The organism is Paenibacillus sp. LHD-117 (assembly GCF_030929555.1).
Lineage (GTDB): Bacteria > Bacillota > Bacilli > Paenibacillales > Paenibacillaceae > Pristimantibacillus.
This window is the reverse complement of record NZ_JAVFVT010000004.1, coordinates 1-57,671: the sequence shown is the minus strand read 5'-3', so window position 1 is coordinate 57,671 and position 57,671 is coordinate 1. Positions and strand designations below refer to the sequence as shown.

The 57,671-nt window shown below is 54.5% G+C and carries 45 protein-coding genes and 1 pseudogene (1 of these 46 running past the window's edge); 40 read left to right on the top strand and 6 right to left on the bottom strand.

Annotated features, from left to right (window positions below; genetic code table 11):
* Window positions 1-989, top strand: the 3' portion of a protein-coding gene (locus RB620_RS03840; RefSeq protein ID WP_308092205.1) for a peptidoglycan D,D-transpeptidase FtsI family protein. 817 nt of this gene lie to the left of the window's left edge; 989 of the gene's 1,806 nt are visible here — the last part of the coding sequence; its start codon lies off the left edge, out of view; it ends in the stop codon at window positions 987-989.
* 68 nt (window positions 990-1,057) lie between these two features.
* Here the strand turns inward: RB620_RS03840 and ytvI are convergent, their stop codons facing one another.
* Window positions 1,058-2,242 (bottom strand): sporulation integral membrane protein YtvI, encoded by a 1,185-nt coding sequence (gene ytvI, locus RB620_RS03835; RefSeq protein WP_308092204.1) that lies wholly within the window; start codon window positions 2,240-2,242, stop codon window positions 1,058-1,060.
* Between the two features lie 181 nt (window positions 2,243-2,423).
* On the opposite strand from ytvI, the gene RB620_RS03830 reads away from it, so the two are divergent.
* Window positions 2,424-3,854, top strand: coding sequence for a polysaccharide deacetylase family protein (locus RB620_RS03830; protein ID WP_308092203.1), 1,431 nt, complete (start codon window positions 2,424-2,426; stop codon window positions 3,852-3,854).
* A gap of 293 nt (window positions 3,855-4,147) precedes the next feature.
* Here RB620_RS03830 and ilvD read toward each other — a convergent pair whose 3' ends face one another.
* Window positions 4,148-5,833: a dihydroxy-acid dehydratase gene (gene ilvD / locus RB620_RS03825; protein WP_308092202.1), complete on the bottom strand. Its 1,686-nt coding sequence runs from the start codon at window positions 5,831-5,833 to the stop codon at window positions 4,148-4,150.
* 292 nt (window positions 5,834-6,125) lie between these two features.
* Between ilvD and RB620_RS03820 the strand changes: the two genes are divergently transcribed.
* The 20 genes from RB620_RS03820 (at window position 6,126) to melA (ending at window position 25,980) form a co-directional block, all read left to right on the top strand.
* Complete coding sequence (locus RB620_RS03820; protein WP_308092201.1) at window positions 6,126-6,833, top strand: response regulator transcription factor; 708 nt, start codon at window positions 6,126-6,128, stop codon at window positions 6,831-6,833.
* Window positions 6,823-7,920, top strand: a complete 1,098-nt coding sequence (locus RB620_RS03815; protein WP_308092200.1) for a sensor histidine kinase — start codon at window positions 6,823-6,825, stop codon at window positions 7,918-7,920. Before RB620_RS03820 ends, RB620_RS03815 begins: the two co-directional genes overlap by 11 nt.
* 149 nt (window positions 7,921-8,069) lie before the next feature.
* Complete coding sequence (locus RB620_RS03810) at window positions 8,070-9,014, top strand: D-alanyl-D-alanine carboxypeptidase family protein (RefSeq protein ID WP_308092199.1); 945 nt, start codon at window positions 8,070-8,072, stop codon at window positions 9,012-9,014.
* A 165-nt stretch (window positions 9,015-9,179) separates the two neighbouring features.
* Complete coding sequence (locus RB620_RS03805; RefSeq protein WP_308092198.1) at window positions 9,180-9,485, top strand: urease subunit gamma; 306 nt, start codon at window positions 9,180-9,182, stop codon at window positions 9,483-9,485.
* 41 nt (window positions 9,486-9,526) lie between these two features.
* Entirely contained in the window at window positions 9,527-9,895 is a 369-nt protein-coding gene (locus RB620_RS03800; protein WP_308092197.1) for an urease subunit beta, read from the top strand.
* On the top strand, window positions 9,892-11,607 hold the full coding sequence (gene ureC, locus RB620_RS03795) for an urease subunit alpha (protein WP_308092196.1): 1,716 nt from the start codon (window positions 9,892-9,894) through the stop codon (window positions 11,605-11,607). The genes RB620_RS03800 and ureC overlap by 4 nt, the downstream gene beginning before the upstream one ends.
* A 12-nt stretch (window positions 11,608-11,619) precedes the next feature.
* The gene (locus tag RB620_RS03790; RefSeq protein WP_308092195.1) at window positions 11,620-12,312 is read left to right on the top strand and encodes an urease accessory protein UreF; all 693 of its coding nucleotides are present in this window, start codon (window positions 11,620-11,622) and stop codon (window positions 12,310-12,312) included.
* 32 nt (window positions 12,313-12,344) lie between these two features.
* A complete protein-coding gene (gene ureG / locus RB620_RS03785) occupies window positions 12,345-13,079 on the top strand; it encodes an urease accessory protein UreG (protein ID WP_308092194.1) in 735 nt (244 codons plus the stop codon).
* On the top strand, window positions 13,066-13,923 hold the full coding sequence (locus RB620_RS03780; RefSeq protein ID WP_308092193.1) for an urease accessory protein UreD: 858 nt from the start codon (window positions 13,066-13,068) through the stop codon (window positions 13,921-13,923). Before ureG ends, RB620_RS03780 begins: the two co-directional genes overlap by 14 nt.
* 530 nt (window positions 13,924-14,453) lie before the next feature.
* Window positions 14,454-15,362, top strand: coding sequence for an NAD(P)/FAD-dependent oxidoreductase (locus RB620_RS03775; protein WP_308092192.1), 909 nt, complete (start codon window positions 14,454-14,456; stop codon window positions 15,360-15,362).
* 150 nt (window positions 15,363-15,512) lie between these two features.
* A complete protein-coding gene (gene corA / locus RB620_RS03770; protein WP_308092191.1) occupies window positions 15,513-16,463 on the top strand; it encodes a magnesium/cobalt transporter CorA in 951 nt (316 codons plus the stop codon).
* A 144-nt stretch (window positions 16,464-16,607) separates the two neighbouring features.
* Entirely contained in the window at window positions 16,608-17,060 is a 453-nt protein-coding gene (locus tag RB620_RS03765; protein WP_308092190.1) for a MarR family winged helix-turn-helix transcriptional regulator, read from the top strand.
* A gap of 189 nt (window positions 17,061-17,249) precedes the next feature.
* Window positions 17,250-18,287 (top strand): BMP family lipoprotein, encoded by a 1,038-nt coding sequence (locus tag RB620_RS03760; RefSeq protein WP_308092189.1) that lies wholly within the window; start codon window positions 17,250-17,252, stop codon window positions 18,285-18,287.
* A gap of 81 nt (window positions 18,288-18,368) precedes the next feature.
* Window positions 18,369-19,868, top strand: a complete 1,500-nt coding sequence (locus RB620_RS03755; protein ID WP_308092188.1) for an ABC transporter ATP-binding protein — start codon at window positions 18,369-18,371, stop codon at window positions 19,866-19,868.
* On the top strand, window positions 19,861-20,928 hold the full coding sequence (locus RB620_RS03750; protein WP_308092187.1) for an ABC transporter permease: 1,068 nt from the start codon (window positions 19,861-19,863) through the stop codon (window positions 20,926-20,928). Before RB620_RS03755 ends, RB620_RS03750 begins: the two co-directional genes overlap by 8 nt.
* Window positions 20,912-21,835 carry an ABC transporter permease gene (locus RB620_RS03745; protein ID WP_308092186.1) on the top strand — a complete coding sequence of 308 codons (924 nt, stop codon included), beginning with the start codon at window positions 20,912-20,914 and terminating at the stop codon, window positions 21,833-21,835. Before RB620_RS03750 ends, RB620_RS03745 begins: the two co-directional genes overlap by 17 nt.
* A 56-nt stretch (window positions 21,836-21,891) precedes the next feature.
* Entirely contained in the window at window positions 21,892-22,563 is a 672-nt protein-coding gene (locus tag RB620_RS03740) for a sulfite oxidase-like oxidoreductase (RefSeq protein WP_308092185.1), read from the top strand.
* A gap of 1 nt (window position 22,564) precedes the next feature.
* On the top strand, window positions 22,565-23,293 hold the full coding sequence (locus RB620_RS03735) for a nucleoside phosphorylase (protein ID WP_308092184.1): 729 nt from the start codon (window positions 22,565-22,567) through the stop codon (window positions 23,291-23,293).
* 79 nt (window positions 23,294-23,372) lie between these two features.
* Complete coding sequence (locus tag RB620_RS03730; protein ID WP_308092183.1) at window positions 23,373-24,320, top strand: AraC family transcriptional regulator; 948 nt, start codon at window positions 23,373-23,375, stop codon at window positions 24,318-24,320.
* A gap of 139 nt (window positions 24,321-24,459) precedes the next feature.
* Window positions 24,460-25,980 carry an alpha-glucosidase/alpha-galactosidase gene (melA, locus tag RB620_RS03725; protein ID WP_308092182.1) on the top strand — a complete coding sequence of 507 codons (1,521 nt, stop codon included), beginning with the start codon at window positions 24,460-24,462 and terminating at the stop codon, window positions 25,978-25,980.
* A 276-nt stretch (window positions 25,981-26,256) separates the two neighbouring features.
* On the opposite strand, the gene RB620_RS03720 is transcribed toward melA, so the two are convergent.
* Together RB620_RS03720 and RB620_RS03715 are read right to left on the bottom strand one after the other, a co-directional pair.
* Window positions 26,257-26,901 (bottom strand): transcriptional regulator, encoded by a 645-nt coding sequence (locus RB620_RS03720; protein WP_308092181.1) that lies wholly within the window; start codon window positions 26,899-26,901, stop codon window positions 26,257-26,259.
* Window positions 26,902-27,352: 451 nt separating this feature from the next.
* Window positions 27,353-27,982, bottom strand: a complete 630-nt coding sequence (locus tag RB620_RS03715; RefSeq protein ID WP_308092180.1) for a 3'-5' exonuclease — start codon at window positions 27,980-27,982, stop codon at window positions 27,353-27,355.
* A 616-nt stretch (window positions 27,983-28,598) separates the two neighbouring features.
* Between RB620_RS03715 and RB620_RS03710 the strand changes: the two genes are divergently transcribed.
* Both RB620_RS03710 and RB620_RS03705 read left to right on the top strand, forming a co-directional pair.
* Window positions 28,599-30,773 (top strand): glycosyl hydrolase family 18 protein, encoded by a 2,175-nt coding sequence (locus RB620_RS03710; RefSeq protein WP_308092179.1) that lies wholly within the window; start codon window positions 28,599-28,601, stop codon window positions 30,771-30,773.
* A 182-nt stretch (window positions 30,774-30,955) separates the two neighbouring features.
* The gene (locus RB620_RS03705) at window positions 30,956-32,233 is read left to right on the top strand and encodes an MFS transporter (protein ID WP_308092178.1); all 1,278 of its coding nucleotides are present in this window, start codon (window positions 30,956-30,958) and stop codon (window positions 32,231-32,233) included.
* On the opposite strand, the gene RB620_RS03700 is transcribed toward RB620_RS03705, so the two are convergent.
* Window positions 32,230-33,114 (bottom strand): AraC family transcriptional regulator, encoded by an 885-nt coding sequence (locus RB620_RS03700; protein ID WP_308092177.1) that lies wholly within the window; start codon window positions 33,112-33,114, stop codon window positions 32,230-32,232. The genes RB620_RS03705 and RB620_RS03700 overlap by 4 nt on opposite strands.
* A 151-nt stretch (window positions 33,115-33,265) precedes the next feature.
* Here RB620_RS03700 and RB620_RS03695 point away from each other — a divergent pair, with 151 nt between their 5' ends.
* The 6 genes from RB620_RS03695 (at window position 33,266) to RB620_RS03670 (ending at window position 43,377) form a co-directional block, all read left to right on the top strand.
* A complete protein-coding gene (locus RB620_RS03695) occupies window positions 33,266-35,962 on the top strand; it encodes a family 78 glycoside hydrolase catalytic domain (RefSeq protein ID WP_308092176.1) in 2,697 nt (898 codons plus the stop codon).
* Window positions 35,963-36,171: 209 nt separating this feature from the next.
* Window positions 36,172-37,179, top strand: coding sequence for a peptidoglycan-binding domain-containing protein (locus RB620_RS03690; protein WP_308092175.1), 1,008 nt, complete (start codon window positions 36,172-36,174; stop codon window positions 37,177-37,179).
* A gap of 165 nt (window positions 37,180-37,344) precedes the next feature.
* A complete protein-coding gene (locus tag RB620_RS03685) occupies window positions 37,345-38,640 on the top strand; it encodes a DUF445 domain-containing protein (protein ID WP_308092174.1) in 1,296 nt (431 codons plus the stop codon).
* Window positions 38,637-39,974 carry a DUF445 domain-containing protein gene (locus tag RB620_RS03680; RefSeq protein WP_308092173.1) on the top strand — a complete coding sequence of 446 codons (1,338 nt, stop codon included), beginning with the start codon at window positions 38,637-38,639 and terminating at the stop codon, window positions 39,972-39,974. Before RB620_RS03685 ends, RB620_RS03680 begins: the two co-directional genes overlap by 4 nt.
* A gap of 168 nt (window positions 39,975-40,142) precedes the next feature.
* Window positions 40,143-42,353: a right-handed parallel beta-helix repeat-containing protein gene (locus RB620_RS03675; RefSeq protein ID WP_308092172.1), complete on the top strand. Its 2,211-nt coding sequence runs from the start codon at window positions 40,143-40,145 to the stop codon at window positions 42,351-42,353.
* A gap of 85 nt (window positions 42,354-42,438) precedes the next feature.
* Window positions 42,439-43,377, top strand: a complete 939-nt coding sequence (locus RB620_RS03670; protein ID WP_308092171.1) for a VanW family protein — start codon at window positions 42,439-42,441, stop codon at window positions 43,375-43,377.
* Between the two features lie 86 nt (window positions 43,378-43,463).
* On the opposite strand, the gene RB620_RS03665 is transcribed toward RB620_RS03670, so the two are convergent.
* Window positions 43,464-44,600: a stalk domain-containing protein gene (locus RB620_RS03665; protein WP_308092170.1), complete on the bottom strand. Its 1,137-nt coding sequence runs from the start codon at window positions 44,598-44,600 to the stop codon at window positions 43,464-43,466.
* A 522-nt stretch (window positions 44,601-45,122) separates the two neighbouring features.
* On the opposite strand from RB620_RS03665, the gene RB620_RS03660 reads away from it, so the two are divergent.
* From RB620_RS03660 to RB620_RS03610, 10 genes and pseudogenes are all read left to right on the top strand, one after another.
* Window positions 45,123-46,181 (top strand): LacI family DNA-binding transcriptional regulator, encoded by a 1,059-nt coding sequence (locus RB620_RS03660; RefSeq protein ID WP_308092169.1) that lies wholly within the window; start codon window positions 45,123-45,125, stop codon window positions 46,179-46,181.
* Window positions 46,182-46,613: 432 nt separating this feature from the next.
* On the top strand, window positions 46,614-49,496 hold the full coding sequence (locus RB620_RS03655) for a beta-galactosidase (RefSeq protein WP_308092168.1): 2,883 nt from the start codon (window positions 46,614-46,616) through the stop codon (window positions 49,494-49,496).
* Between the two features lie 12 nt (window positions 49,497-49,508).
* On the top strand, window positions 49,509-50,474 hold the full coding sequence (locus tag RB620_RS03650; RefSeq protein ID WP_308092167.1) for an ABC transporter permease: 966 nt from the start codon (window positions 49,509-49,511) through the stop codon (window positions 50,472-50,474).
* A 30-nt stretch (window positions 50,475-50,504) separates the two neighbouring features.
* Complete coding sequence (locus RB620_RS03645; protein WP_308092166.1) at window positions 50,505-51,413, top strand: carbohydrate ABC transporter permease; 909 nt, start codon at window positions 50,505-50,507, stop codon at window positions 51,411-51,413.
* A gap of 109 nt (window positions 51,414-51,522) precedes the next feature.
* Window positions 51,523-53,145: an ABC transporter substrate-binding protein gene (locus RB620_RS03640; RefSeq protein ID WP_308092165.1), complete on the top strand. Its 1,623-nt coding sequence runs from the start codon at window positions 51,523-51,525 to the stop codon at window positions 53,143-53,145.
* A 289-nt stretch (window positions 53,146-53,434) separates the two neighbouring features.
* Complete coding sequence (locus RB620_RS03635; RefSeq protein WP_308092164.1) at window positions 53,435-53,680, top strand: hypothetical protein; 246 nt, start codon at window positions 53,435-53,437, stop codon at window positions 53,678-53,680.
* A 72-nt stretch (window positions 53,681-53,752) separates the two neighbouring features.
* Window positions 53,753-54,309 (top strand): annotated as a pseudogene (locus RB620_RS03630) (GNAT family N-acetyltransferase).
* 198 nt (window positions 54,310-54,507) lie between these two features.
* Window positions 54,508-55,275 (top strand): nucleotidyltransferase domain-containing protein, encoded by a 768-nt coding sequence (locus RB620_RS03625; RefSeq protein ID WP_054024997.1) that lies wholly within the window; start codon window positions 54,508-54,510, stop codon window positions 55,273-55,275.
* A 744-nt stretch (window positions 55,276-56,019) separates the two neighbouring features.
* Complete coding sequence (locus tag RB620_RS03615; RefSeq protein ID WP_308092161.1) at window positions 56,020-56,577, top strand: hypothetical protein; 558 nt, start codon at window positions 56,020-56,022, stop codon at window positions 56,575-56,577.
* A 126-nt stretch (window positions 56,578-56,703) separates the two neighbouring features.
* Window positions 56,704-57,117, top strand: a complete 414-nt coding sequence (locus RB620_RS03610; RefSeq protein ID WP_308092160.1) for a hypothetical protein — start codon at window positions 56,704-56,706, stop codon at window positions 57,115-57,117.
* The last annotated feature ends 554 nt before the right edge of the window (window positions 57,118-57,671 follow it).

Here is a 57,671-nt window from a genome sequence, read left to right as displayed (position 1 = left end):
TGAAGGAAGGGGCGATCGTTGTGCTGGATGCGCAAAACGCGGATATCGTGGCGATGGTGTCCAGGCCGAAGCTGCCGGCGCGGTTCCAGCTCGCGGACGGTTCGGAATGGGTGAACCATGCGCTTAAAGCCGTTGAGCCCGGATCGATCTACAAGCTGGTGACGGCGGCTGCCGCGCTGGAGAACAAGGTCGTCAGGAAAGGGGAACGGTTCCACTGCGACGGCGAATACGGCAAATACGGGTTGTCCTGCTGGAAACATGGCGGTCATGGCGATATTACGCTGGAGGAGGGACTCGCGCAGTCATGCAACATCGTGTTCGCCACGCTTGCGGAACGTCTGCGTTCGGAGCAATTGGACAGGACGGCCGCGGCGCTCGGCGTAAAGGATAGAATCGGGTGGCATAACGAAAAGGCGACAGGGCTGTTATCCCGTTCGTTCCGGTTGCTCGAGGAGGAAGAGAAGGGGCGATTATTCGCTGCCGATTCGGAAGCCGTAGACGGAGGCGTCATGGCCCAAAGCGGGATCGGCCAAAGGGATGTTCGGATGACGCCGCTGCAAGCGGCTAATTTGATCGTGACGCTGCTTCATGGCGGGCATGTATGGGAACCAAGGCTCGTCAGCGAGATCGATTACGCAAGCGGCGGCAGCATGGTCGAGTTTCCATCCCGGATCGATCAGGATCTGGGGGGAAGCCGCATTCACCCTTCCACTGCTCGCGCGTTGCTGCGAGGAATGGAAGAGGTCGTCACGCATGGAACTGCCTCTTCCATCCGGCAGGGCAAATGGGCGCTGGCGGGGAAGACGGGAACGGCGGAAACCGTGAAAGACGGCGTCCAGCGCAACCATCAGTGGTTCGCCGGCTACGGTCCGGTGAAGTCGCCGCGTTATGCGATCGCGGTTCTTGCCGCAAACCGGCCGGTCGGCAGCCATCACTTGGCAACGCGTGTATTCCGCGGCGCAATGGATATCGCGGCCCGCCAGCCTTAGCAAATCGACCGGGGAGCCGCGATAGAGGTTTGTTAACGCATATTCGATAAGGCTCGATAGTGATTCCGTTATTCGTCGAGCTTCTTCAGTCTGTCCACAAAAGGTTCGTCGCTTTTCGTTCGGCTTATGCCGAGCTCGGCGGCCGGCTTCGCGCCCGTCTCGTCGTCGTATTCGTCGATCGGCGTGTGAATCCAGCGATGGAAATAACCTTGATCGTACAGCGACTTCACGAGAATAACGAGAATCGGCGACAAGATGACTCCCGCCACGCCAAACAGCGATAACGAAATGATCATAAACGCGAGCATGGTGAAGGCCGATACGCCGAGCGAATCACCCGTTATTTTCGGTTCGAGAATTTGACGCGTCAGAATGACGACAAGCAGCAGCACGGTGAGCCAGATCGCGAGCGATGTTTGTCCGACGATGAACAAATAGACGATCCAAGGGATAAACAGCGTGCTTACCCCGAGCAGCGGCAGCACGTCGAAGATGGCGGCCACGATGGCGATGACAAAGGCGTTGTTGACGCCAAGCGCGATAAGCGCGATCAGGATGACGATAAACGTGATGCTGATCATTTTGGCTTGCGCCTTTATGTAGGAGGCTATACCCTTGAAGACGTTATCGCGCAGGAAGAAAAAGGCATTCTTGAACGTTCTTGGCGTTTTCTCCGTTGCGGTCCGTTTCCATGTCGTAATTTCGATGCTTAAGAAATAGGCTAGTATTATGCCGACGATAAAATTAAAGATAAAGGACGAGAACGAAGACACATAACCGACCAGACCGGCCAGAAAAGCCGTGCCGAAGTTCTTCAGCGTAGCCGTGGCTCCCTGGATGAGATCCTTGGAGCTCTCCACAAGGTTGAAATCGGCGGGAAGCCTGTCCATTTGGCCTTCCAGCTGCTCCGACAGCTTGCCGATCTGCTCGGTCAGCAGCTTCTGGTAGCGCGGAAAGTCTTCGATGAGCGCCGTGCCTTGTTTCGTAATCAGATAGGCCGCGCCCGTGAACGCCGCCAAGATGAGCAAGGAGAACAGCATGACCGATATGCCGGACGCGATCGACTTGGGCATGCCCCACTTATTCAGCCTGCGGGCGAGCGGCTCGATGAGTAGGAAAATGACGAAAGCGAAAATAATCGGCGTCGCGATCCGGTAGAAGTAGCTGAACGCGAACATGATCAGAAAGACGGTTAAAGCGATGAGCGCGATATCGAACGCGGTTCTCCAATATTTTTTGTAAAACGGCAGCACAGTATCCCCACTTTCCTCTAGAACGAATTAGGATTTGGTAATGATTCCATAAAGATTGTACTATAGTTTTCGTTAATTGTGCCTATTTTTTAGCAAGGTATGATACAATTAGAGGTATTGTTATTGTTCAGAACCGCTACGCACTCATTGACTATTTCATCCAAACGGTGGGGAAAACAAAATGGAAAATTTGTTCTTATGGGGATTCTACGTGATGACGTTCTATGCGTTTCTCCCTGGCCTCATTAGCCGCACTTTCGGGTTCCGCGTGTTCAAGCGAGGTAAGGTAGAGAAGGAGATCGCGCTTACCTTCGACGACGGTCCCGACCCGCAGTATACGCCGCAGCTTCTGGATCTGCTCTCGCGTTACGGTGCGAAAGCCACCTTTTTTGTCGTCGGTTCGCATGCGGAGGGGCAGCTGGAATTGCTGCGCAGAATGGAAGCGGAAGGCCATACGATCGGTATTCATAATTATGTCCACAAATCCAATTGGCTTATGCGGCCCCGCACGGTGAAGCGCCAGATCGAGCGCACGAACGATATCATCGAGCAGGCAACCGGCAAACGATCGATCTATTATCGCCCGCCTTGGGGCATCGTGAACTTGTTCGATTATTCCAATCTCGGGTACTTGCACATTATTTTGTGGTCGGCTTTGTTCGGGGATTGGAGAATTCGGCTCGGAGCCAATCGGCTCAGGAAACGGATGATGAAGAAGCTGCGCCCGGGCGAAGTGCTGCTCCTTCACGATTGCGGCCGGACGTTTGGAGCGGACAAGGATGCGCCGCGCAACATGTTGATCGCGCTCGAAGCATATCTGGAGGAAGCAATGGCTCGCGGGTACACCTTCGTCGGAGTAGACCGAATGATCAAACTGACGGACGACGCGCGCGCCATGCACCGTTCCCTGTTCAAGCGGTTTATCATTTCGTTATGGCTGGCGTACGAGCGCGCGTTCCACGTCGTTTTCCGCTTGCGGACGGTGGAATCCGAAAGCGACAAGCCGGCGGCTTTCCATTACCGCGTCATCAAATACGGCGGAGAACCGATCGAATTCGAGAACGGAAGCCGCGTGACGAAAGGCGATGCCGTAGCCGAAATCCACTTCGACAACCGGATGTTGTCCGATATCGCGGTTTCGTCCAAATCGCCGCTGGCGATCGGGCTGCGATTGATTCGCGAGGTGGAGCATACCTTGCCATTCCTGGCGAACCAGCTGGCCGAGGATCCCGGCGCCAAGGATATCAAAGCGTTATACGGTGTTTCGATGATACATCGGGGTGCGGATCGATTAGGCTTCGAAGTGCATCAGCTGCCCGAAGGGTTATTCAAACGTTCGACGCAAGTGTATCTGCGCGTACTTATGAAGGTGTTGACGAACACGAAGCAATACAAGTCGGGGCGCAAAAAAGCGGGCACGAGCGCAGCTAGAGCCGAAGCGGTATCGCCACGCATGCTGTTCATGCCTGTGGAGCGGCTCCGCCAATACGCGACCGTCGGCATCGGCAAGCTGCAGCAGGAAGCGGGCCGCATTAGCGGTGCGGTGGAGCGCACGATCGTAAGCGCGGCGGACGATGCGGCGTCGATGGGGACGAAGACGACGGCGTTTTAGCATTAAGAAGCCAAAAGATGAGGTTGTTTCTTAAGGGGATTCCCTGAGAAACAACCTTTTTTTGTATGGAGGAGAGCATCAAAATATATTTAACTTAAGAATCGAACATTGGGAGCGAATCCAACCATAATCGCAGTATTATTCAAATATTTAACCTACCGTGATCATCGTAAGTGATTAATCTTAACCCACACATTATCGACGTTTCAAAATGATAATGAATCTTTAACAAATAAGGCCAATCGGAATCATGTCCGATTGGCCTTGTTTTGTGTGCGCGAGGATCCGCGAAATTACATCTTCATAACGCCGCCGGTGCTGGCGGATGTGACGAGGTGAGCGTAACGCGCGAGGTAGCCACGTTTGATCTTGAGCTCGAAGCCCGGCCATGCGGCGCGGCGCTGTTCGAACTCTTCGTCGCTGATGAGCAGGTCCATCGTGCGGTTGTTCATGTCGATCTCGACGATGTCGCCGTCTTGGACGAAAGCGATCGGGCCGCCTTCGGCCGCTTCTGGTGAAGCGTGGCCGATGCTGATGCCGCGGGATGCGCCGGAGAAACGTCCGTCCGTGATCAGAGCAACCTTCGCGCCGAGGCCCATACCCACGATTTGCGAAGTTGGCGCAAGCATCTCAGGCATGCCTGGTCCGCCCTTTGGTCCTTCATAACGGATGATAACGACATGGCCTTCCTTGATCTTGCCGCCTGCGATGCCTGCAAGCGCTTCGTCTTGCGAGTCGAAGCAGATGGCAGGGCCTTTGTGGTAGCCGCCGACAGACTTGTCGACCGCGCCCGTCTTGATGATCGCGCCGTGAGGTGCCAGGTTACCGAACAGGACGGCCAGTCCGCCGCGCTCCGTATGCGGATTGTCGATAGGGCGAATGACATCGTAGTTCTGTATTTCGCAGCCTTCCACGTTCTCGCGAAGCGTCTTGCCGGTTACGGTAATACAATCGCCGTGCAAAGCGCCTTCTTTCTTTAACAGCTCGTTCAGAACCGCGCTTACGCCGCCGGCGATGTGCACGTCCTCGATGTGCCAATCGGATGCCGGAGCGATCTTCGCGAGATGCGGCACGCGCTCTGCCACTTCGTTAATGCGCTCGATCGGGTACTCGATGCCGGCTTCGTGAGCGATAGCCAGCGTATGAAGAACCGTATTCGTGGAGCCGCCCATCGCCATGTCTACGGCGAACATATTGTCGATCGCTTCCTTGGTCACGATGTCGCGAGGCTTCAAGTTCATCTCGATCAGCTTCATCAGCTGGCGAGCGGATTCCTTCACGAACTCTTTGCGTTCCGGCGATACGGCCAGAATCGTGCCGTTGCCCGGCATTGCAAGACCCATTGCCTCCGCGAGACAGTTCATGGAGTTGGCCGTGAACATGCCGGAACAGGAGCCGCATGTCGGACAGCCGAACTGCTCGAGCTCGAGCAGTTGATCGTCGTTGATTTTGCCCGCTTGGTGCGCGCCTACGCCCTCGAATACGCTGGAGAGGGAGATGGAGCGCCCGTCGGATGTTTTGCCGGCTTTCATCGGTCCGCCGCTTACCATAACGGTCGGAATGTTGACGCGCAGAGCGCCCAGCATCATGCCCGGCGTAATCTTGTCGCAGTTCGGAATGCAGACCATGCCGTCGAACCAGTGCGCGTTAACCACCGTTTCGACGGAATCCGCGATAATCTCGCGGCTCGCCAGGGAGTAACGCATGCCGATATGTCCCATCGCGATGCCGTCGTCGACGCCGATCGTGTTGAATTCGAACGGAACGCCGCCGGCTTCGCGGATCGCTTCCTTAACGAGCTTGCCGAATTCCTGCAAGTGAACATGGCCCGGAACGATGTCGATATAAGAGTTGCAGACCGCGATAAACGGTTTGCCGAAGTCTTCGTCCTTAACGCCGGCGGCACGCAGCAAGCTGCGATGCGGCGCGCGGTCGAAGCCTTTTTTGATCATGTCTGAACGCATTCTTTTGGCCGCCATAATGATGAGTACCTCCTTTAATATAGACGAGGCGCGGCTTGCGCCTCGAAAAAACCGAAATTAATAAAAGTTCAATACCATAGATTTTATCATATCGGACTAGCATTGGCTACAAAACGAATATTCCAAAAGTCCTTAGCTGGAGAGAATGCCCAGTGTTCATAATAAATCCTTAAGAATGGCTTAAGGATGCTGAAATTTCGATTGCCCTAATACCTTTCCGCATTTCGTTGCGGTATAGTGAATGGCAAAGGCACAAATGATGGAAGTACTGCAGAGGAGGATGGACCTGGTGGAAAGACGTGTATTGATCGTGGACGACGAACGCGAGATCGCCGAACTGATCGAAATTTATCTAAGGAACGAAGGGTTTCGGACGTCCATCGCGGGCGACGGCGAGGAAGCGATCGAGCAGTACGAGAAGGAGCCCTTCGATCTTGTCATATTGGATATTATGATGCCCAAGATGGACGGGCTGGAAGTATGCCGCAAGCTGCGCAAAGACCAGAATGTGCCGATCCTAATGGTGAGCGCGAAGACGCAGGACATGGACAAAATCATGGGGCTGATGACCGGCGCGGACGATTATATGTCGAAGCCGTTTAATCCGATGGAGCTGATCGCGCGCGTTCGTTCGTTGCTTAGGCGGTCCTATCAATACAGCAAGCCGGCAGACGGTACGGCGACGGGACGGGACGGCAACAAAGAGCTGCGGCTCGGCCAGCTTCGCATCGACAAGCTGAGCCATACGGCCGATGTCGATGGCAGGCCGCTTCAGTTCACGTCGACGGAGTTCGGCATTCTGCATTTGCTCGCGAGCCAGCCCGGGAGGGTGTTCAGCGCAGAGGACATTTTCCAGCAGGTATGGAAAGAGAAATATTTTGAATCCAACAACACGGTTATGGTCCATATCAGCAAGTTGAGGGACAAGCTGGAGAAGGAGCTTGGCGAGAAGCTGATCGTGACGGTATGGGGGGTTGGCTACAAAATTGAAGGATAACATTGCTGCGCGCCTCGTATGGCGCTCTTTGCTGAATTTGATCGCAAGCAGTGTGCTGGCTCTGGTTTGTTTGTCGCTGCTGTTCGCAGTCGCGTTTTTCATGACGAACAATTTCCCCAGTCTGTATTTCATTCGAAGCGTGGGGGGGGCCTTCCTGAATAATACGGGAACGGTCGGCATGGTGTTCCTGTGGGGCGTTCTGTTCCTGGGCTGGTACTTGCTCCTGCAGTGGGTCATGTTCACTTCGATCGGCAAGGTGAACGACGCGATCGGCCGCATCGCGGACGGACAGCTGGATCTCAACTACCAAATTCCCGTCCGCTCCGGCGTGATCGGAATTCTGGCCGGCAATGTCAATCGGCTCTCCAATCGTTTGCAGCAGGCGCTGGATGAGGAACGGCGGGCCGAGCAGACGAAAAACGAGCTGATCACGAATGTTTCCCATGACCTTCGCACGCCGCTCACCTCCGTCGTCGGCTACTTGGGATTGATCGACCAAGACGGCTACCGGGACGAGGTGGAGCTGAGGCAATACGTCAGCATCGCGTACGAGAAATCGCAGCGCCTGCACGATCTAATCAACGACTTATTCGAATATACGCGAATGCGCCACGACACGATCGCTTTGCGGCTAGCCCCTATCAACTTGGTCGAGATGCTTGGCCAGCTTCTCGTGCAGTACCATATGCCGCTGCAGGAAGCCGGGATGGAGAGCGGACTCGCGAGCGCGGAGACGACGGTCATGATACAGGCCGACGCCGCCAAGCTGGTAAGGGTGTTCGAGAATCTGATCTCCAACGCCATGCTGTACGGGAAGGAAGGCAAGCGGGTCGATATCGCGATCCATTCCCGCGAACGAGATGTCGTCGCGGAAGTGGTGAATTACGGCGAGCCGATACCCGCAGTCGATCTCCCCTATTTGTTCGACCGGTTCTACCGCGTAGATAAGTCCCGGACGCAATGGTCAGGCGGCTCGGGACTCGGCCTCGCCATCTCGAAGAGCATCATCGAGAAACACGGCGGGACGATCGACGTCGTCAGCAACGCCGAATACACGGCGTTCCGGGTTACGCTTCCGAAGCTTTAAAATACGAGTACAAAAAGTCCGATGGACGATTTGAACATCCTTTTAGATGGATTTAAGATTTATTTATGATTCGGTTACGGTCTCCTTAAGTTTGGATCTCTATACTTCAAAGTGTAGAGAGCCATAACGGAAGGAGACTTTGTTGCATCATGAGAAGAGTATCGAAAAGATCGAGCGCCGGAGGCGCCTGGAAAATCGCGGCGGTCGCGGCAATCGCGGCTGCGGTATATATCGGTTATCAGCGAATAGAAGGAGGAGCGACCGCTGGCAGCGTGGATCTGCAAGCGGAAGCGGCTATACTGGTGGATGCTTCGACGGGAGACGTGTTGTACGCCAAAAACGCCGACGAGCCTTTGCCGCCGGCAAGCATGTCCAAAATGATGACGGAAATTCTCGTGCTCGATGGCATTCACGAAGGAACGATCAAATGGAATGATAAAGTAACGGCGACTGGCTATGCGGCTCAAGTGCCGGGAGCCCGCATGGGATTGAGCGTTGGCGACGTGATTACCGTCAGGGAGCTGTTCGACGCGATGACCGTCTATTCGGCGAACGACGCGGCAGTTGCGCTTGCTGAGCATATCGGCGGCTCGGAGGAAACATTCGTGCAGCGCATGAATATGCGGGCCGAGCGAATCGGGTTGTCGCCGGGCGCCGTATTCGGCAACGCTTCGGGGCTTAGCCGCGCCGATATCGCGCCATATGCGGGCGCCGCCGCAGAGAAGGACTCTTTGCTGACGGCTGAGGATACGGCGAAGCTTGCCGGGTATCTGATCGGCAAATATCCCGAGGTGCTGGACGTGACGAGCCGAAGCAGCGTGAAGGTGCCGACGAGCCAGCAGGCGCTGGCGGCTACGAATTGGATGCTTAAGGACAAGCCGTTTGCCTATCCGGGCAACGACGGGCTAAAGACCGGCTATACGCCGAACGCCGGTTATTGCTTCACGGGAACGGCGAAGAGAGACGGTAAACGGCTGATCTCCGTCGTCATGGGCGCTTCCAGCAAGGAAGCAAGATTTACGGAAACGATGGCGCTGTACGATATGGGTTTTGAAGTAGAAAAAAGGACAATCGCCGCTGCTGTTGGAAAGTAATGGTTGTTAGGTTTGTGTCAAATCGAGTCTATCCACACCGGATATTCTCGATTTTTTTGTTATTTTGATAGATTTCATGTTAATTAATCTTACATAAATTGATTTACTTCCTTCGGATTCGGAACTATAATAAAGGTAATTTTAGGGTAAGAGGTGATAAATCGCGTGCAATTGACTGATCGAGAGAAAGAGAAACTGTTGATAACGATAGCTGCGGATCTAGCGAAACGCCGGTTAAATCGCGGAGTGAAGCTGAATTACCCGGAAAGCGTGGCGTTGATTACTTCCGAGGTGTTGGAGGGCGCACGGGACGGCATGACGGTTGCGCAGCTGATGGACCACGGCTCGAAGGTGCTGCGCAAGGATCAGGTAATGAACGGCATTGCGGAGATGCTCCATGAGGTGCAGGTGGAAGCGACGTTCCCGGACGGAACGAAGCTTGTGACGATCCACCATCCGATCACGGGTTAACCGCCGCTGCCGCAGATAGATAGATTACGAGGGGGGCCGCAATGATACCAGGTCAATATCGGACGGCTGAAGGAGAGATCGAATTAAACGCGGGTCGCCGCAAGGCAGGACTTATCGTCGTAAATACGGGAGATAGGCCGGTTCAGGTCGGCTCCCACTTTCATTTTTTCGAAGTGAATCGTGCCTTATCGTTCGACCGGGCGTCCGCGTTCGGGATGAGGCTCGACATAGCGGCGGGCACCGCCGTCCGGTTCGAGCCGGGCGAAGAGAAGCCGGTCTCGCTCGTGGAGCTGGGAGGCTCCAAGCTGTCCTACGGCTTGAACGGCCTTAGCCAAGGCGCAGCTGTAGCCGGAGCGATGCCTCCGGAAACGAAGGAGCGGCTTGCCGCGTGGAAGGGGGAGACCCCATGAGCCGAATGGACCGGCGCAGCTATGCAGCCATGTTCGGGCCGACGACCGGCGACGCGGTACGGCTTGCGGACACGGAGCTGTGGGCGGTCGTCGAGCAGGACTATACCGTGTACGGCGATGAGTGCAAGTTCGGCGGAGGAAAGGTCATCCGCGACGGGATGGGGCAATCCAGCGGGGCGCTGCGCGACGAAGGCGTTCTGGATACGATCATTACGAATGCGCTTATTATCGATCATTGGGGGATCGTGAAGGCCGACATCGGCATTAAGGACGGCCTGATCGCCGGCATCGGCAAGGGCGGCAATCCCGATATAATGGACGGCGTCCATCCGGGAATGATCGTCGGCGCCAGCACGGAAGTGATCGCAGGCGAGGGCAAGATCGTAACCGCCGGAGGCGTCGATGCGCATATCCACTTCATCTGCCCGCAGCAGATCGAGACGGCGTTATCTTCCGGCGTAACGACGATGATCGGCGGCGGCACCGGACCGGCTACGGGCACGAACGCGACGACCGTCACGCCCGGCGCCTGGCATATGCGCCGCATGCTGGAGGCGGCTGAAGCGTTCCCCGTGAATTTGGGGTTTACGGGCAAGGGCAACGCCTCCTCGCTGGCACCGCTCGTGGAACAGATCGAGGCTGGCGCGATCGGCCTGAAGCTGCACGAGGATTGGGGAACGACGCCCGCCGCGATCGATACCTGCCTGCGCGCAGCGGATCAATACGACATCCAGGTCGCGATCCATACGGATACGCTGAACGAAGCCGGCTTCGTCGAAGATACGCTCGCGGCGATCGGCGGCCGAACGATCCATACTTACCATACGGAAGGCGCGGGCGGAGGCCATGCGCCCGACATCATCGTCGCGGCGGGCCATCCGAACGTTCTTCCTTCCTCCACGAATCCGACCAGGCCGTTCACCATTAATACGATCGAAGAACATCTCGACATGCTGATGGTGTGCCATCACCTCGATAGCAGCATCCCCGAGGACGTCGCGTTCGCGGATTCCCGCATCAGGCCGGAGACGATCGCGGCTGAAGATATTTTGCATGACATGGGCGTGTTCAGCATGATCAGCTCCGATTCGCAGGCGATGGGGCGGGTAGGCGAGGTCATCATCCGGACGTGGCAGACCGCGCACAAGATGAAAGGGCAGCGCGGGCCGCTCGCGCCGGATGCGGAGGACGGAGACAACTTCCGTATCAAACGATACATTGCCAAATATACGATCAATCCCGCCATCACCCACGGCATCTCGCATCTCGTCGGCTCGATCGAAGCCGGCAAGCTGGCGGATCTGGTCGTATGGCAGCCGATGTTCTTCGGCGTGAAGCCGGATCTCGTGCTGAAGGGCGGTTCCATCGCGTACGCGCAGATGGGCGATCCAAACGCGTCGATTCCGACGCCGCAGCCCGTCTTCGGCAGGCCGATGTTTGCCGCCTTCGGCAAAGCGGTATTCGCTAGCTGCGTGACGTTCGTGTCGCAAGCCGCTTACGACCGCGGAATCGCCAAGCAGCTTGGCCTGCAGAAACGGATCGAGCCGGTGAAAGGCTGCCGTTCCATTACGAAGAAGGACATGATCCATAACGACGGGACTCCGCAGCTGGCGGTCGATCCGGAGACGTACCGGGTGACGGTTGACGGGGAAGTCATTACGTGCCTCCCTGCCGCCGAGCTTCCGATGGCTCAGCGTTACTTTTTGTTCTAAAGGAGAGAACGCATGAACGAATCGACTCGCCTGCTGGCGATGCATCAGCTGTTGGATTCGGCGCTTCCGATCGGCGGTTTCTCGCATTCCTTCGGGCTTGAGACGCTCGTGCAGAACGGGCGGCTGACGACGGCAGCCGGGCTGTACGATTACGTGTCGGCGATGCTGCTGCAGAGCTGGTCGACGTCTGACGCGCTCATCGTAAAGGCCGTGTACCGGGATGCGCCGTCGATGGACTGGGAACGTCTGTGGGAGACGGAACGTTGGATTCACGTGCAGAGGCTGTCCGCCGAGTCGAGAAGCGGTGCGGAGAAGATGGGGCGGCGGCTGCTGCAGCTCGCGGCGAAGCTGCACCCGACCTTCGACTGGAAGCCGATAACGGCCGCGGTCTCGGAGGGCCGCTGCTTCGGCGCGCATCCGCTCGCGCACGGTTATACTTGCTGGTTGCTTGGCGCCGGACGCGAGGAGGCGATGCGAGGGTACTTGTACGCCTGCATCGTCCATTGCGTGAACAGCGCTCTCCGGTTGATGCCCATCGGGCAGACGGAAGGGCAGGTGCTGATCGCCCGGCTGACGCCGCTCATCGAAGACGCCCTTCGCGAGTCCGATGCCTTGGAGCCTGAAGAAGCCTATTCGAATATGCCGATGGCCGAGCTTGGCATGATGGCGCACGAGCGTTTGTATTCCAGATTGTTTATGTCGTAGGAAAGTTAACGAAGATCAAGGGGGAATGGACCATGTGCCAAGGACAAGGACATACGCATTCGCACGGAGGTTGGGAAAGCCCGGTCATCGAAACGGGCAGGCCGATTCGAATCGGCATCGGAGGGCCGGTCGGCTCCGGCAAGACGGCGCTCGTGGAACGGCTGACGCGCGAGCTGCACGAGAAGTACAGCGTGGCCGTCATTACAAACGATATTTATACGAAGGAAGACGCGCGTATCCTATTTCATACGGGCGTGCTGCCCGAGGAACGGATTATCGGCGTTGAGACGGGCGGCTGCCCGCATACGGCCATCCGCGAGGACGCTTCGATGAACTTCGAAGCGATCGAGGAGCTGGAGCGGAGATTCCAGCCGCTGGAGCTGATCTTCATCGAGAGCGGCGGCGACAATCTGGCGGCGGCGTTCAGCCCGGAGCTTGTCGACCGGTTCATCTACATCATCGACGTGGCGCAAGGGGAAAAAATTCCGCGCAAGGGCGGTCCCGGCATTATGCGTTCCGATCTTCTGATCATTAACAAAATCGACCTCGCTCCTCATGTCGGCGCCAGCCTCAAGGTGATGGAAGAGGATTCGCTCCGGATGCGCGGCGATCGGCCTTTCGTCTTCTCGAACCTACGCGGTGAAGACGGACTGGACGAGATCGTCGCTTGGCTGGAGCACGAAATCGCCCATGCGCGCGGCCATGCGCACGCGCATGTCATCCAAATCGATTCGTCCGCGGCGCCCCATCGACATGGCGTTTCCTGAGCCGCGAGCGGAGGTCGGGCAGCGGTCCGTTCTTCGGGCCGCTTTCGTTCTCTCCGGGGGCAAGACGGAGATCCGGGACAAATACCATACCGCGCCGGTCAAAATCGCAAAGGCTTTCCAAATCCGTCGGCAATTGGCGGCGATCGTAATGGACGTGTCGCCTGGAATGCTGGAGGGCGACCGGTACGAGATGGAATGGACGGCCGGCGAAGGTACGCATGTCATGATCACGAACCAATCGTTCATGAAGGTTCATCCTTGCGGGGATGGCGGTTCCGCTTCGCTAAGCCAAACGTTCAGGCTCGGAGCAGGCGCCATAGTGGAGCATATGCCCGAGCCGGTTATGTTGTACAAGGACGCGGCGTTCCGAAGCGAAACGACGGTTCGTCTGCGTCCCGGCTCCGTCTGGATGCAAGCGGATGTGTTGTGCCCGGGCCGCGGGCTTCGAGGCGAGCGTTTCCGCTATCGCGAGTATGATAACCGACTGAGCGTCTACGCGGAGGATGAGCTGATATTCGCTCAGCGGCAGCGGATTTCTCCGGAGTATCACAGGCTTCATGCGGTCGGAAGCTGGGAAGGAATGACGCATTGGGCTTATTTTTTCGTCTTCTCGGACCGGGTTGACCCTGCTTTGATCGAGCGGCTGCAGGAGGTCATCGAAGCGCATGCGGCGCCGGAAGGCCATCCCGTCGCGGCGGCCGCATCGACGACCTACAAACACGGCGCCGCCGTGTCCGCTTGCTCCACCGCCGCGTGGCCGCTGCAGGCGCTCATGCGCGAGCTGTGGGACGCCGCGCGCGACCAGTTGCTCGGTCTCCCGCCTCTACGGCTCCTGCAGGGCTAGTAGTTCGATTCTGAATTACCGTTACTACTCTACATTTGCCATACAGCCATGATCTACAGTTCGATGGCAACCGTTTGAGATGGCTAACGGCGGCCACAGTCGTTATTCGATTAAAATCGTTTGTTTACAAATTCTAACGGAGCTGGAGGCCGCTATTGGCCATCAAACAGTACTATTTCCCTAGAAATCCGTCCAATAAGCGCGCGTAGCTCCGTTAGATTTTAGAATGAGGCATGAAAGGCAAAATAACGGCTGTGTGCTCCGTTAGCCATCTTTTCAGTTCGGCATACCGTTTGAAGGATCGCCGAAGTCGCGATGGTTACGGAATTTTAGGATCGTTCTACTAGTTCGCTTCTTCGCCTTGGCGGCGGCATCTTGACGCGGTGTAGTTTCAGGGTTATTATAGAGTCATTAAATCCGTAATAGGCAAAGTGTCCGCATCGTCCATCTGATACGAGGGCGATGCGTCATTTTAGGGCTAATTACGGATATTATGGGTCTTTAAAGTATATTATATGGAGGGATTGCAAATGATCTACGATTGTGCCATTGTCGGCGGAGGGCCGGCGGGATTAAATGCGGCGCTTGTGCTTGGAAGAGCCAGACGGAGCGTAGCGCTTCTTGACAATAATAAGCCGAGGAACGGTGTGACGCACGCCTCACACGGCTTCATCACGCGGGATGGCGTTCAACCTGCCGAATTTCGGAGGATCGCTTATGAGGAGGTGCTGAGTTATCCCACGGTCCGGCATGTTCCGGCCGAGGTGAACGAGATTCGCAGGACCGAAGAAGGTTTTGACCTTCGGACATCGTCGGGCGACCAAGTGTTAGCCCACAGATTGATCTTGGCTGCCGGATTAAGGGAAGTGCTGCCCGATATCGAAGGCTTGCGCGATTTTTACGGCAAGAGCTTGTTCAACTGCCCGTTCTGCGACGGCTGGGAGCTGCGGGACCAGCCGCTCGTGCTCGTATCGGACCATCCGCATGTGTTCCATACGGCCAAGCTGCTGCTGAATTGGAGTCGGGATTTGGTCGTGTGCACGAACGGCCGCGATACTCTGGCGGAGGATCAACGTGAATTGCTTGCGTCCAGAGGCATACGGATCGTGGATACGCCCGTCTCGTCGTTTGCTGGAAGCGACGGTATGCTGGAGCGGGTCCACTTCGCGGATGGCACGTTCATTGAACGAAGCGGAGGATTGATCGGTTCCGCTTTACTGCCGAATGCCATGTTCGATGAAGCCCTGGGTTATCAAACCTCCGATAACGGAGGCATCGAAACCAACGCGTGGGGCAGAACCACCGCGGAAGGCGTTTACGCGGCCGGGGATTCGGCTTATGTGATGCCTTCCCAGCTGATCTATGCCGCGGCCTCCGGTAGCAAAGCGGCGATGGCCGTTATGGCGGACCTAACGGACGAGGAATGGCGGCCGCTTTGAGCCGTCTTCGTCCATCTCGATCTTCCGAATAGCCAAAGATTTACGATTCATGCCCTTTTGTTGGCTTTTTATATTCGCGAAACGTCTTTGTCCCCACACTGAGCCTCGGGTATAATGTTGCTAATAAGGTATGGAAAGAGATGGTGTTCGATGATCCGTACGTTAGCCTTTACTCATGAAAAAGAGCTGATCCTTAATGTTCCGCTGCCGGATCTGAACGATCGGCGCTTCAGGTGGTATTGGGTGGACTTTTGCGCTCCGAGCGAAGAAGAAGCCAAGCTGCTGGAGACGCATTTTCATTTTCACCCGCTCGCCGTGGAGGACTGTTACCATCTGCTGCAGCGGCCGAAGCTCGATCATTACGCGGGCGAACATTTTTTTGTGATGCACGCCATTAACCAGAAGACGCTTGCCGCAGAAGAAGTGGATATGTTCGTTGGGAGCCATTACATCGTAACGTTTCATTACAATGAATCAAGGGAAATCGAGGATGCGTGGAGCAAGGTCATCCATCAGAAGAAAGTCCCGGACAACGGCCACATCCATGCCGCTTATTTGGTCATGGACAAGCTGGTGGATCAATATTTCCCCAGCGTCTACCAAATCGAAGAAGAATTGAATGAAATCGAAAGCAACGTCAGCATGGAGTCGATCCAGGCGTTGATGGATGACGTGTTCGATATCCGCTCCAAATTGCTCAAGCTCAGGAGAACCATCGTGCCTATGCGCGACATGTTGTACCGCGTCATCAATTCCGATCGAATTGAAGACATGGAACAGTTCCGGGTTTATTTTACGGATGTGTACGATCACTTGCTTAAGCTGTCCGAAATGATCGAGTCCAACCGGGAGATGACCGCCGATCTCCGGGACAACTATCTGTCCATCAATTCCAATCGGATGAACACGATCATGAAGACGCTGACCGTCATGACGGCGATTTTTATCCCGCTGACGTTTATCGCCAGCATTTATGGCATGAATTTCGATTTCATACCGGAGCTGGGATGGAGATGGGGATATTTTGCGGTGCTACTCGTCATGCTCAGCCTGGGCAGCACGCTATTGTTATGGTTTAGGCACAAAGGCTGGTTTAAATAATAGTACAGTATGGAGGTTCACGGAATCGTTCCTGGCCGTCCGACTGGAATAAACGTCCCTGAAATCGTTGACGCTATACAAGGGCAAGTCTATACTGATCACAGGATTATTCATAGATAGAGATCGAGATGGGAGTGTCGTTCCTTGAACGAAGAAGCGAGAAGCCGGTACGATTTGATGAAAGAGCTCGACGAAGTTTTTCGCGAGGTGCGGAAGCTGATCATGGCGGAGTGGAACCGCAACAATATCCATGGCCTGAACATGACGCATGGCCGCATGTTGATCATCATATCCGAATCGGGGGAAATTCGTTCTTCGGAGCTTGCCGAGAAACTTTCCATCACGAACGGCGGGGTTACGGGATTGGCGGACAGGCTGATCGAGCTGGGTTTCGTGAAGCGGGAGCGAAGCGAGCAGGACAGGCGGGCGGTGCGGCTCATGCTGACGGACGAAGGAAAAGCCATCATCGGCGAGATGATGAAGACGCGCGAACGCGTCATGATGAAGTTGTTCGATAACTTGACCGAAGAATCGATGATCACGGGGATCGAGCTGTTCCGCCAGATGAGCAGGAATATGACTGAACCGGAAGAATAGGATATCATTGGATTGTTACAAAATGATGACGATTTATTCCATTGCATTGCGAAAGCTTCAGCTTCATGTAAAATGAAGTAGAATTATGTCGAATGAGGACGGAAAAATACGGATTCCGACAACGGACACGTGAAACGTTCAGAATTCGCGGGTTAGCGTTTATTATATGAGGTAAAAGGGGAGTCCAACATGAAAAAGCATTTGACATTACTACTGACGCTCGTTCTTGCCATCAGCGTCATCGCGGCATGCGGCGGCGGGAAAAACAACGCCTCGAACGAAGGTTCCGCGAACGGAGGAGAAGACGCGAAGAAAAAACGGATCGCGCTCGTGCTGCCGGAGCAAATCGGCGTCAACCCTTTCTTCGCGCTAATGGACGAAGGATTCAAGCGCGCGGGCGAGGAGTTCGGCGCGGAAGTGAAAACGATCGAATCGACCGATCCTGCGGCATTCGAACAAAATCTTCGTTCCACCGTTGCCGAGAACTACGATCTGATCATTACGGCTACGTTTCAAGCGGAAGACGCGCTGAACAAAGTGGCTGCCGAAAATCCGGACAAGTCCTTCGCGATCATCGATACGGTCATCGATCAGCCTAACGTTCGCAGCGTCGTGTTCCGCGAACATGAAGCGGCGTTCCTGCTAGGCGCGGCGGCTGGCCTGTCTACGAAGACAAACAAAGTCGGCGCGGTCGTGGCGATCGATGCTCCGCTGCTTAGCAAGTACACGAAAGGCTTCGAGCAAGGGCTGAAACATACGAATGCCGATGCCGAACTCTTTATCAATTATGTTGGCAGCTTCGAAGATTCCGCCAAAGGCAAAGAGCTTGCCGTACTGCAGCATTCCAAAGGCGCGGATTTCATCGCCGGCATGGCTGCCGTAGGCGACCTCGGCGTGTTCGAAGCGGCGAAGGAGCTTGGCTTCTACGCATCCGGCCAAGACGTCGACCGCACGGAGCTGGATCCCGAGCACATCGTCTTGTCCCAGCTGAAGGGCACGGACGCCGTTGCATACGAGACGGTGAAAGCCTTCATGAGCGGAACATTCGAGTTCGGCGCGGCCGACTATGGCCTGAAGGAAGACGGCGTAGGTCTTACGTTCGTAACAAGAGAAAGCAAGTCGCCGCTCAGCCCGTTCATCGGACAAGAGACGGTCGACAAAGTGAAAGCCATCGCCGAAGACATTAAGTCCGGCAAAATCGAAGTCATCAACCCGCTAGCTCAATAGTTTACGGATGCCGGCTGCTATTAGCAGCCGGTTTGCTTTGAATTATAAGAAAGTTTCACCTTGGTTGAAAGGAGCGCTTATATGCTGCTGCAAATGGAAGGCATTACGAAAAGCTACGGGAACGTAACCGCGAACCGGAACGTGTCCTTTAACCTTCGCAAAGGCGAAATTCATGCGCTCGTCGGCGAGAACGGCGCAGGCAAAACGACGTTGATGCGCATTCTGTACGGCATGGAATCCCCGACGGGCGGCGAGATCAAGCTGAACGGGAAGCCGGTAACCTTCGGCAGTCCGACGGACGCGATCAAACACGGCATCGGCATGGTGCATCAGCACTTTATGTTATTCCCTTCCTTTACGGTAGCCGAGAACATCGTCATCGGACGGGAGCCATCCCGCGCGGCCTTTTTCGACCGCAAGGCGGCTGCCGAAGAGACGACGCGCCTAGCGAAGCAATTCGGGATGCCGGTCGATCCATGGAAGCGGGTCGGCGAGTGCTCGCTCGGCATGCAGCAGCGCGTCGAGATTTTGAAGGTGCTCTATCAAGGGGCGGAAATCATTATTTTGGACGAGCCGACTGGCGTGCTCACTCCGCTTGAGGTCAAGGAGCTGCTGGCCGCGATCAAGGAGCTGGCGCGTCAAGGAAAAAGCTTTATTCTGATCAGCCACAAGCTTCAGGAAATTATGGAGGTCGCCGACCGGATTACGGTGCTGCGCGACGGACAATTGACGGGTACGGTGAACGCGTCGGAGACGGACGAAGAACAGCTTTCGCGGCTGATGGTCGGTCGCGAGCTCGTTCAGCTGTCGAGGCGAGAGACGGCTGCGGGACAAGCGGTGCTGGAGGTTAGCGGGCTCACCATTCGCGGATCGAAGACGAAACCGCTGCTGGACAACGTGAATCTGCGCGTGAACGCTGGCGAAATCGTCGGCATTGCGGGCATTTCCGGTAATGGACAGTCCGAGCTCCTGCAAGCGATAGCCGGGCTCGCGCAGCCTGACGGAGGCACCGTGAAACTGATGGACCAAGATGTCACTGGAGCTCCCGTGCATCGGATTCGGGCAACCGGCCTTGCGCATATTCCGGAAGACCGCTACCTTTGGGGCGTATCCAAGGAAGCGGATGTGACGGAGAACGGCTTGATGGGACATACGGCGAGACACGAGCGGTACGGCATCCTTCGGAGAGGCAAGGTTCGCGGCATGGTCGCCGGATGGGTGGAGCGTTTCGGCATCAAGACGGGATCCCTGGATACGAAAGCGCAGCATCTGTCCGGCGGCAACTTGCAGAAGCTGATCGTCGCCCGCGAGTTGGCGCAAAACTCTCCTTTCCTGATCGCGGCGGAACCGACGCGCGGCGTCGATGTCGGCGCGATGGAGATTATCCACTCCGAGCTGCTCAAGAAAAGGGATGAACAAGGCGCGATTCTGTTAGTCTCCTCCGAGCTGACGGAAGTGCTTAAGCTGTCCGATCGCATCCTTGTCATGTTCGAAGGGCGGATCGTGGGAGAACTGGCGGCGGATGCCGCCACGGAAGAGAAGATCAGTCTGTTAATGGCGGGAGGTAAAGCGGTTGGATAAGCTGTTAAAATGGGCAAGGCCGCTGCTGCAGCCTCTTCTGGCGTTAGCGGCCGGTCTTGCGGTCGGCGCGATTGCCATCTCGATCGTCGGAGGTTCCGTCACGGAGACCTACGCGGAGATGTGGAAAGGCGCGTTCGGCAATTTTTATTTTATTACGAATACGCTCGCTAGGGCTACGCCCATCATCTTGATCGGACTCGGCGTGGCGCTGGCGTTCCGGGCTGGGTTTTTCAACATGGGCTCGGAAGGGCAGATGGTGTTAGGCGCGCTGAGCGCGGCCGTCACCGCCATTTACCTGCCGGGGCCGGGCTGGCTGAAGCTGGTCGGAGCGCTGCTGGCGGGCATCGTCGCCGGGGGGCTTTGGTCGGCTCTTGCAGGGTGGCTCGATGCGAGGTTCCGTATGAATCTTCTCATTACGACGCTTCTCTTGAACTACATCGCAACTTATTTCGCCGGTTATATCGTTACTTATCCGCTCAAGGATACGACAGGCTCGGCTGCCATGTCCCAGACCGTCATGCTGGACAAGAGCACATGGCTTCCCAAGCTGTTCCAAGGCTACAGCCTGCATGCGGGTTTCCTGCTCGCGTTGATCGGAACGATTCTGTTATACCTGTTCATGAAACATACGGTAAAAGGCTACGAGATCCGCATGCTTGGCGGCAACCCGCTGTTCGCGAGCTACGGCGGCGTGCAGCGCGGTAAGTTGATGCTGATCAGCATGTTCGTCAGCGGCGGTTTCGCGGGTCTCGCCGGTTCCGTCGAGGTGCTGGGCACGCAATACCGTTATCTGGACGGCGCGTTGACGTCGCCCGGTTACGCATGGTCGGGCATTATGGCGACGCTGCTCGCGGGCTCTCATCCGATCGGCACCGCCGTGGCCGCGATTCTGATCGCCGCGCTGCAGACCGGCGGGATGGGCATGGAACGCAATACCGAGGTTCCGCTGGAAGTGGCGAGCATCATCCAGGCGGTGCTTATTTTGTTCGTGTCGGCCAAGCTGACGTATTCATTCATCAAACGGAAGAAAGCGGGGGCGAAAAATGGATCAGCTGTTTGATGTCTCGTTATTCGCTTCGGCGCTTCGCATGGTGACGCCGATCTTGCTCGCCGCCCTCGGCGGCGCGATCTGCGCAAGGGTCGGGCTGTTCAACGTCGGCCTCGAAGGGCTGATGCTGATCGGCGCCTTCTCGGCGATCGTCGGCAATTATTTGACGGGCAGTATCGCCGTATCCTTGTTGTTCGCGATCGGATGCACGCTCGTATTCTCGTTATTGTTCGCCTTCATGAGCATCCAGCTTCAGGCGAACGTCATCGTCGTCGGCATCGCCCTCAACTTCCTGGCGCTCGGGTTGACCACGTTCTCGCTCCGCGCGATCTTCGACGTGAAGGGCGCTTATTACGATAAAAACATGATCGGCCTTCCGAAGCTGGATATTCCGCTCATTCAAGATATCCCATGGCTCGGCGACGTATTATCCGGCCACTCGGTGCTCGTGTATGCGTCGATCCTGATCGTCATCGGGCTACACTATTATATGTTCCGGACGGTGTCGGGCTTCCGCCTGCTTGCGGCCGGGGAAAACCCTACGGCGGCGCGCAGCCTCGGCATCAAGGTCACTCGGATCCAATATGGAGCGGTGCTGCTGTGCGGCGCGCTCTGCGGCCTGGCCGGCGCGCAGCTGTCGCTGGGCAACGTAACCATGTTTACGGAAGGCATGACGGCCGGACGCGGATTTATCGCGCTCGTTGCGACGATGCTCGGACAGTCCAATCCGCTTGGCGTGGCCGGCGCGAGCTTGCTGTTCGGCTTCATGGAATCGCTGAGCATCCGGCTGCAGGGCTTTGCGCTGCCGACCCATTTTACGATGATGGTGCCATATGTCGTGACGATCTTGGCTATGTTATTCTTTAAGGACAAAGGTTATATGCAAGAAGCGCGCAAATCGAGCGGGAGCTCGCGATAAACGCCGCTTTGGACGATAGCCTCAAGGAGACAAACTAGAGGAGTGAACGGGAGATCATGCACAACAAAGCGGAAAGACTGAAGAAGGTATCCCCCAAGCTGCCCGAAGTGCCGGCGGAGATCGCCCATCGCGTTCCGCCGGGCCAGACGGTGACGGAGCGGTTCCCGATTCTTCACGAAGGAGACGTGCCGGAGTACGACCTCGGGTCGTGGACGCTGCGCGTCTTCGGCGAGGTTGAGGCGGAACGGACGTTTACGTTCGCCGAGCTGGCTGAACTGCCCCAGACGAAGATCAGCCGCGACATACATTGCGTGACGCGCTGGACGAAGCTGGATACGGAGTGGGAAGGGGTCAAGTTCGCGGATCTGTTGCCCCTGCTCGGCGCGAAGCCGGAAGCCCGCTACGTCATGATCCATGCGGACGAGGATTACGAAACAAATCTTCCGCTTGAGGATTTGCTCCGGGAAGACGTCATTCTGGCTCACCGGTTCGACGGCGAGCCGCTGACGGACAAACACGGTTGGCCGATGCGCCTGATCGTTCCCCATCTCTACTTCTGGAAGAGCGCCAAGTGGATTCGGGGCATCGAATTCATGAAGGAGGACCGCCCGGGCTTCTGGGAGCGGAACGGCTTCCATAACTACGCCGACCCGTTCAGGGAGGAACGGTTCTCGAGCGAGGAATTTACGATGCCAGAGGATGAATGGCTGAAGAAGGAGTTCGATTAACATGTATTTGCCGATATTGGAGGTTCATTCGGAAGAGCTGCCGGCGTACGCCATCGTGTGCGGAGATCCGCGTCGCGCTGCCGTGATCGCTGGGAAGCTAGACGGCGCGCGCGAGCTGGCCTACGCCAGGGAATACCGAACGTTCGTCGGCGAGTTCAAAGGCGTGAAGCTGGCCGTCGTCAGTCATGGCGTCGGGTCGCCCGGAGCGGCCGTCTGCTTCGAGGAGCTGATTAAGGGCGGCGTAAAGACGCTGATCCGGGTAGGGACGGCCGGTTCTTATTCGGCCGACCATCCTGCCGGCAGTCTGATCGTCAGCACGGCCGCGGTCAGAGCCGAAGGATTAACGAAGCAGCTCGTTCCGGACGGCTTCCCGGCCATCGCGGACAGCGATATCGTGAACGCGCTCTACGAGTCGGCGCTGGAGAGCGAGGGCATCGTGAAAAAAGGAATGACGGTTACGCTCGACGTCTTTTTCTCCGGCGTCGTCGAGGTTCCGCATAAGCAGTACAAGCAAGCCGGCGTCCTGGCGGTCGAGATGGAGATTGCCGCGTTATACGTCGTCGCTTCGCTTCGCGGAGCGAAGGCGGGCGCGATCGTGGCGCTTGACGGCTACGCCGATTCCGATCTGGCGGCGGAGTACGATCCGCATACGAAAGTTGTAGCGAACGCGGTAGAACGTGAGATCTTGGCAGCGCTCGAAGCGATCGCGAAGCTGGACGCGAAATCATAATCGGGAAGCTTGACGGGCAGTGCGGACCTTCGACCGCGGGTTACGCGCATCATTCGTTTCATGAGAGGTGAACGGGAAGATGGGATTCGGAGAAGCAGGCTTTGAAGCCGGGGCAGGTGCCAGTGCGGGAGCAGGAAGACTGTTCAAGCAAGAGTGGTTGGTCGGGGACCAACATCCGAACGTCTTCGCTTATTATTATAAGCAGTGGGCGGATTACGCCATGACCTACCACACCCATGACACCGTCGAAATCATGTACGTCATCTCGGGCGAGTGCCGAATCGAGTTCGATTCGGCGCCCGCCTTTTTGCCATGCGCCTTTACGCTCAGACGAGGCGAGTTTATTGTTCTGGACGCCAATGTTCCGCACCGATTAATCGTGCAAGACCGCGGACCTTGCCGCATGCTCAACGTGGAATTCTCGTTGCAGGAGCGAAACACTGCCATGCCTTCACTGCGCTTGCTTGCAAAAGAGGATCCGCTCGTGGCGGAGCTTGCCGCGGAGACGTCCCCGCTGCTCGTGCTGCGCGACAACGATGAGCTGTACCCGCTGCTGAAGAGTCTCGTGCTCGAGCTGGACGCGGGGGACCGGAGAAGAGAGGCGCGAACCCAGCTGCTGTTCGCGCAGCTGTTCGTCGCGCTCGCTCATATCCGCAACGAATCGCTGAAACTGGAAGATAATCCCTTAAACCGATACGTGAAGGAAGCCATCCAATTCATCCATCACAATTATGACCGAGACATCCGCGTGAAGGATATCGCCGCTTCGGTCAACCTGCATCCCGGTTACTTGCACCGCGTATTCCGGGATGGGACGGGCTCGACGGTCACCTCTTACCTGAACGAAGTCCGGATGGCGAAAGCCAAGATGCTGCTAAGCCAGACGGATATTCCAGTCGCCGATATTTGCGACTACGTCGGCGTGGGAAGCCGGCCTTACTTTCACGCGATGTTCAAAAAACATACCGGATTAACGCCGATCGCCTACCGCCAATCCTTCCAAACGCAAAATCCCCGATACGACTAATCGGCTTCGATATTAGGATTTCTAACACCTCAACATCTAAATGGTCAGGATATTGATAACGCTTCCTCCCGCGCGTTGCTACAATAAGGATGAGAAATTAATACCTGAGTAGAACCTATGTCGAGGAGGAGTTGTGACGATGTCTTCATTCAAAATTACGTTTATCGGAGCCGGCTCGATCGGCTTCACGAGAGGGCTGTTAAGAGATTTGCTGTCCGTGCCGGCGTTCGCGGGCATCGAGGTCGCGTTCACGGACATTAGCGAGCAAAACCTGCGGATGGTAACGGAGCTGTGCCAACGCGATATCGACGAGAACGGGCTTCGCATCCGGATTCATGCAACGACGGATCGTCGAGAAGCGCTTCAAGGAGCCAAATACGTCATCTGCACGATCCGCGTCGGCGGTCTCGAAGCGTTCGCGACGGATGTCGACATTCCGCTGAAGTACGGGGTCGACCAATGCGTCGGCGACACACTGAGCGCGGGAGGCATCATGTACGGTCAGCGCGGCATTGCCGAAATGCTGAATATATGCCGCGACATTCGCGAATGTGCGTCCGAGGATGTGCTGCTTCTTAATTACGCCAACCCGATGGCGATGCTCACTTGGGCATGCAACAAGTATGGCGGCGTGCGGACGGTGGGATTATGCCACGGCGTGCAAGGCGGCCACTGGCAGATCGCAACTGCGTTTGGGCTCCAGAAACGCGAGGTCGATATCATTTGCGCGGGCATCAACCACCAAACGTGGTATATCTCGATCAAGCACGAAGGTGAGGATCTGACCGGCAAGCTGCTGGAAGCGTTCGAGAAACACGAGGACTTCAGCCGGACGGAGAAGGTTCGGATCGACATGCTGCGCAGGTTCGGATATTACAGCACGGAATCGAACGGCCACTTGAGCGAATACGTGCCTTGGTACCGGAAGCGTCCGGAGGAAATCGGGGACTGGATCGACCTCGGTTCGTGGATTAACGGCGAGACGGGCGGCTACTTGCGCGTCTGCACGGAAGGCCGCCATTGGTTCGAAACGGACTTTCCGAACTGGATGAAGGACCCGGCGTTCGAGTACAAGCAGGAGAAACGCGGCGAGGAACACGGCTCCTACATCATCGAGAGCTTGGAAACCGGCCGGGTATACCGGGGCCACTTCAACGTCGTGAACAACGGCATCATCTCGAACCTGCCGGACGACGCGATCATCGAATCCCCAGGATACGTGGATCGCAACGGCATTTCCATGCCGACGGTCGGCAATCTTCCGCTTGGTCCAGCCGCCGTGTGCAACGTCAGCATTTCGGTGCAGCGTCTGGCAGTGGAAGCGGCAGTTAGCGGAGATGATCGTCTGCTGCGCCAAGCTTTCATGATGGATCCTCTTGTCGGAGCGGTGTGCAATCCGAAGGAAATTTGGCAGATGGTCGACGAGATGCTGGTCGCGCAGGAGCAGTGGCTTCCGCAATACGGGGATGCGATTGAGGCGGCGAAAAAACGGCTGGAGGAAGGCCCGCTGCTGCCGACCCGCGATTACAAGGGAGCCGCGCGGCTGAAGGTGAAGACGGTGGAGGAGATGAAGCAGGACCGGGAAGCGGCCAACCGCAATGCGGGCGAATCGGACAAAGGCCAGGACCGCGAGAAATCGGCGGCACAGCAGGAAGCATAGAAAAGAAGCCAGCCATTCTTACGAATGGTTGGCTTTTCCTTTTCCTGGATGAGTCTTCTTCAACTCTAACGGATGTCAGAGAGCTTACTTTGCAACAAATGCCCTATTTCAGCTTTTAACGGATATGAATGAACTTATTTTCTTGAAATGCATTGAATGTAAGGGAAATGATTTGAAATAGCGGAGCTCAGCAACGTTAGAATTTCAATTGTTATATTTTCTTGCAAATAGCGGCTGTGATAACCGTTAACATACAAGGGTCCGGTCAAGTTCCTCTCAGCCAAGTCGGTATGAACGATACCGTGCCTTACCGCTCGCGACAGCCAGTAATTTTTTGTCCAACAAGCCGCGAAGAATAACTCTGGTATGACCTTCCGAAAGTTGTAGATGTGCGGAAAGCTCCCTTGGCGCAAAAGGGCGTAACAGTCTGCGCGCAAAACGCAACGTTTCCGCCTCTGCCCAGTTCAGATCCGCTCGCACCGAGGTGGAGAGGAACTTTCCGACAAAAGATAAGGTCAATTGCTTACAGACGCCTGGATCTTCTCGAATCGACAAGTATGCGATAGGCAGGAAGATCCAGTCGTCAAGAACGAGCAACGATTGTTTCATACATAGATCTTTAAACCGACTGGCTTCTATATCCCTGGCATGGGTTCGATAGTCCTGAATTTCAATACATCCTTTCGCGCCGCCCGGCATATAGGCAAGGTCAAGATAACGGTATCCATTGTTGAAATCGCGCACCTCATATTCTGGATATAAGTGATCCAAGTTGCCAATTGTAGGGAGCCATATCGAGCGTAGAAACTGAACCGTTCCATGTCCCAAACCTTTTCGAAGAAATTCTTGTCTTCTAGGGCTGCTTTCTTCAACAATCTGTTTAGCCAACCAATTCTCATAAATGTCGTCAAATAAACGCATTTTCTCACCTCCTGGTTCATATTCAAACAAAAAGCCGCTTTGATGCGCCATTGCCCATAAGAGCAACGCGTATCAAAGCGGCATGTGCTTCATACCGATTCATTTGTCAACAATGTAACATATCATCAAATATTCATCAAGTTGCATTTACAGACCCGCATAAACGGTGAGTAGAGAGCAGTAGCTAGCCGCCCTTTAAAATGGGGACCGCAGGACCGCAGCAAAACGCTAACGGTTGCGATAAACCTTATTTGAACAAAAATGCCGCTTCCGAAATTCTAACGTATCCACACGTTCTTATTTGCTGAAGCCGTAACAAAATCTGTACTTTTGAGCTCAATAACGTGGCTCACAAACGTTAGAATATGATTTGCTATGTATGAAGGGAAATAACGTCGATGGCAACCGTTAGACATTTCTTGGTGATCAAAATGCATCAAAATGCATTTACTCAAGCTTCGCGCGGCGCGTATTTCAATTCGATCGGCATGAGCTTCGCTTGAGGCGGGCTCCACGCCGGGGGTCCGTATTTTTTCATATAGCCTAACACGTTTAGCGAATCCATGACCGGCTCCTCTTCATGCATCGTGCGGAACAGCTCCCAGCAGGCGACCACGTCGTTCAGCGCCCGATGGCCGCCGATAAGCGGGATGGCGTACCGGTCGCACATGTCCTTCAGCGTATGCGGGTACACATGGCGCGCCCTGCTGATCGTCAACGTGTCGATAAAATCGTTGTTGAACGACCGGCCCGCGATCCGCATCAGCGAATGATGGAGGAAGCTGAGGTCGAATTGGGCGTTATGGGCGACGAGAATATGATCGCCGATCATCCGATTCAGGATGCGGAACGCCGTGTCTTCGTCCATGCCGCATGCCGTCATGTCGTCCGTAATGCCGGTCAGCTCCGTGATCTTGGGCGACAGCTTGCCGTCGTACCGCACGAGCGTGCTGAATTCGCTCGCAACGACGCCGTTCACAATCCGAATCGCCGCCATCTCGATGACGCGGTCGTTTTTGGGATCGAGCCCGCTCGTTTCGAAGTCGAATACCGTATAAGAATGTTGTTTGATGGAAGTCATAGGGATCACCGCTTTTATGGTTTGTCTTGTTAATCTCGTATTACCCTTATGTATTCTACGCCGAAACGCGATTCCCTCTAGAAAATAAGAGAAACCCTGCTTCAGCGTCGCGATCGACGAAGAAACAGGGTTTTTGGCATGTAAAAAACTTGTGCTGACGAATGAAACGTCAGTGGTTATTGCCGGACGCGTTGCCCTTTTTGTCGGAGCTTTTGGTTTTCGTATTTTTGTTGGCGTGACCTTGCTGTTTGGCCATGATCGAACCTCCTCCTTCTTGGATTAGGGTTAGTTTGCGGCATTCGGCTCGGTCCTTATGCACGGTTCGAATCGAGAGACTAAAGTCATGGCGGATGAGGATAAGGAACTATCTTCATGAAATGAAAATAATGATTTTGGCACGATATGAATGGTTCAATAATCTGTGTATAATCTTAATTTTTGGGCGAAAAACATTGTTTTTCGCTTTTTTTATTGTAAAATCGACAATTTACTCATTACTTTATTCATAAAAAATGAATTTCCCCCTATGAAAATAAAAAGTATCCCTATTCAAAAGGATGATTTATCCATCAAAATAAAAGCGAAAGATTCGCCAATTTTGAGAGGAGATGAAGGAATGATGGCAAGAAGAAGCGGCGGCAAAAAGTGGTCCGTCCGGTTTATGCTGATGGCGATGCTCGTCTCGCTTGCAAGCGCATACGTCCCTGTCGCATACGGCGCTGCAGGCACGGCGGCAACGACGGCAGCGGGGGAAGATTATAAAATCGTCGGTTATTTCCCGGCATGGGGCGCTTACGGTCGTGCGTTCAACGTAACGGATATCGACGCGTCCAAGCTGACGCATATCAATTATGCGTTCGCGGATATTTGCTGGAACGGCATTCACGGCAATCCGGATCCTGAGAGCCCGAATCCGCAAACGTGGTCATGCCAGAACGAAGCCGGCCAGGCGATCAGCGTGCCGAACGGCACTGTGGTATTGGGAGATCCATGGATCGACACGGGCAAGGCGTTCCCCGGCGATACATGGGATCAGCCGATCAAAGGCAATCTGAACCAGCTGATCAAGCTGAAGCAGGCGAACCCGCATCTGAAAACGATCATTTCCGTCGGCGGATGGTCATGGTCCAACCGGTTCTCCGACGTTGCGGCGACGCAAGCGACGCGCGAGACGTTCGCCAAATCTGCGGTCGATTTTATCCGCAAGTACCAAATGGACGGTGTCGATTTGGACTGGGAGTATCCGGTAGGCGGCGGTCTTGCGGGCAACAGCTACCGGCCGGCGGACAAACAAAACCACGTGCTGCTGCTCCAAGAGGTTCGCAAGCAGCTGGACGCGGCCGAAACCGCGGATGGCAAATCTTATTCGTTGACGATCGCTTCCGGCGCTTCCCCGTCGTACGCGAGCAACAACGAGCTTGGCCAAATCGGCGCGGTCGTTGACTGGATCAACATCATGACGTACGACTTTAACGGCGGATGGAGCACGCTTAGCGCGCATAACGCGCCGCTCTACGCGGATGCGGCCGCGGTTCAGGCGGGCGTGCCGGAAGCGGCCGAATTCAATACGGACAGAGGCGTTCAGCGTCATCTCGACGCTGGAGTACCCGCGAACAAAATCGTGCTTGGCTTGCCGTTCTACGGCCGAGGCTGGGCAGGCTGCGCGCCGGGAGCAAGCGGGGACGGCCAATACCAGGCTTGCACCGGTTCCTCTGCCGGGACATGGGAGAAGGGCGTACTCGATTACGGCGACATTCTAACGAATTACGTCAACAAAAACGGCTTTGTCCGTTATTGGAACGATGTCGCGAAAGTTCCTTATCTGTACAACGCGAGTACCAAAGTATTCATTAGTTACGATGACGAGCAATCATTCGGCGTAAAAATCGATTATATCAAATCAAAAGGGCTTGCCGGAGGCATGTTCTGGGAATTATCCTCCGATTGTCGCGTCAGCAGCAAGTACTCTTGCAGCGGAACGAAGTTATTGAACGTGCTTCACGAAAAGCTTCTGAACGGAGAGACGCCGGGTGGCGGCAACGAACCGGATGTTACAGCGCCTAACGCCCCTACGGGTTTAGCGGTTACCGGCAAGACGGGCACATCGGTGTCTCTGAGCTGGAATGCCGCGACGGACGATAGACAAGTAACGGGTTATCAAGTATTCGTGGACGGAACGCTGAAAACTAGCGTGGCGGGTACATCGGCTACCGTGACTGGCCTGAGCGGCGGCACGGCTTACAGCTTTGCCGTGAAGGCGCGCGACGCGGCGGGCAACGTATCGGCGGCAAGCGCATCCATAAGCGCAACGACGGACGTAGTGACCGTACCTCCATGCTCGGTATCGGATTGGCAGCCGACGGCTGTTTATACGGGCGGCAATCAAGCCGTCTATAACGGAATCATCTACGAAGCGAAGTGGTGGACGCAAGGGGATCGTCCTGACTTGTCCGGCCCATGGGGCGTATGGAAAGTCATCGGCACATGCGGTAGTGGCGGCGGGACAGGCGGCGATCCGGGCGACGGCGGAACGGGCGGCGACCCGGGTGATGGCGGAACGGGCGGCGACCCGGGTGACGGCGGAACGGGCGGCGATCCGGGTGACGGCGGAACGGGCGGCGACCCGGGCGACGGCGGAGCGGGAGCCGTTGCATGGACACCGGGAACAGCCTATACGACCGGATCGGAAGTAACGTACGGCGGCAAGACTTACGTTTGTCTGCAATCGCACACCGCATTAACGGGCTGGGAACCTGCAACGACGTTAGCGTTGTGGAAGTTGAAAGTTTAGAGATCCGAGAACCCTGGCAAGGAGCATCTGACGAACAGCTCGCGATAGTGCGGGCTGTTTTTGTCGTTTTTGGATAGGCAAATCATATATTTCTCTCTCTTCCCATGTTTCCTGATTGTGTTAAACTAAACGTAATCTATATGCCATCGGGGATACGGGATTCGCTATGGGGGGAACAACAAATGCGATTGCGACATGCACTGCTGAGCGTTAAAAACATGATAAAAAGGGAAGCGCTCCCGCCGGAGAGAAGGCTCGGGAAGGATGCGGTTACCGCGCTCGTCATCCATAGCTGCTTTCAGTTCGGGGCATCAATGTCCGGTTTGTTCCTAAACTTGTATCTGTGGCGATTGACGCAGGATCTGGCGGTCAACGCGCTTTATAACCTCATTGTGTTCGCGATAACGCCGATTGCCTTCGCCGCCGGCGGATGGATCGCGAAGAAACGCGATCGGATGGTGACGTATCGAATCGGCATCGTGATGATCGCGTTATTTTATTTGATGGTGATCATCGCGCAGGAGCAGGTGCCGAACTTCTACATCTGGTTTGCCTTGTTTAACGGCATTGCTGCGGGTTTTTATTGGACGGGGTACTTGGTCCTTCAATACGACGTCTCGACGGACGCGAACCGAATTCGTTTCCTCGCGATGAACATGGTCATGTTCAACAGCGCGGGCCTCGCGGGACCGGCGCTTGCCGGATTCGTCATTCAGCGGAACGATGGTTTACAGGGTTACGTTATCATTTTTACGCTGGCGTTCATCATGTTCGTCATCGCGGCACTGATCAGCTTCCGCATTCCGATGGTCAAGTCGCATCATAAAGCGTATTACTTGAAGTTCATGGGGCTTGTCATGCATCGGAACCGCCGCTGGCTGAAGGCGCTTTACAGCTTTTTCGTCTTGGGGCTTTTCCAAGGGCTCATGTTGTTTCTTCCGAACATAATGCTGTTCCAAGCGGTGGGGCGCGAGGATTGGGTCGGTTACTTGGGCGTGTTTTTCTCTTCGCTGACCGTAGCCACGGGTTACGTCATCTCGCGCAAGGCGCAGAAGGAAAACGTAAGACAATACGTGTTCCTGTCCACGACGGGCGTCGTCATCGGAGCAGGATTGCTGCTCTTCGGCGTCGAGCTGTGGTCCGTCGTGTTGTTCATGATTCTGTTCTCGATCTGCAACCCGCTTGCGATCAATACGCTGACGTCCTATTATTACCGGCTGATCGGCTCGCTTCCGCTCAAGGGACAGCTGCGCATCGAGTCGGTCGTCATGCGGGAGCTGTTCCTGAACGTCGGCAGGGTGCTGTCGATCGCGCTGCTCGTCCTGTTCGCTTCCGACCTGGAATCATCAATCATGCCCGTAATCTTGTTCGTCATGGCGGTTCTGCAATATTTGCTCGTTCTCTTGATCAAGGAGAAAGGCGCTGAACAACAAACGGAACGGGGCAAAGACAGAAGCTAGCGTGCTTGCTCGGCTGCGGACTCGGATTCCAGCCGGTATTGCCTTGGCGTTAGGCCCGTCAGCCGCTTGAAGACGACATTAAAGGAATGGATATCCTTGTAGCCCACCGTTTCCGCGATCGTCTGGATTTTGTCCGACGTACGGCGCAGCAGCTCCGTGCTTTTGCGGATGCGCACCGTCTGCAAATATTTGAACCAGCTCTGCCCGGTATTGATGTGGAACAGCCGCTGAAGATGCCGTTCGCTGAAGCCGCTTATGCGGGACAGGTGGGCTAAGGTTAATTCGTGCTGGAAGTTCAGTTCGAGGTAATGAAGCAAGTCTTGGAATGCGGCTTCCTTCGGGAGCGCGAGACCTTCGGCCGTCCATTCCATCGAACGGTAAAGCTCGATCGTCAGCTGGAATAAAAGCGAGTGCAAAAAATCTTCGGAGCCCGGGAGCGGGGCGGCATATTGCTCGTACAACGATTGAAACAACCGCTGGAACCGGTCGTTCCGGTCCGGTGACGCGTAATAGTCCAATCTTCCTTCGGCCATCCGGTTCAAGAACCCGATGGTCTTTTTCTCCGTTGCGAAGGCGGCAAGCTTCGGCAGCAGCCGTGGAGAGAACAAACAGTTGATCACGATCAGCCGATGGCCGCTCGTCGAGGTCGGCCGGAACACATGCGAGATGCCGATCGGAATAAAAAAGATATCCCCTCTGCGAACCTTCTGCACGGATTCTCCTACATGATGGAAACCTTCTCCCTCCACGATATAGGCGATTTCGAGAAAATCATGGTCGTGGAACGGCGCATCGAAATTTTCGGCGTTTCGATTGACATGGAGCAGTTGCTCGTGCCGGAAAAAATAATGGCCGCGGTAAGTCTCAATTGACCGTTTCATCCAAGCTCCTCCCCATCCCGTTATCGTTGTCATGTCCGTTATGCCTAGTATTCATGTCCATTATACCTGTAATCGAACGAAAGCGCTCTCTTATAATTAAAAATATTCGGCCGCGGCCTAGAAGCCGGCTGCAACTAATGGAGGGTGAACCATGGTCCAAGTCACGCAGGTCAGATGCGAATATCAACAAAATCCGATCGGGATCGGAGAGCGGGAGCCGCGCTTAAGCTGGAAGCTGGAGGCTCTTGCTGGAGAACGGGGCGTTACCCAATCGGCTTATGAAATCCAAGTCGCCGAGGACGCCGCATTCGGACTGAAGGTATGGGAATCGGGCAAAGTAACCTCGGATCAATCGATCCACGTTGAGACGAAGGGGCTTATTTCCGACGCCTGCAAGCGCTATTATTATCGGGTCCGCGTCTGGGATCGGAACGACCTTGAATCGGATTGGTCGGAGACGTCTTTCTACGAAACGGGCAAGCTGCGCGGCGATCGGTGGCAGGGGGAATGGATAACCGCTCCGCTCTCGCAATTGCCGGCGGATGCCGAGCAGGCGCCTTTGCTTCGCAAATCATTCGCCTTGTCCGGACCGGTGAAGCAAGCAAGAATCTACGCGACGGCGCTTGGCATCTACGAGCTTGAGCTTAACGGAAAACGTGTGGGAGATTCGTATTTCGCGCCGGGCTGGACGAGTTACGGCCATATCCTGCAGACGCAAACGTACGACGTGACGGGTCTGGTCGCGCCGGGCGATAACGCGATCGGCGCTTGGCTCGGCAACGGCTGGTACAAAGGGTACCTTGCCTGGCAAGACCAGAAAGCCGTGTACGGAGACCGGCTGGCGCTTCTGATGGAGCTGCATGTCGAGTACGAAGACGGAGGCCGGACGGTGATCGCGTCCGATGGCAGCTGGACGTCGGCGCCGGGACCGATCAAGATGGCGGAGCTTTATCACGGCGAGACTTACGATGCAAGAGACGAAATGAACGGCTGGAGCACGGCGGCGTTCGCGGAGACGGGCGAATGGCGGAGCGTGGAGCGGATCGAACGAGGCTTCGACCTGCTTACGCCGCAGATCAACGAACCGGTGCGCAAGATCCAGACTTTAAAGCCGGTCGGCTGGCTGACGACGCCGAAGGGCGAAACGGTCATCGATTTCGGCCAAAATTTGGTCGGCTGGGTGAAGTTCAGCATCAGTGGAGCGGCAGGCAGCGAAGTGTCTATCTCGCATGCCGAAGTGCTCGATGCGGATGGAAACTTTTATACGGACAATCTGCGGAGCGCGAAGCAGAAAATCCGGTATACGATGAGGGGCGAAGGCATTGAAACGTACCAACCGCGGTTTACGTTCCAAGGGTTCCGTTACGTCCGGCTGGAAGGTTTCATGACGCCGTACGATCCGGAAGCGTTCGAAGCGGTTGTTCTCCATTCGGACATGGAGGAGACGGGAAGCTTCGCTTGTTCGAATCCGCTCATCAACCAGCTGCAGAGCAACATTCGTTGGGGACTCAAGGGGAACTTCCTCGACGTGCCGACGGATTGTCCGCAGCGCGACGAGCGGCTGGGCTGGACCGGCGATGCGCAGATGTTCGTCCAGACGGCCGCCTATCTGGCGAATGTCGCTCCGTTCTTCACGAAGTGGCTCGGCGATTTGGCCACGGACCAGCGGGAAGACGGCGCCGTGCCGTTCGTAGTGCCGCATGTGCTGGACAAAGGCTCGTACGCGTCGGCGGCTTGGGGGGACGCGGCGGTTATTTGCCCTTGGACGATCTATGCCTGCTACGGCGACAAACGGATCCTGGAAAGCCAATACGAAAGCATGGCGAGCTGGATATCGTATATTCGCGCGCAAGGCGATCAGCCTTACTTGTGGAATACCGGCTTCCACTTCGGGGATTGGCTCGGCCTGGACGCGAAGTCCGGCGATTATGTTGGGGCGACGGATCGCGATTTGATCGCTTCCGCGTTTTATGCTTACTCGGTCACGCTGATGCGCAAAACGGCGGAAGTGCTAGGGCGTTCAGAGGATGCGGAGGCGTATGCGGAGCTTCAAGAGCGGGTGATCGCGGCGTTCCGGGAGGAGTTCGTCACGCCGGGAGGCCGTCTCTCGTCGTCGACGCAGACGGGACACGTGCTCGCGCTTATGTTCGAGCTTCTGGACGGACCGTCCGAGAAGCGGGCGGCGAAGCGGCTGAAGGAGCTGCTCGAAACAAGCAAGCATCACTTGACGACCGGCTTCGTCGGCACGCCGTACATTAGTCATGTGCTTAGCAAACACGGCATGCTGGACGATGCGTATAAACTTTTGTTGCAGCAGGATCTGCCGTCCTGGCTGTATCCGGTGACCAAAGGCGCGACGACAATCTGGGAGCATTGGGACGGCATCAAGGAGGACGGCAGCTTCTGGAGCAGCGAAATGAACTCTTTCAACCACTATGCGTACGGCGCGATCGGCGATTGGCTCTACCGAACCGTAGCGGGCATCCAGCCCGTCGAATCGGCGCCAGGGTACAAGAAGTTCGTCGTGGCGCCTCAGCCCGGCGGGGAGCTTACTTGGGCCGAAGGATCGATCGAGACGATGTACGGGGCGGTCCGCTCCGCATGGAAGATCAGCGGAGAAGGCCGCATCGAGCTAGAGGTCGTTGTACCGCCGAACGCGACGGCGGAGATCCGATTGCCGGGAGCGGCCAAAGCGGCCGACGTCGAGGAAGGCGGATTGCCGCTTGGCAAGGCTGCAGGCGTAACAATCACCGAAACGGATAGCGGCGTAACGCTCGAAGCTGGCTCCGGCACATACCGGTTTATGTACGCTTACGCGAAACAAGGCGTATCGATGGCAACGAAATAACGAATCATTCTCTGCAGCCCCTCCCGTCGCATTCGCGGTCCGGATGGGCTGTTTTGTTGTTTTTTCGAGAGAATGATTTTTTTGGATGGGTCTGCAATGAAATCGAAAAAATGGGGATAGTAAGCTAGGTAATATAAAACCCCGATTAGAAAGGCTGTGTGCATAAAGTGGAGAATCAGTACCGTGATGTCGCAAAAAAAGGGAAGCCGATGAAGAGAGGCGTCAAGGCAGCAAAATACTTAAGCGTGGCCGTCATTACTTTGGCGTTGATGTTCAGCTTGCCGCATACGACGCTTGCCGTTGGCAAAAAAGCGAAAGGCCCGGACGTTTACGTCATCCAGGGCATGCTGAAATCCATTGGCAGCTATGCGGGTCCGATTGACGGTTATTACGGTCCCCAAACTGTTAAAGGCGTGAAGTATTACCAGAAGATGCACGGTCTTCCGATGACGGGAGCGGTGGACGACAAAACGTTACAATCCATTACTTATTCCTATTCCTCGGCGAAGGCTGGCACAAAAGCCCAAGCGAAATGGAAAGGTAAAGCGAAAAATCTCGGCGGCGGAGCCGGTAATGGCGCAGGCGGCGGTGCAAGCGGCGGAGCTGGAGGCGGCGCAGGCGGCGGTGCTGGAGGCGGCGCAGGCGGCGGTGCTGGTGGCGGCGCAGGCGGCGGAGCTGGAGGCAGCGCAGGCGGCGGAGTTGGAGGCGGCGCAGGCGGCGGAGTTGGCGGCGGTGCAGGCGGCGGAGTTGGCGGCGGTGCAGGCGGCGGAGTTGGCGGCGGTGCAGGCGGCGGAGTCGGTAATGGCGCAGGCGGCGGAGTTGGCGGCGGCAAAGGCGACATGGGCGGCGGAGTCGGCGGCGGCAAAGGAGACATGGGCGGCGGCACGGGCACAGGTAATGGCAAAGGCAACGTCGGCGGCACGGGCACAGGCAATGGCAAAGGCAATGTCGGCGGCACGGGCACTGGCAACGGCAAAGGTAACGTTGGCGGCACGGGTACGGGCAACGGCGGCAAAGGCAATGTTGGCGGCACGGGCACGGGCAACGGCGGCAAAGGCAATGTTGGCGGTACGGGCACGGGTAACGGCGGCGGCAAAGGCAACGTCGGAGGCACGGGCACGGGCGGCGGCAAAGGCAACGTTGGCGGCGTAGGCACGGGCAACGGCGGCGGCAAAGTATCCCCGGGCGTTGACAGCAAGTCCAAAAGCCAGCAATAAACGAACGCAATAACGATTCGCATATTGAAGGGCCTGACCAACGCGTCAGGTCCTTCTCTGTTGCTAAGGTGGTTGGCGCATCCAAAAAAGGGTAAACTAGCAATAGAAGTACGTGTTCAGCCTTTAGAAGATTCTAGCAACTATTGTAAAGTTGGTGATGCGGGCATGGGGAAGAGAAGCATAAGAGGACAAGCGAATATGCTGCTCGCGTTGTCGGCGGCTGGCATTTTGGCGGCGTTTCCGTTCCAGCAAACGTTCGGCGGAGGTCTGATATTTGCTGCTTGCAGCGCCGCGACGATCGGAGGCTTGGCGGATTCGTTCGCGATCAGCGCGTTGTTCGGCAATCCGCTGCAAATCGGCTGGCCTTCTTGGATGGGCACTCATATTATTTCGAGGAACAGGGAGCGGCTGATCGGCGAACTCGTGGACATGGTGGAGAAGGAGCTTCTAACCGTCGAGGCCATTCGCGATACGGTGGACGATCTGAATTTGTCGGAGGTCGTCATCCGCTACTTGACCGAACACGGAGGATCGGCGAACGCAAAAGAGCTGGCCGCGAAGCTTGCTGGGGATTTGCTCGGCAAGGTGAACGCGGAGGAATTGGCATCGGGCATTCAATCCTTCGTATCCGAGCGGGCCGGCACGATCCAAATCGCCGATCTCATCGCGGACGTGGCGGATTGGAGCGTGAAGAACAGCTATGACGAACGCGTCATTACGTTCTTCGCGGAGCAATTCGCGAGGCTTGCGGGCTCGACTCAGTTCCGCGAGTTGATCGAGAAGTTCGCGGCCACCGCAATCCGTTCTTATGAAGGGGATAAATTCCGACGGCGGCTGGTCGATTTTACGGCCGGATTAAACGCCCATGCCATCAGCGTACGAGTGCAGGAGTGGATCGTGCGGTTCTTGGAGCAATTCAGGCAGGAGGATCATCCTCAGCGGGATATGCTGCGCGGCAAAATTGCCGAGTTCGTGACGAGGCTGCGCGAGGACGAGGAGTTGCGGCTTAAGGTCGAGGAAGGCAAACAAAAGCTGCTTTCGGCCGCGGAGGGGAATCTTCGGTTCGACGAGTTCCTTGCTTCGCGTCTGGATTCGCTCCGGAACAAGCTGCTCGGTCAAGATATCCGAGAAGAGCAAACCGAAACGCCGCCCGTTAAGTGGCTGCACGATCAGATCGACAAGGCGATCCAGCGGTTCGCCGGGGATCGGGAGCTTCAATCGTCCATTGACGGCATGATCAAAAAAAGCCTGCTCTCGTGGATCGAACAAAAACATGCGATGATTGGCTTGATGGTGAAGGAAAAGCTGAGCGCCTTCTCGGAGGTCGACCTGATCGAGCTAGTGAAGGATAAAGCAGGCAAGGACCTGCAATATATCCGGCTGAACGGCATGATCGTCGGCGCTTGCGTCGGGATCCTGCTCTTCTTCGTTACCTTCTGGATCGGAGGCGGCGAAACATGACGATGAAACAAAAGGCCAACGCCAGTCTTATTCTGCTTGCCGTCTTGTTTGCGGGAGCGGCGACTTGCCTCTACCTCTACCCAGGCGAGTGGTGGACGCGCTTCCTCTTGTACGTGGCCGAAGCCGGACTGGTCGGCGCGCTTGCGGATTTATTCGCCGTCACCGTCCTGTTTCGCCATCCGTTCGGTTGGAAGTGGGTGCCGCATACCGCGATCATTCCGCGCAATCGGGATAAGCTGGTGGAAGGCGTGACTTACATGGTCGAAGAGCAGCTGCTGAATAAGGAGCTGATTCGGGATAAAATGAAGCAGTTCCGACTGGTGGAAGCGTTCATTGCATGGGCGGACAGTCGGCCGGACGGCAGGCGCGTGTCCGATCTCGGCTGGCAGCTGCTGCACGGGTTGATTCGCCGATTGGATACGGCCTCGGCTTCCGCTAAGCTGGACAAACATGCGAGGAAGGCGCTGCAAGGAGTCAATCTGTCCGCTTACGCCGGCAAGGCGCTCAAGTGGATACTGAATAATCAGAACATTCAAGCCTGGCTGGGCTACATCGTCGATTACGCGGCGAAGCTGACGGAAGGCGATTCGGTGAAGGAAGCCATCCGCGACATGCTCGCCAAGGAGAAGGACAAATTCGTGAACGAAGGCGGATCGCTCGCGAGGTGGTTCAAGCAGAAGCTCGTCGATTTTGCGGAATCGGCGGATGCGATAAACCTGGACGACGCCGCGCGAACCCTTCATCAGGATTTGAAGCAATTCATGGAGCAGCTGAAGCGACCGGATCATGAGCTCCGCGTCATGCTCGAGAACCAGCTACACGTATTGGCGGACCGGCTGTCGGGCAGCGACGATATCGCCGCCGCGGTGGATGTCTGGAAGCTGGAAGTGCTGGAACAGATTTCGTTGCAGCCGACGATCGGAGCGCTTCTCGATACGATAAAAGGCTTGCTGGAAGACGGCGCCGAGATGAAATATATCGTTACGGGCGATGGCGCCTTGCGGCAGGAAGACGTGAAGGCCTGGTTCGTGAAGCTGCTTGCCTCCTATTGGGAATGGTTCAAGCAGGACGAAGAGACGAAATTGCGGCTCGAATCGTACGCCCAGCAGTTCGTAAGGCAGGTGATCGAGACGGAGCATGCCGTGATCGGAAGAATCGTGCGCAAGACGCTCGGCGGATTCACGGAAGAGCGTCTCGTCCGTTTCATCGAAAGCAAGGTCGATACCGATCTGCAGCGCATCCGTCTGAACGGGGCGTTCATCGGCGCGGCCGTCGGCGCGCTTCTGTACGGCTTCCTGCATGGTATTTACGCGCCTTTGCTCGACCTGTTCTAGTGCTTTATGCCCGATTTGGAACCCCGAGAGGACGGCTGCGCCTGCCTTCGCTCGGGGTTCTTTGTCAAAATTAGGTCTATTCGTTCTTAATATCGCACGAGTGCAATGTTATATTGGAAGGGAGTGGAATTTATTTGCAAAAATTGATGAATCATCGGGAGGGTTAACGTGAAATATATCGTTTGGAGTTTGTTGATTGCCGTTCATGTTTCAATAGTTGCGGCTGCTTCGCTCGGCAAGGAAGCCGCATTTGTCCAAGTAGCGGATAAACGGCTTAACGGCGAGACAGCGGCGAAGACGGAGAGACCGCTGCCCGAAGGCGCGGCGAATGTGAAGTATCAGGAGAAGCCTCATGTCATTGATCTCGCGAAGTGGGGGATTCGGAACGACGGGACGAAGCCCGTCGAGACGACGAGGGGGATTAACAAAGCGCTGGCGTGGGCGAAGAAGTCCGGCATTACGGCCGTTAAGCTTCCTCCCGGTACGTACTTGATCGATAAGAACAGCCGGATCGATATGGTTGGCAACATGTTGCTCGACTTGACGGACAAGGTGACGCTCCAGAAGGAAACGAATGGCAAGGAAAGCTATCAACTCCTGAACGTCGGGTACGGGGCCAACAACGTCACGATTAGGGGCGGCGTCATCAAAGGGGACAAGGACTCGCATGATTATTCCAAGAGGGACAGCTCCCATACGGCGGGAACGCATGAAGGCGGATACGGCATTAGCGTGATCGGCGCGGAAGGCGTCACGATCGAGGGCGTAACCGCGACTCATTTTACGGGTGACGGATTAGTTCTTGGCGCCCATGGAACGATGGTGCACGATCTGTACGAGAACAGCTTCGTATCCGGAGGCATCGACGACAAAGGCAAGCCGATTGCCGACGCCAAGCGAATTCGGACAGTGATGCCGATTAAGTTCGACCATGCGATATTCAAGGAGCGCGGCGAATTCGAAATGTCCAACCCGATCAAGCTGAACCGCAGCTTCGATATCTACTTCTATTCAAGCAAAAACGCGCTGATCAGTTTGAAGAAAGGCGTGAAAACACGCGATATTCTTCAGCTGCCGGACGGAGCGAGCTACGCTCATCTCGTCTTCCATCAGTCGGGCTTCAAAGGCGCCTACATCGAGCAATGGAACCGGGCGCTCAGCACCGACGTTGTCGTCAAAAATTCCGAATTCGGATACAACCGCAGGCAAGGCATTACAGTTGGCGGCGCGGACTTCGTTCTCATCCAAAACAACGAGCTGCACCACATGAAAGGCACGATGCCGCAGTCCGGCATCGACGTCGAAGGCGGTTTCGGGGAGAACGGCAACCGCAACAGCCGCATATTCATCATAGGGAACAAGTTCCACAACAACGCATCCTACGACGTCATCCTCTACGACGGCAAGGACGCGGTCGTAGAGGGCAACCATATGGCATCCAAAGGCGCGATCGGACTTGCGGTTTCGCCTCCGTTCTTGGGCGCGCTCGTGAAGGATAATCATTTTGACGCGACGCGAATCATCGCTTACCATGACGTGAAGTTCGTGAACAACCGGATGAACCATTCTTTTACGACGCTTGAAGGACCGAACATCTCGATAGACGGCATGGAGATCACGGATGGGCTTCTCGGCATAAGCGCCAAGCAGCCGAATGGCGTAACGGCAACGAACGTGACGATACGCAGTTCGGACAAACGATTCGGAGCGGGGCTGTCGTTGTTCGGCAAGCCGGTGAAGTTATCCAATATTACAATTATCGGCGAATCGAATTTGAGGACGGTTAGCGGCGGAGCGGAGCCTGGCAGCGTCATCGACAATTTGAAGGTGATCGGCTACAACTCCGAATTCGGTCTGTCTTTGCCGCCTGCTACCTACAATAACTGCGTGTTTGAAGGCGCGGAGGGCAAGCGGCTGGGAGCGGCGGGCATAAGCTTAGGCGGGAAGTACGTATTTAATGGCTGCACGTTCAAGTCGAGCTCGACCGCGGCCGTTAGTCTGCTTGCCGATCATCCAAAACTGGATTTGACCGTGAAGAACTCTACCTTCGAATTGCTTGGCGATACGACCGCCATCTCCGTTCAGGCTGCCGCGAACGTATTGCTCGAGAACAACAAGATTACCGCAGGCCGCCTGACGAAGGAGAACGTGGAGCTCGTGAAGCTGAACGATTACTGGAAACGAACCGAAAAACACGATATTTTGAAGGCGGTCATCCAGGGCAATTCGATCCAATCGAACTTACCGGCCATCGGCATCTCCACGGCCTACGCGGGAACGGGCGCGCCGTCCTATACCATCAAGAATAATATTCTGGAGAAAGCCGTGCTGGCGCTGAAGGCAAATGATTTGACAGAAGGAAACGAACTGAAGAAGTAACAGCGCCGTCCGCATGGCATGGATAAGCCTTCCTCATCTGCCGCATACTAATCCGGTTACTTCGTAATCGGGAGCTGAGACTTTTATGAGCGTCAAGTGGATGCTGGCCGCGCTTCTTCTGGCAGGAGGAACGGCAGAGCCTCAACAATCGCTGAGCATCGTCCATCAAGGCGATACGGTTATCCAGATCGACAAAGAAGATTACGTCTACGACCAGCCGGGGGTACCGATCGTGGACGAAGCCAAGCTGGCCGCACTTATGGATCGAATAGCGGAGCAAGTAGAGACGGAGCCTCGGAACGCCGTACTGGACGGAGCCGGGCGCATTGTGCCGGAGAAACCGGGGACGAAGCTGCATGCCGCCGAATTCAGGGGCAGATTTTATTCGTACGTGTTCGAGGGAGGAGCGGCGGAGCTCGAAGTTCCGCTGCGGTCCGTTTATCCCCGGGTGGACAGCGAAATTTTGTCCAATATTAAGCTGAACGCGATCGGCTCTTACGCGACGTATTTCAACAGCCGGAACCGCAACCGCTCTTCGAATATCGCCTTGTCCGCGCAAGCGATCAACAACGTCGTCGTTTTTCCCGGCGAACGGTTTTCCTTTAATGGCACGGTCGGCAAACGAACGAGGGAAAAAGGATATTTGCGGGCGCCCGTCATCGTGCGCGGCGAGCTGTACGAGGATATCGGCGGGGGTATCTGCCAGGTATCCTCGACGTTATTTAACGCAGCGGACAGGGCGGGACTTACGATCGTCGAACGGTTCTCCCACAGCCGCAACGTCCATTACGTCCCGTCCGGCCGCGACGCGACGGTCAGCTGGTACGGACCGGATTTCGTATTCACGAATCCGTACAACCATCCGATTCTGATCCGGGCTTTCGCGAGCGCTGGAGCGGTGAGCGTGTCGATCTTCTCCTCCGACATGCTGGAGACGCGGCAGCGGGAAGTGCCGGGGGCATCCAAGACGCTTCCGGAGGAAGTGCGGGTCGAGAATCGCAGCGTAGGCGGGAAGAGGGAGTAGAGGTTCGGCGAAAAACAGGCTATCCTGACGGCGCGGTATAACGCATCGACAGGATAGCCTTTTTGTGCTCTTTAAGCGGAATCGCCTTACCGGAGCTTCGCTTCGATTTCGATCTGATGAATCGTATCGGTCAAGCTTTCAAAGTCGAAGATGGCAGACGGTTCATAATCGCCGCGGTTGCGGATGCGGACATCCATCGGGACGGGATTCTCTCCTAGCGGCATGTAATGGGCCGTCACCTCGTACCTGCCGATCGGCACATCGGGAATGCCGAAGCCGCCGGGAAAATTCGAGCCGCGTTTCACGATCGTTTCGCCTTCGCTTCCGTCCAGGAGCGGGCCGACGGGAGACAAGGTGATCACGACGTCGTTCGGATCGGGCGGCGGAAGTGCCGGGTCGTCCGGATGGGAGTAGTCGGCCAAATACAAGTACAATTCGCCCGTGACAGAGCCGAGCACAAAGTTCCTGACGGCGCCCGTATTGCCCGCGAAAGGCTTGTCGTCGACCGGGGTAACGTTCACGCCGTATGACTTCCCGTTGTAGTCGGCGGCAAACGTTGCGCTCATGTGCCAGGTCGTCGCCAGCATGGGCAACTCGATGGCATAGTAACCGTATTCGTCGGTCGTTCCGTAAAGATTGCTGTTGTAGAGAAGCTGGTTGTCCGCGTAAAGATCCACGTTCGGCACCGGCTCGCCCCGCTCGTTCACGACGCGTCCCGTGACGAAGTAAGGCATCTCGGCCAGAGGAATCGGATTCGCCGTCGTCCCGTCGCTGATTCCGATCATGGCGACTTCCTTCACTTTCAGGTAGGATACCTCATATCCGCTGTTCTCCGATACGAAACGAAGAGGCACGAGCGTTCTTCCTTTTACGATTTGGGCTGGAACATCAAGCTCGACGCTCTCGCCTCCAACGGCGGCAATCGTGCCATCGATCGGCAATTGAATCATGAAACCCTCCTTCTCCCCGATCGCGATTCTGTTTCGTTCGTCCCAAGTCACTTCATAGCCCAGCGTCTCGAAAATTTTGCGGAAGGGCACCAGCGTCCTGCCGTTCTTGATGACGGGCTCCGCATCTTCGAATTGGAGCGGCTTGCCGTTAAAGTACACCTTGACGGACCCGCTTGCCGAGTAGGCGGTCAGAGGGAGCAGGGTTAAGCCCAGCAGAATCATCGCCAGCCAAACCAAAACGGGTTTCTTCATGAAGCGGAACGTACCATCCATACAGTACTTCACTCCTTCGGGCGGGTTATGAAACATGAAACATCAATATGCCGCTATTATAGCGGACCCTTGAAGTCGAATGTTGCCGAAAGACGCCGCCGATGCGCGAAGATGATTTTCGCTAAGGCTCAGAACAAAATTCGGACCTCGTCGAACGATTTTCACAGTGGAGATAATAGTGGATTGTGTATGATAGAAGATAATACAAATCTATCACAAAATCACATGGATTATCCCAGGGAGGACACCGAAAGTGAGAGATTCTATTCTCTCATGCGCAAGATAGCAACAGGGCTGTCCCAAAAGTAAACACTTTTAGGGACAGCTTTTCTTTGTCTTCATGCGGCGCATCGGGCTGAATGTGTACGAAAAATCATACACGCTACGCCTTTCTGTGGCTCAACGGGCCGAATGTATACGAAAAACCATATACGCGACGCCGGTCGCCGAAAAAAACATTTTGCAATTATGTGGAAATTTGCTATCCTACAAAGGAACGAACTTGGGGAGGAGCGAACAATTATGAAACCGGTTACCGTATATGATATTGCTAGAGAAGCCAATGTTTCGGTCGCTACGGTTTCGCGAGTGCTGAATAACACGGCCCCAGTGAAGAAAACGACGAGAGACAAAATCAACGCTTTGATCGAAAAGTATCAGTTCCAGCCGAATGCGCTGGCCAGAAGTTTGTTCAAGAAAGAGACAAGCATGATCGGGGTTATACTCCCGGACATCACGAACCCGTTTTTCCCGGAAGTGCTGGCAGGATTGGAGCAGGAATTGCGGAGCAAAGGATATACGATCTTCCTTTGCGATACGGTATCGGTCAATGCTGACTATGAGGAGCAATACGTCCGGGAATCCCAATATTTGAATCTGCTGCTCGAGAAGCAGGTCGATGGTCTGGTCATGATCGGCGGACGCATCAATTTGGCCAAACCCGATAAACGATTAATCCAGGAAGTGGCGGAGGTCAGCAAACGTTTGCCGCTGCTGCTCATCAACGGGCAGTTGCCCGGGCAGAAGCTGAACCGGATTTTCGTCGACGAGAAAGCCGGCGCGATTCTTGCGACGGAGCATCTTATCGGGCTGGGGCATCGGGATATCGCGTTTGTCGGCGGGTACAGGAAAATGTCGAATACGCTTCAGCGCGTCCAAGGTTTCGCATCGACGATGGAGAAGCACGGACTGCCCGTTCGCCCGGAATGGCTGCTGGACGGCGGATTCTCCGTGGAGAAGGGCAAGGCGTTCATGCGCGCGCTGCTTGCGGCGCCGAAGCGTCCGACCGCCGTATTCTGCGCAAACGATCTTGTCGCGATCGGCGTCATGAAGGAAGCGTACAAGGCAGGCCTGCGCGTGCCGGAAGACTTGTCCATCATCGGCTTCGACGACATTCCGTTCGCCTCGCACAGCATCCCCGAGCTGACGACGATTTCGCTCAAGTGTTACGACGTAGGCAAAGGCGCCGCCGAGCTGCTGCATGGCTTGATCTCCAAAGCCAGAGTGCGGAGGAATACCGTCGTCGAACCTGAGCTGATCGTCAGGGAGTCAACCGCACCTCCGGGTGGGGAACAAGGGTAGGAAAGATTTGAAAAAACCTCAACCGAAGCCCCTCGAAGATGATCGACCGCGTTTAGAGGTAGGTTTATCGCAATAATAATTTTTATTTCCGGGAAGCTCGGAAATTAATAAATATTTAGGTGGTTGAAAAATTACGATTGACAACGCTTTCATGATCCCCTACAATCGGAATTGAAAAGGCGTCGTCACTTAATGGCCTAGAATGAAACCCGTTACACCAGTCATAACGAGATAACGAACACACATCGTGAAGCTAGCGCAGACACACTTCAGAGCACCGAGTATCGGTATTTGGCAGTTGTTTGAATCGGTTAGGATTACGACGTGTGTTTTTATTTTGTCGAAAACTTAACGGGTTACATGAAACGGGTTACATTTTCGGGGGCTAGAGAGGATCGTCAAACATGAATTCGATTTTAAGGAGGATTGCCGGTGAAAAGTACGGTTCAAGCGGACGCGGCCGTTCAATTCGAGAGAGACGCGGTTCGCATTCATGGCAAGCCGGAGCTGCTCCTATGCGCTTCGTTGTTTTACTTCCGCATCCCGAGAGCTTACTGGAAGGAGCGGATGGAGCAGCTCGCGGCATTCGGCTACAACGCTATCGACGTTTATTTTCCTTGGAACTACCATGAGCGCTCCGAAGGAAGCTGGGATTTCGAAGGGGAACGAGACGTCGTCGAATTTCTGGCGGCGGCCAAAGATACGGGATTATGGGTCGTGGCAAGGCCCGGTCCGTATATTTGCTCGGAATGGGATGGCGGGGCGCTTCCGGCCTATCTGCTGGCGGATGACGATATCCGGTTAAGGGACAACGATCCCGTCTTCCTGCAAGCGGTATCCCGCTGGTTCGACCGCATCCTGCCGGTTATCAGAGCGTACGAAGCGGGAAAAGGCGGCACGGTGATCGCGCTGCAGCTGGACAACGAGCTGGACTTCTATGGCTGCTCCGACCCGGCCGGATACATAGCGGCGCTGCGGGATATGGCGCTGGCGCACGGAATAACGGTGCCGTTATTCGCCTGCGCCGGCCAAGGCGGTATTCCGCAGGCGAGCGGGCTGGCGGACGGCGTCATGCCGACCTGCAACTATTATCCGAATGACCGCGATCCGGATTTCGAGGGCAAGGTACTGCATTACCGCGAGCTGCTTGGCCGTATGGGATATCCGCTGCTCGTGACGGAGACGAACCGCTCCCATTACTTGCTGCGGCGGCTGTTATCCTGCGGCACCAAGCTGCTGGGGCCGTATCTGCAGGTATCGGGCACCGACTTCGGCTTCACGAACGCAACGAACAATTGGGGCATGCCGCTCGCCTTCATGACTTCGGATTACGACTTCGGCGGCATGATTTCACCTGAAGGGCATATTCGCGAGGAAGCCTATGAAGGGCGGCTGCTAAGGAGAATGATGTTGGCCTACGGCCCGGCGCTCGCGGAGGCAGAAACGTCTAGCAGCCCATCGTCCGCGTACGGCATTGAAGGCGACGCGGCAGGCATTGCCGGGCCTTATGCTCTTGAACTAAAAGGCGGCGGCCGGATCCTCTTCGTTACCAACTTGGACGACCGGGACAAGGAGATCGCATTGAGGGACCGCGCGACAGTAGATTCGCCCGGGGACCGCTTCGAACTGAAGGGAGGCCGCTCGCTTGCTTTACCAGCAGAACTGCCGCTCGCAGCATGGGGAATGCAGGGGCGCCTCGAGTCTTCGACGGCTGAGCTGTATCGGGCGGAAACGCTGCCGTCGGGCACGGCGGCTATCTTGTTCCACGCGGAGGGGAAGGGTGCAATCAGGCTGCGAATCCCGGGATCGGTAACGGTCGACTACGATCAAGGTCAAGCCGAGCAAGAGGGGGACGCGCTTGCATTAACGTTCGACGGGCGCGGCGAATGCCGGTTCACGCTCCGATCGGATTCGGGAGGAGAATTGGCCATCCTCGTTCACTCGAGAGCGAAAGCGCTCATCTCCGCGGAGCTTGATCCGGACGGAAATCCGACATACGAGCAGCCAATCCGTTATGTTGTCGAAGGACAGCCGGCCGTCCAGCAATGGCAGCTTAGCCTGTGCGATACGGAGGCGCCGGCAGCATCGCGGATCATAGCGGAGCATCCATCGAGAGCGCCGGAGTCGAAGACGCAGATCAAACAGGCGGAGCCGCTCGAATCGCTGGGAGTATACAGAGGATTCGCGTGGTACGGCTCCGATGCTTGCCTGCCCGCCGGGGCAAAGGCCGAAGGGCTGCTCCTTCGTCAGGGAAGCGACATCGTATCGATCTATTCCGATGGCCGGTACGTTGGCACGGCAGTACCGGGAGGCGGCAGCCGGTACATCTCTTTGGACGATGGGGGCAGGGAAGTCGGATGCTTGCTCGCGAGAACGGAAATCTGGGGCCACTCGAACTTCGACGATATCCGGCTGCCCGGACTCAGGCTGAGTTCGCGCAAAGGGATTCGCGGAATCGCAGCGATCACGAATATCCAGCAGCTAAGCGGCAATTGGCGCGTTCATCGGTCCGCAGACCGGATGATTAAACAAGAGCTCATCGGCGGCCAGACCGACCGAAGCCTGTGGCCGGTCGTCGGATTCGGCGGATGGCTCTCACCCGACCATCCGGCGCTCGAATATTACGCCCGCTCGTTCTTCGCTTCGGCGGACGCGGATTCGTGGACGCTTTGTTTCGAAGGTTTGCAGGCTCGCGCGAAGCTGTTCGTCGGCGAAGCGGAGGTCGGAGACGTGAACCCTTTCGACCCGTACGTCGACATTACGCCGTACGTCAAGGCGGGGCAAAACGTGGAGCTTACGGTGTTCTTAGAGCGGGCGCTGGGACTTCCAGCCGGCCAAGTGACGCTGTACGAGGGCGTGGAAGCGGCCGAATGGACCATGCGTGCAGCGGAAGAGCCGGAGCTTCTCCGGTATGCGGAAGAAGCGAGAGCGTTGGCTGCCGCGGCGGAGCTCCCGATGGAGCTGGCGTCCGGATCGGTCGCTTGGCTTTATGCGGAAGCGAATAATTCCGAAGGCGGCAAAGGCTGGCGCGTTACGGTCGACGGCAGCGGTCTGAAGCTGACCGCGTTCTTGGAAGGACGAATCGTCGGAAGGCTTTGGATGCCTAGCGGCGGCGAACGGCCCGTTGTCACGGGAGGGAGTCAAACTTCCGTCTACTTGCCGGGAGCGTGGTTCAATGGCAGCCAAGAAGGCATCGACGGCATCGACGGAAACGGCGGCAGCGGCAAAATCGAGATTTTGCTCGAGGCAGTCGACCGTGAGGCGCCAGGCCGGCTGAACGACATCTCGTTCATTCCGGTACAGCAATCGGAATAGGAGGCGATCGACATGGAGACGGCCCTGGAGAAGACGGCCCCGAGCAAACCGCTCAGGGCCCGCTCGGGCAAGCTAAGACGATTCTGGAACAACAAAACGCTGCTGTTCATGTGTTTGCCCGCCATCGCTTTTTTTATCATATTCGCGTATTTGCCGATGCCTGGATTGTATCTGGCGTTTATCCAGTACAACTACTCCGACGGCATCTTCCGCAGTCCGTTCGTCGCGCTCGACAATTTCCGGTTTCTCGTCATGAACGGGGATCTGTGGAGGCTGACGTTCAACACGGTCGCGTACAACATCGTGTTTATCTTGCTGGGCAACGTGCTGCAAATTTTCGTGGCGGTGCTGCTGAACGAGCTGAGGAGAAAGTGGTTCAAGAAAATAGCGCAAACGCTAATGTTCCTGCCGCATTTCATTTCGGCCGTCCTGATCGGCCTCATTGCCTACAACATACTCAGCTATGATTACGGCATCTTGAACAGCTTGCTCGAGTCGATGGGCATGGAGCCCGTCAAAACGTATTCGAATCCCGTCATTTGGCCGTTCATTATCGTCCTCACGTTCCTTTGGCAGTCGACGGGATACGGCTCGATCATTTATTTCGCGGCCATCATGGGCCTCGACAACGAAATCATCGAAGCGTCGGAGATCGACGGGGCGAACGCGTTCCAGCGCATCATCTATATCGTACTGCCGTGGCTGAAGCCGACGTTTATCATCCTCCTCTTGTTCTCGCTCGGCGGAGTGCTCAAAGGCAACTTCGGATTGTTCTACAACCTTGTCGGCGCCAACAACACCGCGCTGTACGCGACAACCGACATAATCGAGACGTACGTGTTCCGATCCTTGATGACGAACTTCAACTTCTCGATTGGAAGCGCTGTCAGTTTGTATCAATCCGTCTTCGGCTTCATCGTGGTCATCACCGCGAACTGGCTCGTGCGCAAAGCTTCGCCAGAAAATTCTTTATTTTAATTTTGAACGACTTAGAAGGAGGTGCAACCCATGGAAAATACAGGGGAATCGCGCAGCATCCGTACCGACGCCAGCGGCATTGCCGTCCAGGCGTTCGGGTACGTGTTCATCTCCCTGTTCGCCCTCTGTTGCCTGCTGCCGTTCCTGCTCGTGCTCGGCACATCGTTTACGTCCGAGGATTCGATCAAGCGGTTCGGCTTTAACTTTTGGCCCAAGGAATTCAGTACGTTCGCCTACCGGATCGTATTCGAAAATCCCGAATACATGGCCGGATCTTATCTCGTTACGTTCGGCATTACAATCTTGGGCACCGCGGCCGGCTTATTCCTGGTCGCGATGACGGGCTACGCGCTGCAGCGGCCGGATTTCGGCTACCGGAACGGCATTTCGTTTTTCATCTATTTCACGACGCTGTTCTCCGGAGGGCTCGTACCGTTTTACCTGTTGATGACGCAATATTTGAGCCTCAAAAACAGTTATCTTGCCGTATTGCTGCCGGGCCTTCTTAGTCCGTTCCTTATTATCATGATGAAAAGTTTCGTCCGATCGATTCCTCATGCCATTACGGAATCGGCGAAGATCGACGGGGCCGGCGACTTTACGATCTTCATGAAGCTGATCCTCCCCATGACGACCCCGGCGCTCGCAACCATCGGCCTGTTCATCGCCTTGGGGTATTGGAACGAATGGTACCACGCCATGTTATTCCTGCCGGATGTGAAATACCGGCCGCTACAGCTCTTCCTGTACAATGCCGTCACCCAAGCGGACTTCATCCGCAATTCCGCAGCCGCTTCCAACGTAGAGCTACGGGACGTGCCGCTGGAGTCGATGAAGATGGCGACCGCGGTCGTCGCAACCGGTCCGGTTATCCTGTTCTACCCGTTCGTGCAGCGTTATTTTATTAAGGGCATTACGGTTGGGGCCGTCAAAGGCTGATAGGCGATGTGCGCGAGGCCGCCAAAGGACAGCGAAAGCTGTTTCGCCTTGGCCTCTTCACATAACGGGCGATCAGCCCGAACTAAGGAAAACAAAGGGGAGAACGAAAATGTCGAGAATGAAAAAGATTTCCGCTTTGGTTATCGCGATTGTGATGGTATTTACGCTAGCGGCTTGCTCGGGCAACAACGGAGGCAGCAACGCGGGCAACACAGGAGGGAACACAGGAGGGAACAACCAAGGCAACACGGAGAACAAGGGGAGCGAAGATACCGGCGACAAGGGCATCGACACTTCGAAGTTCGTGAAGATCAGCTATGTCGTGCTGGGCAACAAACCGACAAACGGGCAATTCGAGGCGGTCATGGCCGAAGTGAACAAATTAATGAAGGAAAAAATCAACGCCGAGCTGGAATGGAAGTGGGTTGAATGGGCGGACTGGCAAACAAAATATAATCTGACGCTCGCTTCCGGCGAACCGATCGACCTGATCACGATCGGTACCGACTGGCTCGATACATGGGGCAATGCGCAGCGAGGCGCGTTCCTGAACCTGGACGAGCTGCTGCCGACGTACGCGCCGCAGACGTGGAACTCCATACCGGAAGAGGACTGGGCGCAGAGCAAATATAACGGCAACATCGTTCTGATTCCGGAGAACGATTACACGCAGTGGGTCAACCACGGCTTCTACTACCGCGACGACTGGGCGAAGGAAGCGGGCATTACCGAACCGATCAAAGATTGGGAGACGATCGGCAAGTACCTGCAGTACATCAAGGACAACAAACCGGATGTGTTCCCTTGGGACGCGGCGGGGCAGTCGAGCACGTTCGGCGGCTTCTTCACCTCGAACAGCGACAACCTGGAGCTTCCGATCTCGACGGGTTACCTGCCGATCTTCGCGACCAAATCGTTTGATGACAAATATACGGTGAACAGCCCCGTATTCGAGGACACGTTCCTCAAGTTCGCGACGATGATGAAGGATTGGGCGGACCGCGGCTTCTGGCGCGAGGATGTGCTGAACAACAAAAACGACACCCGCGCCGCTCTGCGCGCCGGACTAACGGGCATGGACCAACATCATACACAGACGTTCGGGGCGCTGCGCGTCCAGATGGATAAAGACCAGCCGGGTTCGGAACTGCAGATGTTCCCGTTCGCCCGGACGAGGGGCACGAACCTGCTGGAGCTGTCGATCACCCACGGTGGCACGTCGGTCGGCGCGCACAGCAAAAATCCGGAACGAGCCCTGATGGCATACGATCTCATCCGCAACGACGAACAAATCTACCAATTGATCAACTACGGCCTCGAAGGCGTGCAATACGAGATCAAGGACGGAAAGCGCTTCCAGCCCGAAGGCTATGACGAAGCGAAACACGGCTTCTACGCCGACTTCTGGGGTGGCCGCGTGGACAAATTCGAAATTCCTAGCTCTACGGTATGGGATCAGGTCGAAGAAACGTATTACGCCGAATACGACGCCATCAAAAAGACGTATCCGTACGGCCAATTCGTCTTCGACAAAACGCCGGTGGAAGCGGAGCTGACCGCGATCACGCAAGTATCCGGCGAGATGGGCCCGGCCATCACGTACGGCAAAGCCGGCGATCCGGCGAAAGCCGTCGAGGAGTTCCGCAATAAGCTGAAGACGGCCGGCTACGATAAAGTGCTTGCCGAGCTGCAGCGCCAGATGGACGAATACAAGAAGCTGATGGAAGGATAATCACGGCCCAACAAAGCCGGTACCGGACGTAAACGTTCGGTACCGGCTTTCGCGTTAGGGAATCAAATAAAAGGAGCGTAATACCTGATTCCTTCTGGGAAATTCCTATTTTATTCGGATGACGAAGCGGTTACAATAGGGGGTATTGGCTCATTATTGTCCAAAGAGAATTAAGTATTAGACTGAAAAATATAGTGTTAGACTCGGAAAATAAAGTTGTATTAGTTCAAAAACAATATGAGAAAAATAATGACTATACAGATGGTGAAAAACTGAAGGGGAATGAGTATTGGATAGATATTGGAATTACAGGGTTCTAAAGAAAGATTGTAAAAACGGGCTCGTTTCCTATGATGTATGTGAAGTTTATTATGAGAATGGCATTCCTGATTCATGGATATGGGGTAAGAATGTGCTTAGCGGTGATAGTAAGGAACACTTAGAGGAAAAGATTCAATCCATTCTAATGGCGTTTAAAAAGCCGATTCTTGAAATAATTGGCGATGATGAAGATTTAGTCGAAGTAAAGGAATGAAAATCCCATTCCGCTAAAGTTACGCGCACGATATAAGAATTGTATGATAGGAATAAACCAAAGGAGAAATTTATGAAACCTATTATGATTGATTTTCCAGATGAGTTTCATACTGAACGATTAGTAATTAGAATGATAAAACCAGGGGATGGTAAGGTTGTGTTTGAAGCCGTTAATGCTTCGATAGATGAATTGAAACCTTGGTTAAAGTTTGTACAAAATGAACCAACCATATTGAACTTGCAGTTAGAGAGGCGTATGTAAAATTTTTAAGTCGTGAAAGTCTAAGATTCCTTGTCTTTTTGAAAGAAACGGGACAATTTGTTGCTACGTCAAGCTTACACAGCATAGATTGGGATGTACGGAAATTTGAAATTGGATATTGGATACATACACGTTTTAGTTGCAATGGGTATATGACTGAAGCAGTTAAAGGTATTTGTGATTTTGCTTTTAGCCAGTTGAATGCCCGAAGGTTGGAAATACGTTGTGATACAAAAAATACAAGAAGCAAGTTAATACCTGAGCGATTATACTTTGAACTTGAGGGTACTTTCAAAAACGAAGATTTATCGGCTGATGGAAGTGAATTGAGGGACACCTTCATTTTTGCAAAGATACAAGGATAACATGTTGTATTAAACTAACGAGGAACGTTAGTTCAATACACCATGGAGCAAATTGCTATTCGGCAGCTGCTCCATTTTCCATTAAGCTAAAGGGCAGGATAGTTGAATGATTTCGCGAATAACTTAAGTCATGACGAATTTACGAAGTTCGCAAAAAGACGTTAGCCGAAAGAAGTTCTTAGTTTAGGAGGAGTCTATATGATATTAGAAAAAGTTATAAATAGAATTGTAATACAAAGTGAATATAAGGATTTTGTTGATAAGTATATAGATAATATACTTACCGAATTTAAAGGTAAGATTCATAGCATTTATATGTGTGGCTCGATTCCAAAAGGAACTGCTAAACCTTTTAAGTCAGATGCAGACTTTACTATTGTATGTGTAAATCCCAAAGATATTGATTACGAAAGATTGTCAAATATTAAAGACAGGCTTTTGGAAGAATATCCAGTAGTAACTAAGATTGATACGATAATTTGCTCGATTGACGATGTATTAAGTAAACCAAATGAGTGGGGTTTTTGGGTAAAGATAATTTGTGTTTGCATATATGGTCATGACGTTGGTGAAAAAGTACCACCGATAATTATTTCTCCAGAGTTCATTTTAGACTTAAATACAGAGACCAAGGAGGAAGTAGATCGTATACATAGTTTACTTTCTAATGCTAGTGATAACACAATGAAAACTAGATATATTAAAGGTTACTCTAAGAGATTAATTCGTGCATTATACTCTTTGGTTTTAGAAGATACAGGTGTATGGCAAGATGACATTATTAAGATGAAGAATGCCATATTAAACTATTGTGAGATTGACTCCGCTTTAGTTGATTATCTGTATGCTTGTTACTTGGATAGTAATGTACTTGTTGAAGAGTTTCTGGGAATTGCAGATGAAGTATATAGCTATTTTGAGAACGCCTTAAATGCAATGGCTGCTTCCAGAACTTCCTTCGGCTAACACCATATTGACGCTCCGGGTCACTCTGAGAAGCGAGTGACCACATCCAGCCCCCTAAGCCCGTCGGGACGTCACTGCGTTAGGTGTTCGGCAAGCCTCACAACTATAAGCAGCGACTCTAATTAAAACATAAGACTATTGAGCTAACGGGACACATTAGTTGAAAAAACAAGGAGCAGAATCTGTCATGCAGCTGCTCCTTGTTTTTATTAAGGGGCAGGATACTTTTACCATAACTGTTCTTTACCTTTATATTTATATACTGAATTAGTATCATTAAAGTCAGTTCATACAGAAATTGGCATTATTAATGTTTCAATATTGAAAGGAGCTCCTAATGGCTAAAACGAAACGCGGTAAGGGTTTGTGGAATACACTTTCTAGAGGTAGAGGAACCTGTCCCATTTGCCTTGCGACCAGAATAAAGTTGCTTTATTCTGCGACTAACTCGGAAGGTAAGCTAGTGACGGTCTGCAAGAAATGCAGCTTAGTAGATGCGAAAATCGTTGATAAAGCTGTTTCGACAGTGAATTTAGGATTTCGAGGAAAGCTTCGTAGAGAGTTGAATCAACAAAAGCAAAGCGTATAGAAAATTATTTTCGATGGCAACCGGTCACACGATCGGCTGCCGTTTTTCGTTGATGTAACGGGCAGTTTAACGCACTCTAAATTAGAAGCGATTCGTGGTTCGAGTACAAATAATCGGCTATGGGTACACTACCTAAAAAAGGGTGGTGTTATATCATGAGCCGCTTTCTGATAATTTGTTTACTACTGAGTAACTTGTTTACAAACGAAATATTTGCATCAAGTGTAGCACCACAGAGCGATGTTCCTCAATTAGATGAGCCATATATCGAAATCGGGTATAAGTCGGTTGGGAAAGCGTTAAAGGAATGCGAAACGCTTAATCAAAGAGAACTTAAATTGCCAATTAAATTACCACCTATGGAATTTACTCATCATTTGGGTAGATGTGTAAACGACAAGGAGAATTATAACGACGAATTACAAATAGAATACCTCCATGAATCTCACGGCAAAAACCACTATATGATTGATGTAAGACCTATTGAGCAGAAATTAGCCTATGGGAAGTTAAAGAGAGATGGGAAAAAATACAAATTTAAAGACGGTAGTGAAGCAGTTTACTTTACAACAAAATCCCCAAAGGCTAGGGGAGGATTCAATATTTTATTGTTTGAAAAAAACGGATGGCAGTACCGTCTGTCAGTAGATAGTCGGATAGGGAATCATGTTACAGCGGATGTGCTCTTTGGAATAGCGGAATCTGTAAAGTAGGTTACATGTTGAATAAAAGCTAAGCCTTACCATAGTTTGATGATAAGGTCATTAAGCTAACGGGCAGGCAGTGATGCTTAAAAGCGTTTATAATTGTATTAGTAGATAAATAAGTAGGTGTGAAGATTGAACAGTGAATTAGAAACCATCGTAGTAAAAACATTTTTTGAGAAGAGAATCCAAGAACGGGTTCTGTTCGAGTTGTCTTCTCCAAAAAAACGTAAGGATGCGATAGGTCGTCTCAACCATCACTATAAGCAGACTTTGAATGAGCACTACATGACAGAAATACCGAAGCCCAATTCTAATTACTTGCATATTGCGACTTTATTGAAGAAACATGATGCAGGAGATAATTGTTATGTGATTTCTTGGAATGACAGTATTGATGGTCAAGAGATGCCTCTAACATCAGCTTTAGAAAAGGCAGTTGGTCTTGGAATGCCGACCCTTATTTCGTGCATTCCAAACAAGCTTATTTATTTCGAAGCAGAGCAAGAATTTGGTTCTCCGCCGAGATACATATTAACGAATAAGTGATTCGTTGATTACGCTAACGGGACACTTTAGTTCAATACACTTTGGAGCAGCTTGCGGTTCGGCAGTTGCTCCATTTTCCATTAAGCTAAAGGGCAGGATTGTTGAATGACTTCGCGAATATCTTAGGAGTAATTGGCGGTGAAAATAGTCGAGTTTATTGAAATGCGGATACTCGGGAGGTCTTAAAATTGGGTTTATCAATTCATTACGAAGGTACTGCATCATCATATGATAGCGTAAGTAGCATACTCAGCCGAGTAGAATTGTACTCTAATGAAAACAATTGGAAGATTGATGTGATAGATAAAAATAATATAATTGTAATTCCACACCCTAAATGTGAATCGTTATCATTTGTTTTCAACGATAAGTTGAAGCTTTCAGGCTGCACAAAGACTGGTTATGCACCTACGGAAATTCATGAGCAAGTTGTTAAACCTAAATTTCGAAAGCCCATAATATCAAGCAACTCGAATAGGGCGATCAGGAAACTACAACCAGTTATGGGTGGGGTGTTGTAGCAAATGCCCGTCTAATCGCGGTATTAGCAGACA

Coding starts and splice junctions, on each gene's coding strand:
- RB620_RS03830 (WP_308092203.1), top strand. CDS start 2,424: ATGGAAAATTTGTTCTTATGGGGATTCTACGTGATGACGTTCTATGCG.
- ilvD (WP_308092202.1), bottom strand. CDS start 5,833: ATGGCGGCCAAAAGAATGCGTTCAGACATGATCAAAAAAGGCTTCGAC.
- RB620_RS03810 (WP_308092199.1), top strand. CDS start 8,070: ATGAGAAGAGTATCGAAAAGATCGAGCGCCGGAGGCGCCTGGAAAATC.
- RB620_RS03800 (WP_308092197.1), top strand. CDS start 9,527: ATGATACCAGGTCAATATCGGACGGCTGAAGGAGAGATCGAATTAAAC.
- ureC (WP_308092196.1), top strand. CDS start 9,892: ATGAGCCGAATGGACCGGCGCAGCTATGCAGCCATGTTCGGGCCGACG.
- RB620_RS03790 (WP_308092195.1), top strand. CDS start 11,620: ATGAACGAATCGACTCGCCTGCTGGCGATGCATCAGCTGTTGGATTCG.
- ureG (WP_308092194.1), top strand. CDS start 12,345: ATGTGCCAAGGACAAGGACATACGCATTCGCACGGAGGTTGGGAAAGC.
- RB620_RS03780 (WP_308092193.1), top strand. CDS start 13,066: ATGGCGTTTCCTGAGCCGCGAGCGGAGGTCGGGCAGCGGTCCGTTCTT.
- RB620_RS03775 (WP_308092192.1), top strand. CDS start 14,454: ATGATCTACGATTGTGCCATTGTCGGCGGAGGGCCGGCGGGATTAAAT.
- corA (WP_308092191.1), top strand. CDS start 15,513: ATGATCCGTACGTTAGCCTTTACTCATGAAAAAGAGCTGATCCTTAAT.
- RB620_RS03760 (WP_308092189.1), top strand. CDS start 17,250: ATGAAAAAGCATTTGACATTACTACTGACGCTCGTTCTTGCCATCAGC.
- RB620_RS03755 (WP_308092188.1), top strand. CDS start 18,369: ATGCTGCTGCAAATGGAAGGCATTACGAAAAGCTACGGGAACGTAACC.
- RB620_RS03745 (WP_308092186.1), top strand. CDS start 20,912: ATGGATCAGCTGTTTGATGTCTCGTTATTCGCTTCGGCGCTTCGCATG.
- RB620_RS03740 (WP_308092185.1), top strand. CDS start 21,892: ATGCACAACAAAGCGGAAAGACTGAAGAAGGTATCCCCCAAGCTGCCC.
- RB620_RS03735 (WP_308092184.1), top strand. CDS start 22,565: ATGTATTTGCCGATATTGGAGGTTCATTCGGAAGAGCTGCCGGCGTAC.
- RB620_RS03730 (WP_308092183.1), top strand. CDS start 23,373: ATGGGATTCGGAGAAGCAGGCTTTGAAGCCGGGGCAGGTGCCAGTGCG.
- melA (WP_308092182.1), top strand. CDS start 24,460: ATGTCTTCATTCAAAATTACGTTTATCGGAGCCGGCTCGATCGGCTTC.
- RB620_RS03720 (WP_308092181.1), bottom strand. CDS start 26,901: ATGCGTTTATTTGACGACATTTATGAGAATTGGTTGGCTAAACAGATT.
- RB620_RS03715 (WP_308092180.1), bottom strand. CDS start 27,982: ATGACTTCCATCAAACAACATTCTTATACGGTATTCGACTTCGAAACG.
- RB620_RS03710 (WP_308092179.1), top strand. CDS start 28,599: ATGATGGCAAGAAGAAGCGGCGGCAAAAAGTGGTCCGTCCGGTTTATG.
- RB620_RS03705 (WP_308092178.1), top strand. CDS start 30,956: ATGCGATTGCGACATGCACTGCTGAGCGTTAAAAACATGATAAAAAGG.
- RB620_RS03700 (WP_308092177.1), bottom strand. CDS start 33,114: ATGAAACGGTCAATTGAGACTTACCGCGGCCATTATTTTTTCCGGCAC.
- RB620_RS03695 (WP_308092176.1), top strand. CDS start 33,266: ATGGTCCAAGTCACGCAGGTCAGATGCGAATATCAACAAAATCCGATC.
- RB620_RS03690 (WP_308092175.1), top strand. CDS start 36,172: ATGAAGAGAGGCGTCAAGGCAGCAAAATACTTAAGCGTGGCCGTCATT.
- RB620_RS03685 (WP_308092174.1), top strand. CDS start 37,345: ATGGGGAAGAGAAGCATAAGAGGACAAGCGAATATGCTGCTCGCGTTG.
- RB620_RS03680 (WP_308092173.1), top strand. CDS start 38,637: ATGACGATGAAACAAAAGGCCAACGCCAGTCTTATTCTGCTTGCCGTC.
- RB620_RS03670 (WP_308092171.1), top strand. CDS start 42,439: ATGAGCGTCAAGTGGATGCTGGCCGCGCTTCTTCTGGCAGGAGGAACG.
- RB620_RS03665 (WP_308092170.1), bottom strand. CDS start 44,600: ATGGATGGTACGTTCCGCTTCATGAAGAAACCCGTTTTGGTTTGGCTG.
- RB620_RS03660 (WP_308092169.1), top strand. CDS start 45,123: ATGAAACCGGTTACCGTATATGATATTGCTAGAGAAGCCAATGTTTCG.
- RB620_RS03650 (WP_308092167.1), top strand. CDS start 49,509: ATGGAGACGGCCCTGGAGAAGACGGCCCCGAGCAAACCGCTCAGGGCC.
- RB620_RS03645 (WP_308092166.1), top strand. CDS start 50,505: ATGGAAAATACAGGGGAATCGCGCAGCATCCGTACCGACGCCAGCGGC.
- RB620_RS03640 (WP_308092165.1), top strand. CDS start 51,523: ATGTCGAGAATGAAAAAGATTTCCGCTTTGGTTATCGCGATTGTGATG.
- RB620_RS03625 (WP_054024997.1), top strand. CDS start 54,508: ATGATATTAGAAAAAGTTATAAATAGAATTGTAATACAAAGTGAATAT.
- RB620_RS03615 (WP_308092161.1), top strand. CDS start 56,020: ATGAGCCGCTTTCTGATAATTTGTTTACTACTGAGTAACTTGTTTACA.